Source organism: Aporhodopirellula sallentina SM41, from assembly GCF_000346505.1.
Lineage (GTDB): Bacteria > Planctomycetota > Planctomycetia > Pirellulales > Pirellulaceae > Rhodopirellula > Rhodopirellula sallentina.
This window is the reverse complement of the sequence record NZ_ANOH01000095.1, coordinates 57,672-115,342: the sequence shown is the minus strand read 5'-3', so window position 1 is coordinate 115,342 and position 57,671 is coordinate 57,672. Positions and strand designations below refer to the sequence as shown.

Sequence of the window (57,671 nt, the reverse complement as noted above, 5' to 3'; positions counted from 1 at the left end):
TCCGTGGTTTGCTCGACGGTCACATTGTGTTGAACCGAAAACTCGCACACCGGGGACACTTCCCGCCGATCGACATACCCGAGAGCGTCAGCCGTCTGCAGAACCATCTCGTTACACCGGAGATCGGCGCCGCGGTGCTGAAGATCCGCGAGCATATGGTCCAGTATGACAACAGTGAGGATTTGATCTCGATCGGAGCCTATCGCCAGGGCAGTGATCCGAGGATCGACGCGGCGATCGCGATGCGAGATCCGATCAATATTCTGCTGCGTCAACACAGCGACGATCAAACGCCGATGGAGATGTCTCATCAGATGGTGATGAAACTGGCCGCGGCGCAAACCGGACAGGCGGTTCCGGGCGGCCAGCCCGCGAACGTCGCCAACAATCCCGCCGCGCAGCAGGCCGCGGCCCAACAAGCAGCCCAACAAGCCGCCGCACAGCAGGCTGCCGCGAAGCAAGCCGCCGGAGGATAATCGTCGATGGCACCTTTCCGATTTCGTTTTGATTCTTTGCTTGCCCTGCGTCAACGTCGGCGTGACGAGGTCGGTGCGGAGGTTGGTAAGGCGACCGAGGCGATTGAGCGTGTGGATGAACAAATTGAATCGTTGCAGACGCAGCGTGATGGGGTACGCAACGATGCTGCGGCGCGTCTGGCAAACTCAGGTGCCAACGGTGCGACTCACGTGGCCGTCGATCGCGTGATTCAAGAAGGGAGATACGACATGCAGCTCTCGGCCGAGCAGGCTGCCCTTCGTGACACACGTGCGAAGCTCGAGGTGGAATTAAATCGCCGTCGCGGTCTGCTCGTCGAAGCGGAAGCGGAGGTGAAACAGCTCGAACGTTTGCGTGAAACTCAAATGGCCGAGCATCGACAATTGCAGTTGCAAGTCGAACAGGCCGAAGCCGATGATCTGACCACCGCGCGGATGGTGATCGCCCAACGTCGAGCACTTAAAAAGAACCAACGCTAGCAAAACGACGCCACGAAACGCGTTTAAAAAGAAGGAGGACGGTGAGAGATGAGATTCTTGATGCGAACGATCGCAATGGTATGCGTCGCGACCTGTCTGACCCAATTGATCCTGCTTGGCTATTTTGTTGTGCAGGGGACGCTCGACGCTACCTCGGCGACCAAGGTGCTCGCGTTGGTCAACGGAATCGATATTTCGGGGAACCGGCTGCGCCAAATCATGCGCGAAGGCGAAGACCGCGAGCAGCCCGACTTTGACGAAATTCTCGAAGCACGGCAGCGTCAAAGCCTCGATATCGACATGCGGCTGCGAAGCCAACGCGAATTCAAAGACGAATTGTCGGTGATGTTGGCGAGTCTGCGATCCGAACGCGAACGATTCGACGAACGACGTGAATCGTTCGACCGCCGACTTGAGGAAATCCGCCAAGGTGCCCAGGAAGAAGGGCTCCGCGAGGTGCAACGAACGCTTCAGGCGCTCGAAGCGGAACAGTCAAAAGAGCTACTGCTGAGAATGTTTGACGATAAAAGAATTGATGATGTCGTTAATATCATTCAAGCTATGCCAATCGATAAACGAAAAGATATCTTAGCGGAGTTCGTATCAGTTGAAGAACAGGACAAACTTCACGAGATCCTACGCCGCATCGGTGACGGAATGCCCACGACGACGGTGATCGACGAAGCCCAGGGGAGATAACCCGCAGCGGCGAGACTCGAATTCGCCCTCGCCCGCCGGCATCCCAACCAGGACATCCGATAGGGAGCCCGACGAGGGGCAGCTGATTTAATCGGTTTGACGAAATTTAGAGTGAGCGGCAAGGCGCAAGTCGCCCGTTGGTGGCGTCGATACCGGCGGCCAGCGCCTTGCCACTCATTCGATCAAGGGCCCGATGAGGGACTCTGATCACGGCTGGGGGGCCGCTGATGACATCGAATCAAACATCGAGCGTGAGCCAATCGGCCTCGCGCACGTCGGGCACACTAGCGCCGACAAGAAACGACTCGGCAATCAATAGCCTGCGCCGCCGCTTTTCCGCGGCGAACTTGGGCGAGGATAAATCCGCGGCGGGATTGGGTGACCCGTTCGCCGAGATCTTTGCATCCATCGCGGCCGCCGAAACGCCGGTTCCCGAGCCGACTCAAACGGTCGATTCGCAGGAAACGGACGAGTCAACCGTCGAGACGCAAAACGAGTCGGAAGATCACTCCGACGACGATGCACAGCGAACTGATGAGGCGCAAAGCATCGTCGCGGCGAACGATGCGTTGCTGGTCGACGGCGCGGAAAACCCCGAGGCCGAAGAATCCGAAGCGGTCGCTCTCGTGGAATCGGAAACCATCGACGAAGCCCTCGGAGATGCCGAAGGCGAGACCGAAGCGAGCCAGCAAGTCGATCTCTCGCAGGACGGGGAAGAGAGCGAATCGGAAGCTCCCGTGGTCGTAGCGGAAACGCAAAGCGACGAAGCCGAAGCCGTTGTCGACTCGGAGTGGGCCGCCGCATCGACCGACGATCAGTCTCGACGAAGGTCGGACGCCAACACCGCTGAAGATATCGAGATCGAGAGTGAAGCGGTCGCCTCCGATGAGTTGGAGCAAGTCGCCGCGAAGTCGACGCGGGAGACTGAATCCGCAGACGCGGAACCCGATGGTGATACCGAGTCGGCGGTTGATCACGGCGAACCGGGCGAATCGAAAGTCGAGCGGCGTCGGTATACGAAACGGTCCGAACAACCGACCAACCAAGACTCGCAGCAGGAAACCGGGGCCGAGGAACCGTCAATGGTGGCAGGTGACCCCGCAAAGCGTGATGCATCGTCGCAGACATCTCGGACGGGAGCGGGATCGCGGAGCGGCGGCATTGATATTTCCGGCATGACGCCCACCGCATCCGGTGGCGCCGCACCTGCGGGGGCTGCCGCGGCAGCGGCCGTGAGTGCTGTCACGTCTGGAGCCGGGGCGGCTAGCGCCGGACGTGCGGCGGGCGGGGCTTCGTCGATCCAATCGGTCACAGGGGCGAGCTCCGGTGCAGGAGATGGTTCTGCGTCCGCCGATGGATCGGCACCGACCTCCGGGGCGAATGATGCGTCGCAGCGAAGCGGTCGCGAAGGTTCGTCCGCTGCTGCGGCGAAGGGCAACACAGGGCACGATACCAGTTCAGCGGTGCAGCGTGCGAAGTTGGTGCAGCGGGTCAGTCGCGGGTTCCAACATCTCGGAAGCAGCGGCGGTCAGATCCGGATGAAGCTCGCTCCGGAGCATCTCGGTTCGGTGCAGTTGCAGATGAAGGTTCAAAACGGCGAACTCAGCGGCACGATGGTGACGCAGTCCGACGCGGCCGCGCAGATGCTGCGTGAACAGTTGCCCGATTTGCGTGCGGCGTTGGAGAACCAGGGGATCAAGTTGCAGCGAATCGATATCGAAACCGATTCGTCTGCCGACGCGATGAAACGTGAAGCCGATGGACAGACGGGCGATCAACCGAGCGGTCAGGGCAGCCAACAATTCACTGACGGCCAGGCCTTCGCCGGAGGCCGCCATCGGAGCGGTTGGTCCGACGTGACAGCCACGCCAAGAAACACGCCGTCGGAAAAGAACACACCCAAACCACCCGCCCTCGCAAGAGTCGCAACCACCACCCCAGGCCGAGTCGATTTGCAGGTGTAGGCTGTTGGAGGAGTTTCGGTATTGCCCCACGTTTGTCCGCCAATGAGGGGCGATTTCGCGATGCAATAAATGGGCATCGATTCGTCGATCGAACCGACGCCTGGTCTCGGTTTTGGAAAAACCGAGCTGCGTGTTTCCCTCAACCGTTCAACGAACGACGGCTCAAAGGGCTAACCGATTGCCTAGCCCAGGCCAACGTCACGGATCACCAGTGGGTTTCGGGCCATGTGGGTGAGCCGAATGGCCGTAAGGCCTCGGGTGGGAACGTCGAGCGATGTTGAGGCCGAACCCGCCCAAAACCCGAGTGCTCACGCACTTCGGCTCACGGGGCGAGACTGATTCACCAATCGAACCGACGCCTGGTCTCGGTTTTGGAAAAACCGAGCTACGTGGGGCTTCATTCGGGTGATGTAAAAATGTGCGTTATCTTGGGGGCGGGTTGTGCCGATAAGAGTGAAAGAATTGATCTTTCGCCGTTGGGCATTTTTTCTATGATCAGTTCGCCGGATCGGGCCAAGTTGGGGCTCGTTTCGTTTTTTTCTATGATCGCGTACTCAAGGATGGGCCATGCGGACTCTGCTTTTACTCGGACTAGCCGTCGGCGGTGCTTTCATGGCCGGTTGGTTTACGATCGAACGAGACGGTGACAAAACCCGGATCGAGATCAACAAGAACGAAATCCGCCAAGACACTCGCCAAGCGATCGACAAAGGTCGTGATATGCTCGAAAAACGTGAGCAAGAACGTTTGGCTCGCGAGCAACAGCAACAGCAGCAAATGGGTTACCCCAACAACCAGGGAGCCTGGCCGCCGCAAGCCGCACCGATCCAAGATGCTGGGTACGCCGGCTATCCGCCTCAGAATCAGTACGGCAACCAGAACGGCTACAACGCTCAGCAGCCTTACCCGAACCAATCGGCCCCAGCCGGATACAATCCGGCGTACCCGGTGCCCGATGGCTCGCAGCAACCTGCACCGAATCAGCAACCACGCTGGACGGAAATGCCACCTCCATGGCAGCAGCAAACTCGCTAAGACGAAGAGGCTGCCAACGGAAGTCGAACGACGGTCTGTCTCGGCGTAGCTGGACTCGCCAAGAGTTCAGTGGGCGCACGCGAGGGTGACCTGATTGGCTTGTTTGACGCTGTCGGAAGTCTGGCGACTCCGGCTACGGTTGTGTTTGGCGTTTATACAAAAAAACGGGACCGAGCCCTGTGGACTCGATCCCGTTTTGCATTTCTCTCGCACGTCGCGAGAGATTCGGTTTCAGAACGCTTGATCGATGACTTCTTTCGATGCCCGTGTGCCCAACGCACCCCATAGGCCGAACGGGGATGCTCGGCCGGCGGCGAGGCCACCCGCTGCGTTGGAAACTTGAGCGCTGTTGCTGTTGCCGGCTTCGATCGAGTCGGTCACGAACTTGACCGCACCGTCGCCCATCAAGACATGACATCCGCCTTGGTGCCGGCTGCTCGGTGGGCAGACGCCGGCGGAGCTGTGGTCGCCCGACAAGCAGACTTCGCGGTTGGGTGGCAGGATCGTGTTCATGCCGGAGTAGGCGAGACGGCCGAACGCCCATTTGTATCCACGGCGTCGATCGGATTCAGATTCGTTGACCGTTGTTTGAGTGCCCCAGAACTGAGGCCGCGTGGGATCAGTTCCGTTGCACAACAGTGCGCCGCCGGCGATCACCATATCGCTGCCGTCGTCGTTGGTGCCTCCCGACGCTCCCCAGAGCGTCCGTTTGTCTCGGTCGCCGAGGTCGGTGACAATTTCGCCCGCGGCGATTGTGTTCGAAAGGCCGTCGAGGACGTCCCGGAACGCCATGTGGGTACGTGGGACAAAGAATCCACGTTGGGAATGCCGGACCGCGATCGCCCGCGTGCTGTTGTTGCGTTCGTTGTTGTCGAGTGATCCCCAGTCACCCATGTGCACCGAATCACCGGCGCAGTACGCGTAGTTGGTGCGTCCGTCCGACGGGAGGCCGACACCGGGGTCGCTCGGGCAACGAAGCGTTTGAAGTTCGGTCAACCAAGGTAGATAAGGCGTGCTGCCGTAGTTGCTCTGCGACCGTTTCGGGTTCGGACCCATTGCCTGAAACGTGCCACCGCCGACTGCCATCGGGTTGCTGATCTGTTCCCAGACAGCCTGTTGTTCCATGAACGGTGTCAGGCCGACGAGCCAGTTCAAGTCGAGACGGTTGAACCCGGTGTTGATCGCTTGTGATTCCGCGTCGGAACGGTTCGGGTGGCTCGTGCCTCCTTGGGAAGTCGGGCAGCGGTTGTAGGCGGAGTGGTAGTTGTGAAGTGCCAATCCGATCTGTTTGAAGTTGTTGCTGCAGCTCATCCGGCGTGCTGCTTCCCGAGCGGCCTGGACGGCGGGCAGCAGCAGTCCGACGAGGACGCCGATGATTGCGATCACCACGAGGAGTTCGACCAGCGTGAAGCCGCGTCTGCGGCTGGGCAGCCGGGAATTTGTCGGTCGTAAAGGAGTGGCCATAGAAGATCTCATTCGAAAAGGAATCGTGAATAATGGCGGGCGAGCAGCCCTAGAATGGCTTTGAGGGGATTGTTAATTGTAGTCGTCCTGTGAAAACACGTGTGTCAACTGTATAGATGACGCGCGGAATTCGCGTTCGCGAAGGTTTTGCGAAGGTAGATTCGGCCACCGTCCTTGCGGCTGGCCCGCCGCCGGGACGTTGGGGCGATGTGCCAATGAGGGAGGTGGGGGCTCGGCTACGAGTTGATTGCGCCGTTAGAATGCCGCCCCGCTCCTCGTTCGCGAGTCTGTCGGGGGCCCAGCGTGCGTGTTGGTAATCTGGCGAGCTTGTCGGTAACCGGCGAGCTTGTTGGTGAACCGGCGAGCCTGTTGATGAACTGGTCAGCCTGTCGGTGAACCAGCGTGGTTGCCGGAGACTCAGAGAGGCTGTCGAAGCCCCGTGGACGACCGACGTTTGCCGGGCCGTGATCTCTCGATGCTCTTATAAAATGACGTTTCCATCATTCAGGCGACGTTCCTACTTCCCAATCGACCTTATCCCAAGTCTCGAACCGCCATGTCTCGAACAGCCACCGTTGACCGTCAAACCGGCGAAACGACCATCAAACTATCCGTCAACCTCGATGGAACCGGGGAAGGCAAACGCAGCAGCGGTGTTGGCTTCCTCGATCACATGTTGGATTTGTTCGCCAAGCACTCGTTGATCAATCTCGACGTGACCGCGACGGGCGATTTGCATGTTGATGATCACCACACGACCGAAGACATCGGGATCGCGTTGGGCACCGCCGTGGATCAGGCACTCGGCGATCGTGCGGGTGTTTGTCGTTACGGGCACTTCACTTTGCCGATGGATGAATGTTTGGTCACGTCCGCGGTCGACATGGGGGGACGCTATGCGTTCGAATACCATGCCCCGATCGCCGCTCATAAGATTGGCACGTTCGACAGTGAATTGGTCGAACACTTTTGGCAATCGTTTGCTGCCAACGCGAACTGCAATTTGCACGTGGTGCTCCATCACGGCCGTAACGCTCACCACATTTCCGAATGCGTTTTTAAATCAACCGCGCGTGCGATTCGGATGGCAATCCAAAGCGATCCACGCAGCGATGCGATTCCGAGCACGAAAGGCGTTCTGTAAACCCGTCTGATCCGCTATCTGTAAAAACTGTTTATGAACTCGACGCTGCGTCTTTACGATTCAGACCCCGCGAACCCGCAACGCAATGCAGCACTGTGGTGTGTGGCCCTGTTTTTTGCTTTGACGACTTCTGCCCTGACCTTTGACGTGATGGCGGCTGATTGGCCGCAGTGGCGTGGTCCGCTGCGCGATGGTCATGCGGCGGACCAATCCTTGGCACCATCGTGGGAGAAACGCTCGCCTGGGTTGAAGTGGGAAGCCGCCAACGCCGGCGTTGGTTACAGCAGCATGTCGGTCGTCGACGGCAGACTGTATACGATGGGGGCCGATGAACAGCATTGCTACGCGATCTGTTTTGACTCGCGAAACGGCAAGCTGATTTGGAAAACGCGGGTCGCGCGTGCGGGGACCGGTTCGGACTACAGTCGCGGATGGGGCCTCGGCCCGAGGAGCACCCCGACGATCGATGGCAATCAGGCGTTCGTTCTATCGGACGTTGGTGTCGTCGCGGCGCTCAATCGCGAGAACGGTGAACTGCAGTGGAAAGTCGATCTGGTTGCCGACCACGGCGGTAGTATTCCGAAGTGGGGATACAGCGAATCGGTGTTGATCGATGGCCAACGCGTGGTCGTGACCGCCGGCGGCGAAAAGTTCATGTTGGCGTTGGATCGCGAGACCGGAGAGCTCGTTTGGAACTCCGAAGGCGTGGACGCGAACGCGCACTACGCATCGACGATGAAAGGTTCGTTCGACGGAACCGACTACTACGTCACCGCGGCGGGGGTCGGCGTGGTGGGGTTTGATTGCGAAACCGGCGAGGAGTTGTTTGAAAACACGGTGACCGGAAACGGAACCGCGACGATTCCCACTCCGCTGTTGATCGGAGACGACCGGATCTATCACACGAGCGCGTATGGAGCGGGGAACGCTCTGCTGCAGTTGTCGCGTTCGGACGGGAAGATTCTCGCGGACGCCGTTTATCACGAGAGTCGTAAATCGATGGAAAACCATCACGGCGGCGTCGTGCTGGTGGACGGAACGATTTATGGTTTCACGCGTGCCAACGGTGGCATGTGGATGGCCCAAGATTTGATGTCGGGCGAAACGTTGTGGCAAGAAAAAATTCGCGGCAACAAGAGCGGTTCGATCGCCTACGCCGACGGCCGGCTGTATTGCTACAACGACGGCGACGGCAGCGTGATTTTGGTCGAACCGAGCCGGCAGGAATGGAAACCGCTCGGCCAGATCCGTCTGCCGCGAGAAACCGAGATCCCGCGAGATCGTGGGGCGATTTGGGCTCATCCGGTAATCGCCGACCAGACGCTGTTTCTCCGCGACCAGGATTTGATTTTTGCGTTCGATATCGCAGGTTAGACATCGCAGGTGAACCGGCGGCCGGGCGAGCCGCCGGCTCGGTGGGCGTTCCTTTTTTTGCCAACTCGCGTAGAGTAACAGGGAGGGCAGAACCCCGTCAGCGTTTGTTTTCTCGCAGCCGCGTGCTCCTCCCGAACCGAATTTCGATTCTGACGTCTCAATCAATGGATCGATCGCGGCTTTCCCGCCCGCATTCGTCTCGTCGTTCGGTTTCCTTCCCGTCCATCATCCTTCAATCGATAACTTCAGAATCCGATGCCCATCCCGCAGGACGATCCGAACGATCAGGACATTTATCAAGAGCACGTCCTGGATCACTACGAAGACCCGTACAACCGGGGCCCGTTGGCTGGGGCGACCCACGCCCACGACGGAAAAAATCCGCTCTGTGGGGACAAGATTCACGTTGATCTGAGGTTGGACGAAAACGGACGCGTTGCTGAAGCGTGGTTCGAGGGCGACGGTTGCGTGATCAGTCAGGCGTCCGCGTCGATGCTGCTCGAGGAGATCGAAGGGAAAACGATCGAAGAGGTTGAGAAGTTCTCGGCCGAGGAAATGTTGAAACTGTTCGGCCCGCAGTTAACCCCCAACCGGCAAAAGTGCTGCCTGTTGAGTTGGAAAGTTTTGAAGGGGGCACTGCATCGTCCGGTCGGAACGGAAGCGGACCCCAGCAACACCGAAGAGGATGAGACGGAATCGCAGACATCGTTCGGCGGTCCGTCGCTCGGAGAGGAACAGTAATGGGATTGCTCGATACTGATTTGCTTCGCCGTGACTTCCCCGTGCTCGAGCGGGACGTCGCCGGCGGCAAGCCGTTGATCTACCTCGACAACGCGGCGTCGACGCAGCGTCCCAGGGCGGTCATCGACGCGATGGACGAATGCTATCTGCAGTATTATTCCAACGTCCATCGTGGCATTCACACGCTCAGTGAGGAATCGACAAAGGCGTTCGAATCGGCTCGCGAAACGACACGTGACTTTTTGTCGGCCTCGTCCATCGGCGAAGTCATCTTCACCGCGGGGACGACGGCCGCGATCAACACGGTGGCACGTTCGTGGGGCGACGCGAACGTCTCGTCTGGTGATGTGATTTTGCTGTTGATCAGCGAGCATCACGCGAACATCGTGCCCTGGCATCAACTCGCCGAGCGAACCGGTTGCCGGGTCGAGTTCATCCCTGTCGATGACCAGTTCGAAATCAGTGACGAGACTGTGGCCGAGTACCTCGATCGCCTGCGGCCGAAGATGTTCGCCTTCGCCGCCGCGAGCAATACGCTGGGCAGTGAATATCCCGTCAAAAAATGGACGGCGATGGCTCACGAGCATGACGCGACGGTTCTGATCGACGCGGCTCAGGCGGCACCTCACCAAGAGATCGATGTTCGCGATTGGGACGCGGAGTTTGTCGTCTTCAGCGGACACAAAGTTTGCGGCCCGACCGGGATCGGTGTCCTGTACGGAAAAGAAACGATCTTGAACGCGATGCCTCCGTTCCTCGGCGGTGGCGGGATGATCATGAACGTCACGACCGACGGATTCACGACGCAGGATTTGCCCGAGAAGTTTGAAGCCGGGACGCCTCCGATTGTCGAAGCGATCGGTTTGGCGGCGGCGTTGAAGTATCTCAAGTCGATCGGGATGGAAAACATCCATGCCCACGAACGCATCCTCGGTGCGCGTGCCGACGCCGGGTTGCGAGCGATCGACGGCGTTCGCGTGATCGGGCCCGGACCCGAGAAAAAAGGGGGCATCAATAGTTTTGTGATCGAAGGCGTGCATGCTCATGACGTGTCGGCGTTCCTTGACGGACGCGGCGTTGCCGTGCGAGCCGGCCATCACTGCACCATGCCACTACATCAAGCTCTCGGTGTGACGGCGACGTCCCGGGCGAGTTGCTACCTCTACAACACGGTCGAAGAGGTCGATGAGCTGATCGCCGCGGTAGCCGACGTGCGAGCAAAATTCGCGCGGACGGGCCGGCGTCGTCGCTCGCGTCGATCGGTTGAATCGAACGCATGACCGCCGACCCGCAGCAACTGCCGTTTGACTTTGGCGGCGACGATGGCGAACCGGCAGAGAGCGGTCCCGATCGCGCTCCTGTGAAAAAAGCCGCTCGCAAGAAGCGTGTGACCGCTGCGAAGTCCTCCGGTACCGCGGTCAACAAACCGTTGGTTGCAAAAAAGAAGGAAGCCGCCACGGCCGAAGAAGCGCTCAGCATCAGCGACGTCACGCAGCGGATCAAACGGGTCGTCGAATCGTCGTTGTCGAGCCTGTGGGTCGCCGGCGAGATCACCGACATCGCGAGACCTCGCAGCGGCCATTTGTACTTCACGCTCAAAGACGACCGTTCGCAACTCCGCGGTGTGATGTGGCGGAGCGTCGCTGAGCGGTTGCCGTTCGATCTCGACGACGGGCAGAGCCTGCTGTGTTACGGCGACATCGAAGTCTACGCGGCGCGTGGTTCGGTGCAGATGGTGGTGAAAAAATGCCAACCGCAAGGCATGGGCGCCTTGCAGCTCGCCTTTGCTCAGTTGCAGGCGAAGCTCGAGTCGGAAGGTTTGTTCGCTGTCGAACGGAAACGGCCGTTGCCGCGTGTGCCGCGAAAGATCGCGATCGTTTCGAGCCCGACCGGCGCGGCGATCCGCGATTTCCTACAAGCCGCCGCGTCGCGACATGCGGGCGTGGAAATTGTCTTGATTCCCGCCAGCGTGCAGGGCCCCGGCAGCGTTGACATGTTGGTCGAAGGGATCGCCGCGGCGCATCGTCTCGACCCGCTGCCGGACGTTTTGATCGTGTCACGTGGTGGCGGTTCACTCGAAGATCTTTGGTCGTTCAACGAGGAAAAATTCGTGCGGGCGCTTTCGCGTTCGCGAATTCCGACCGTGTCGGCGGTGGGCCACGAGATCGACGTCACGTTGTCCGACCTCGTCGCCGACGTGCGTGCGTTGACACCGACCGATGCGGCGACCCGGGTGTTGCCCGATCGTGAGGTGTTGGTCGATGTTCTCGACGCGCTCGACGGGGTGATGCGGCGGTCGCTGTATCGCAGGATCGAATCCTCGCGCCAGCGTCTGAGTTGGATCGAGTCGCGGCCGCTCTTCAGAAACCCGTACGAAATCGTTCTCAACCGCAGTCGCGTGGTCGATGAACTCGATGAGCGGGCGCGTTCGGTGATGCGGCGACGTCTCGAACAGAACCGCAGTCGGCTCGGGCAACTCGCCGCATCCGTCTCGGCGTTGTCTCCGCTGAGCGTGCTGTCGCGTGGGTACAGCGTGACGCAAACCGAAGACGGCCGCGTCGTTCGCGCGGCCGACGATGTTCAAACCGGTCAAACGATTCGCAGCCGCGTCGCCGATGGCGTGATCGAGTCGACAGTCAAATGAGTGAGGCGACACAGGCCAACGCAGAACCGATCGCGAATTGGGGCGAGCGGTTCTGCGGTCACGTCATTCGTCCGGGGATCGTGTTCGGCGTCACGTGTGGATTTCTGTCGGCGGTGCTTTACACGTTGGCAAACATTTCGCTGCGGCAGGTTGTTTCGGTCGACGCGTTCTTGGTCGCGGCGGTGAAGGCGATTCCCACGGTCGTGTGTTTGACCCCTTTTTTGATCGCGTTGAAGATACGTGGCCAAGCGGTCGGCGGTGGCAAGTGGTTGATCCCGCAATTTGTCGTGACCAGTTTGCTCGGCCAGGTCGGCGGCAATGCGTCGTTCCAAGTCGCACTCGGGATGGTCGGGCTCGCTACCGCGGTGCCGATCACGTTGGGAGCCTTGTTGATCGGCAGCGCGATCGTTGGCCGGTTTTTGTTGGGCGAAACGGTCAACCGCCGGACCGCAATCGCGATGGCAGTATTGATGGTCGCCGTCGTGATGCTGTCGCAGTCCGGGCATCCCGATCCGGAAGCGGCGAATTGGGGTGGCGATCAGTCCGAGGCCGGTGTGGCGATGCAGCGATGGATTGGTGCGGGGTTCGCTGTTTTTTCAGGTTTGTGTTTCGCAGTGTTCACGTCGATCATGCGTTTCAATATGCAGCGGGGCATGCAGGCGGTCACCGCGATGTGGATCAGCGGCGTGGTGGGCGCGACCGCGTTGTTCGCCCTCGTGGCGGCTCGCGGCGGGGTGACGGAAATGACGCAGATTCCCGCGTCGCTTTGGTGGTCAATGTTTGCTGCCGGGTTGTTCAATTTCTTGGCGTTCATCGCGATTACCACGGCGATGAAGGCGTTGCCGATCGTTGCGGTTCACTTGCTCAACGCGTCCCAGGTGGCGATGGCGGCGATCGCGGGCGTTGTTTTGTTTACCGAGCCGATCACGGCGACGTTGGTGATCGGAATCTCGCTGACGATGACGGGTTTGATGGTGCTCGCCCGGCGACGACCGCGATCGGGAGGCCAGATGGAACCCGTTGACGCGTGAACACGGCAGATGTGAGCCGAACCGATTACTCGATCGAGTCGTGCCGCATTCTTCGGCGGACTTTGGCAAAAGTATTCTGGCGTTGTGACTTTCGGCAACGGATGTAGCAATCAGGCAGGCGGACGCCAACAAAAATCGGATTCATTGGGGAACCACAAACGCCCGCTACTGGTACGCGTTCCGTCATTGCTTCACAATAAGCGGCTATGCGTCGAACCCGTCCGAATGACCCGGCCTATCCGAACACCAAACCAGCCCGACACGCTGACCTATCCGATATCGCAGTGGATCGATTCACCGCTTCTCGTTGTGTCGGCTTTCATCCGCGATCGGTTTCCCGCCCACTTTGCCCCCGCCTGATAGACGCGAGCAACAATGAGCGGATAACGATGAGCGGATAACGATGAGTGGATGCTGAGTTCTTCGACAGGGTGAGTTCTTCGAAAGGCTGTTCACCGGATCGTCCGTCGCACCTACTGTTCAATCCTTCCATTTCCCTCCCTTCGATCTCCCGCTCATCCATATCCCGCCCAGCCATCTCCTGCCCAGCCATCTCCTGCCCAGCCATCTCCTGCCTGCCTTCCGCCCCAAAGATAAAAGAGGATCGAGAATGTTCATGACTTCTGCCCAAAAGATGATCGCTCGTTTGAATCCGTCCCGTTCGATTTCGGCAAAAATCGCGACGGGGAGTTTGGTGCTTTGCTCGGCGTTTGCGACCGCGGTCTGTGACGCTAGCGACGCAACCACCGTGGCGGCCTCCGGTGCACCGCAGAACGCAACCGGGCAGGACGAATCGACCGTTTGGCCACAGTGGCGTGGGCCTTCGCAGCAAGGTGTCTCGCCCGAAGGAACGTTGCCGAAGAAATGGAACGAAGAGTCGTCCTCGCGAGTTGAAATTCCTGGATCCGGCGGCAGCACACCTGTGGTCGTCGGCGACACGGCGTTCCTGACCAGCGGTGTCGAAGGCAAGAACGTGCTCTTTGCGATTGACGTCAATGAACCCCGCATCGTTTGGCAGGTTCCGATGGGAACGGACCGTGGAAACAAACACCGTAAAGGCAGCGGCAGCAACCCGTCGCCGGTTACCGACGGAGAGCACGTGGTTGCATATTTCCGCAGCGGAGATTTGTCGTGCGTGAACCTGTCCGGTGAAGTCCTTTGGACCCACAACCTGCAGGATGAGTTCGGCGAAGATTCGCTGTGGTGGGACCTTGGCTCCTCGCCTTTGTTGGTGGAGTCGATGGTGGTGATTCCAGTCATGCAAACCGGGCCGAGCTATCTGGTTGCGTTCGATATCAGTACCGGCGAGATGAAATGGAAAACCGACCGCATGACCGATGCACCTGAAGAAGCCGCCCAGAGCTACACGACCCCGGTCGCGATCGAAGTCAACGGACGTCCGGCTGTCGCGGTCATGGGGGCCGACCACTTGACCATCAACGACGCCACCGACGGAAAAGAAATCGGACGGCTCGGTGGGTTCAACCCCGAAGGTCAAAAGTTCTTTCGCTCGATCGCGTCGCCGGTCGCCGAGGGGAATCTGGTTTTTTGCCCTTACTCTCGCGGGGCAACCCTGACCGCGGTCGATATTGAGAAACTGGTCGCCGGCGAAGGCAAAGACGCGATCGTTTGGTTCCGCGACGACATCGGCAGCGACGTACCGACCCCTGCGGTCCGTGACGGCGTATTGTATGTGGTCTCCGACGCCAAGCACGACAAAGGAACCGTCTATGCTCTCGCAGCAAAATCGGGCGAGACCCTGTGGAGCCTTCGATTGCCCCGCAGCCGCCGCAGTTACAGCAGTTCGCCACTGATTTCGGGCGATCACCTGTACGTCACTGGCGAAAACGGGCATACCTCCGTGATCGGGCCTCTCGGGGGGGCCGACGATTCGGCCGCACCGCCCGTTTTGGCAACCAATGAAGTCGCGGATGACGAAGACTATACCGTCGCCAGCCCCGTCGATTTGGGCGACCGTTTAGGGCTGCGGACGAAAAACTTTCTGTACATCATCGGGAACTAAAAAGACTCGGTTGGCCGTATTTTCGAATTCCCGGTACACTCCTTGCTACACTCACGCAGCGAATGCCAAAACGGCTCGTTCATAGAAGAGCCTAAGACACGATAGGAACACAATATGGCCAAGGACTCCGAGTCCCCCTCGAAACAACCGACTGATCAGGATGGTGGTCGACGCGGTGGCAATCCGATCATGATTGCCCTCGTGATTGCCGCACTCGCCGCGATTCTCTTTGCCAATCGGCCCGACGATCGTTCAACGATTTCCGCGAGTTTTTTCCAGGAGCAACTGGAAAAGAAGAACGTTGAGTCGGTCGAGATCGGCGATTTGGAAGTTTCAGGGAAATTCCGCATTCGGCCCGAAAAACCGTTCCCGAAAGAGAAAAACGTCGACGAGGACACGAAGAAAGAACTTTATTCGAAAGAGTTCGTCTTCACCCGCCCGGCCGGCAACGAGTACGCGAGTGCTCTGGAAAAACGCCTCAAGGAAATGGGCGTCGAGGACTACGAGTTCAAAAAGCCTGACTCGACCGCGGCAATTCTGCAGATCCTGTTGATGCTGGTTCTGCCGCTGGGGATTCTGTTTTTGATCTTCACGTTGATTCGCCGCAGCCGCAACGAAATGATGGGGGGCGGGGGATTCCTTTCGGGATTCAGCAAGAGTCCTGCGAAAAGATTCGAAGCGACTGACAAGATCATCACATTCGACGACGTCGCGGGCCTGCAGGGCGTGAAGGCTGACCTCGAAGAGATCGTTGATTACCTCAAAACGCCAGACAAATTCTCGCGTTTGGGCGGGCAAGTTCCCAAGGGCGTTTTGCTCAACGGACCTCCGGGTACCGGGAAAACGTTGCTCGCGAGAGCCGTCGCCGGTGAGGCGGACGTGCCGTTCTACAGCGTCAACGGTAGTGAATTCATTCAAATGTTCGTCGGCGTCGGTGCGAGCCGCGTGCGTGACTTGTTCAAAACCGCGAAAGAGCATTCCCCGTCGATCATCTTCATCGACGAAATCGATGCGGTCGGTCGCCAACGCGGTGCCGGTCTCGGCGGTGGGCACGACGAACGCGAACAAACCCTGAACCAAATTCTCGGCGAAATGGACGGTTTCTCCGGTTCGCACGCGGTGATTGTGATCGCGGCGACGAACCGACCTGACGTTCTCGACCCGGCGCTTCTTCGTCCGGGGCGTTTCGACCGTCACATCACCGTGGGCCGTCCGACGATGAAGGGTCGCGAGGAGATCTTCAAAGTCCACGTCCGTGATGTGCCATTGGCCGACGATGTCGACCTGAAACGTTTGGCGGCCGGGACGGTCGGTTTGACCGGTGCGGACATCCGAAACATGGTCAACGAGGCCGCTCTTTGGGCGGCCCGTCAAGACAAGAAAGTGGTCGAGATGGTCGACTTCGACTTCGCCCGCGACAAGATCCTGATGGGGGCCAAACGCGAGGAAGTTCTGCAGGAAGACGAAAAGGAAAAGACTGCTTATCACGAAGCCGGGCACACGCTCACGGCGTGGCATCTCGAGGGGTCACACATTGTTCACAAGGTTACGATTATTCCTCGTGGACGTGCCCTCGGTGTGACGCAGTACGTGCCCAACGAAGACCGGTTGAGTATGAGCAAAAAGGAGCTCGATCATCAATTGATCGTGCTTCTGGGCGGCCGTGCCGCAGAGAAAATCATCTACAACGAAACCTGCGTCGGTGCCGAAAATGACCTCGAACGGGCAACGAGCATCGCCCGCCGGATGGTCACGCATTGGGGCATGAGCCCGAAGATCGGTCCGGTCAGTTACAAGACCAGCGATGAGGATCCGTTCCTCGGTCGCGAGATTCACCAACAACGTCAATTCAGTGAACACACTCAAGAACTGATTGACGAAGAGGTGGCTCGCATCTTGCTCGAAGCCGATCAGAAGGCGGAGCAGTTGCTGAGAGAGCATCGCGATGAACTCGAGAAGATCACACGCGGTCTGCTCGAACGTGAGGAGCTCAGTGAAAGCGAGTTGACCGAATTGATCGGGCCGTCGATCCACAAACGCAAAGGCGACCGCGACGGCAAGATCGAACAGATCATGGCTCCGGAAGGTGTGGCCGAGCGGAGTTCAAACGCCCCGGTGCCTAGTGAAGACTAGTTTCCTTGGCTAAGAAAAAAGGCAAGCTGCGGGCGGAGTTTCGAAAGAAGCATCAAGGCCGGGTCCGCAAACGCGACCTGACTCGGGAGTTCCGTGATGATGTGTCGTCACGGATCGACGATGTCGAACAGGGCGAACGCCTTTCCGGCAAAGGCGAATTGACCCGACGGCGAACGATCGCCGGTGCGGACAACGCCTCCGCCGGTTCAGACGCGTTGCAGGTCAATGTGCGTGTCGACGAATCGCAACTCACCCATGGTCGTGTCCTCAGCGTTCATGGGCTGCAGAGTAAAGTCCTTGCCGACGACGGACGGTTGTACGCCTGCGCCGTTCGTCAGGTGCTCAAGTCGTTGGCGACCGATCAACGCGGCGTGGTCGTCGCAGGCGATCGCGTTTGGTTTCGAACCGAAGCCCGCGACGGGGACGGCGGTCAAACAGCCCGCCGTGCCGATGAGGTCGTGACGGCCGACGGGATGATCGAACGGATCGAACCTCGTCACGGGATCATTTGCCGGACCAGTCGCGGGAAGCAACATGTTATTGTTGCAAATGTGGACGCGATGCTGATCATCGCGAGTGCCGCCGAACCGGGGATCAAGCCTGTATTGATCGACCGAATGTTGTTGACCGCCGCGCAGTGTGAGATCGAACCGGTTGTCGTGATCAACAAAATCGATTTGGTCGACCCGGTGCATCTGCAATCGCTCGTTGGTGTCTACGCGTCGTTGGGATACCGCGTGTTGCCGACGTCGGCGACGACCGGGCAAAACATCGAATATCTCAAAGCCTTCCTGAGCAACCGACAAACCGCGTTGGCAGGACAGAGCGGTGTGGGAAAGAGCAGCCTGCTCAACGCGATCGAGCCTGGTTTGGCCCTCGCGGTCTCCTCGGTCAGTACGGAGAACAGCAAGGGGCGGCACACGACCACGGCGGCGAAATTAATCCCGCTCGAAGAGGGTGGCGCGGTTTTCGACACGCCCGGCATTCGGCAATTTCAACTGTGGGACATCCAAGCCACCGAGGTTGCCGGATTGATGCCGGACCTGCGTCCCTACGTGAGCGGTTGTCGGTATCCGAACTGTTTGCACCTGCACGAAGACGATTGTGCGGTCAAAGACGCCGTCGCTGACGGACGAATCGACGCCCGTCGCTATGACGCATACTGCCACCTCCTCGAAGACGACCTGTTGTAGACGTCTTCGAGAGTCTCTGGAGGCACAGGGTTTCTTGAATACAGAGTGTTCTTGAATACAGAGTGCTGACACGCTGTGGAGGTGATTCCATCCGGTTTGGCGTGCGTGGCATCTCTGCGTGAACCGCCGGGGATGCCCCCGGCGGGAACCAAACGGGTTTGCTAAACGCTCGGCCCAGGCATCTCGTTTTGGATGCTGAGTTCCTGTTCCTTGTCGTCGCCGCCGTACTTCAGCACGCTGTGGACGTCGTAAGGTTCCATGCGAGCTTCGCCGCCGAGCGCTTCCAGGTGGATTAAAAAGGAGCAGCCAACAATTTTGGCTTCGCATTTTTCTAGCAGTCGCAAACAGGCTTCCACCGTGCCGCCGGTGGCGAGCAGATCGTCGACAATCAGGACGCGTTGGCCCGGTTTGATTCCGTCGACATGGATTTGCAGTTCGTCGGTACCGTATTCGAGTTGGTAGGCGAACGAATGCAGGTCAAAGGGAAGTTTGCCTGGTTTGCGGATCGGAACGAATCCGGCGTTGAGTCGCATGGCCAACGGTGTGCCGAAGATGAATCCGCGAGCCTCAGCGGCGGCAACGACATCGATGTCCGAATCCAAAAAGGGTTCCGCCATCGCGTCTACGGCCGCGGTGAGGGCCTGGGGATCGGCGAGCAGCGGAGTGATATCGCGGAAAAGAATTCCCGGTTTGGGGTAATCCGGAATGTCGCGAACGTATGACCGTAGGTCCGTCATGGCAATTGTCTTTCTCGGAGTGAGGCAATGGAGAAGAATTCCGACCCCAAAACGATAACGATACAACCGCTCCGAATCGAGCGGGTTGCCACGATTGTAGATGGCGGAGGGAGCAACCTTCTCCGCGATTTCACGAACGTGGGAGTTTGTCGGGGGCGTGTTTTGACAAACGGCCGGGCCTTCAGCCCTCGCGTTCATTCGGTCCGCCGATCGACCCAGCCCTTCAGGCTGGGCTAGACAAACTGTTGGGCCGTTGGCCCGGGGAGCTCTCAGGGGCAACTCCCCGTCCGTTTGCTTAGCCCAGGGCAACGCCCTGGTTGGTTGGCGTCGCCGCGTAACCGGAGGGCCAACGGTTCGTCTCGCGTTCATTCGGTCCGCCGACCGACCCAGCCCTTCAGGCTGGGCTAGACAAAGTGCTGGGCCGTTGGCCCGGAGAGACCGACCCAGCCTTCTGGCTGGGCTGGCTAAATTGTTGAGGTCGTTGGCCTGGGCCGATTATCCGTCAATCGCCTTCAAACGGCGTGTGAAAACACGATCAGACCGTGTCGGCTTCGCTCATGTCGAAGATGCGATTCCATGGTACGGCGGCGGACGAGCTGTCGGTGCCACGTTCGGCTGCTCGGCGGCAATCGATGCAGTCACTCGCGTAGGGGATTGCGCGAAGGCGGTTCAGGGGAATCGGTTTGCCGCAGTCTTCACAGTTGCCGTAGGTTCCTGCGTCGAACTTCTCGATCGCCTCTTCGATCGCCGTCAATTCGCGGCTTTCGACTTCCACCAATTGGCTGTTCAGTTCGTCTTGGACGGTGTCGGCAGCCGCGTCGAGTGGGTCGCCAGTCTTCTGTTGGTGCAACTCACGCAGCAAACTGAGGTCTCCCGCCAATGCCTTCCGCAGTGCATCACGACGGCGGACCAACGTGACACGCATTTTTTGGAGAGATTCTTTTCTAGTCATAGGAAAACCTTTCAAACAGACGGGTGACGTCCGGGGTGAACCGCAAATTCTGCCCCGCGGTAACTGATCAGACGCTCGAGAACGTATCAGAGTTCGCTCCGCGGGAACCGATATTGGTGCAGCCGAATCCGAAAATCATGGGTTCTTCACCGGCAGCTCATTTGCCTCAATGGCAGGCAATGGAGGTCTCGCCGAAGCAAGATTAGACGTCGAGGAGGAGTTTCAAGCCTAAAAAGCTGGCAAATCTGCACCGCGATCCCGTCAACGCAACGGTTGTGCCGAAAATGCTAACTTCTCGCCGAAGAAATTTTGCCGATGTTTCGACGGCGGACAGGACATTTCCAAAAGCTAACTCTCGCTAACGAGGGGTTCCTGGCCCTGGTTCCGCCGCAATGTGAACATGTGGCCCCTTGGCAGGCTTTCAGGGGAAACGGACCCGCGCAGGTCTCGGCCGAGAAATCTGCTTTCTCCGCGAAAACCCGTAGGAAGGACGCCCTCAGTTGCCAGTGTGTCTACTCGAGTGGACGCAGCGTCATGAGGCCAAAATGGAGTCCTCCGGGCTCGTCATAGCCGAATCCACCGCTGACGTTGAAATATTTCCGCAGCTCATCGAACGGCGGCAGCTTCTGTCGGTTGAGCAGATCGGCGAATTTCGCGATGACGGGATTGTTCTCGCCCCGACGGCTCAGCGTGCCGGCGAACTCGTCGGACCCGGCCATGTTGTAGAGCACCCGATAGCTGTCAGCGTCCCGTGCGAAGTTAAGTACGAACGGCTTCTCCCCACCGAGCTTCGCCCCGAGTTCGGAGAGCAACAGTTCGTAGTCGGTGTCGTCGATCAGTCGCGGTGTCTTCCCCGAGCGAGCACGGAGGACCTGTTCGACCAGCTCGCGGCTGTCGGCCAACACAAGATAGTCGTCGATCAGGAAGACGCTGCGTTCGGGCGTCCTCAGGGTGTTGGGCAGTTTCCGGCGATTCGCCAGGAAGTAGACCTCGGCGCCGCCGACGTTTTCCGCACGCATGTCGGATGCCGGCAGTTTGGTTTTGGCGCGTTGGAGCAATTCGCGAGCCTTCTCCACATCGCGAACCTGCAACGCATCGAGCCTCGCGACCGCGTTCCAAGCGGCGGGCAACTGATAGCGTTGCACACCGACGTACCGGCCGGTGAGGTTGGGGATCACCTCTTCTTTGAGACTGATGTCGAGCCTCGCTTGGATGCGGTCTTCGGCGAACCGGTCAAAACTGCCTTCGCCGGCGAAGCGGTCGACGATTTGAGTCAGGTTGTCCGTCGCGGTCGCAATGTCCCATTGCGCGGTCATGTAGCTGGTTGCGTCGGCGGGAACCCATTCCGGCGGCGTCGGGTCGACTTCCTCGGGCCGGATCACCCCAAAGAAACCGTCTCGCGGCGGATTGATGACAATGTGCGCGTGGATGATTCCTTCGATAACCTCGCCGCCTCGGAAAATGCTGCCGCCGATCCCACGGATCTTGTCCGCACCGAGCGTCTCGACGATTGGCATGATGAAGAACGCAGAGCCCGAACGGCTGATGATCTTTTCCGCGATCGCGTAGGGGTGAACGAAAAATGTGATCTGAGGCGTTTCTGCTTCCGCCCCGATCGAACGCGTCATGACGGAACCGAAGTCGGGATTGCTCGACAAGTTGCCACTGATCTCGACAAGTTTGCTGTCGGTGTCTTTCGCTTCCTCGGCGGCTTCCTTGCGATTGCGTGGTGCGTCGGAATCGTTCCACCGTTCGAGAACATCGGCTGCGGCACGTCGGCCGAGTCCGATCACGAACATACCGTCGCGTTGGAACCACTCGGTTTGTTGGCCACCGCGGGCACGCCGCCAAGTCGTCAGCGAATGGTCGCCGATTTTTTCGGTGTCGCTCACAAATTGATTGCGTTGCGAGAGTTCGCCGATTTGTTCGAGAAGTTCATTCATCCGCGCCGATGACGTGTTGTCTTTGCCTGTTTCGACCATCAACACGACCGCGAACCGGTTTTGTTGGCGACGTTGGCGTTGCAACCGGCGAGCGATTTCTTCGTCAGTTTCCGGTTCCTCTTCTGGTCCGCGTGACGGTTTTGCGGGTTCGGCCTCCGGCGGTGCTCCGGGGACCAACGCGATTGCGACTTGGCCTTGCGGGATCGACAGCAGTTCATCCAGAGACAAACCGATCTGCGATGCGAATTCCTCGAGCGTGGCGCTGAGGGTTTGGTACGTGTCCGAAACGAACGGCTGCATCGCGGGATCGTCGAGCATCTGGCCGAGCGACGAGCGTGCGAAACCTACTTTCAAATCCGCTACATTGCGGATGCGAACGTACGCGTACGTGTCCGACGGCAGCAACCGCGACGCGGGCGGCACGGCGGATTCAAATTCGAGTTCCTGTCCCCCTCGCTGGTCCCGGGCATCGCGACTGGCGAGACCAGTTTGTGCCCAGGTTGGGGAAGAAGTGATCGAAACGGTTAGGGCGATCATGCCGGCGAACGATACGGATAACCATCGCGACCGGCAGGGAATAGAACGCATGTGCATGTGATTTTCAATCCAAACAGAGGTCAAACTGTCGGTGGGGAGATTAGAATGATGAGCCAACCGATAGGCACAGAAACTTGGCCGAGAGGGCGGTGTTTTAATAACGATGTTGGAAACAGTGCTATCGCCAACGTCCGCCTCCACTTCCGCCGAAACTCGAGCCGCCGATCGAAATGCATTCGAAGCGGCCGTTTGGATCTTGGCAAAAAGCGAACCTAACCGAGCAAAAGAACAGATGATATATCCAATTTCAACCACCGGTCGTCCATCGCTCGCAATCCTCGCGGCCGCAGTGCTCGCGGCCGCAGTGCTCGCCGTCGCTGCCAGCACGACGCCCGCTTTCGCCCAGCAACAGACCACCGACCAAGGTAACCAGCAGGAAGCCGGCGGAACGCTGACGCCTGAGGAAGCGTTTTCTGGCGGGATCGAGCGGACCGGCGTCGTTGGTCAGTCCACCGCCGCCCCGGTCGGAGCCAGTGCCGCGTCCACCGCCAATTCGGCGGGCGCCGGCGGGACGGGAGGACGAAGCACGTTCGGTGGCGGTTTCGGCGGTGGCATGGGGGCCGCGTTCGGAAACCTGTTCAATAACAACGCCAACAGTAGCAGTAGTTCGACGCCGCCGATTCGAACCCGGTTGCGAAGCGGAGTGCAGATTCCGGCCGGCACGATGGCCAATCGTGTGTCGCGTCAGGTGTCTGCACAGAGCCGATTCCAAAGTGCCGGAACGCTGCAGCCCCGGGGACAAGGCTTGGCCGGAGTGGCCGGTGGCTACGCGGGGAATCCTTACTCCGGTGTGAATGTCCAGTTGGAAAGCGGCACCGCGGTCCTGCAGGGCAGCGTTGCCAGCGAAAAAGATCGCCGCATGAGCGAATTGTTGATGCGACTCGAACCCGGCGTTTCCAGCGTCCAAAACCGAATCAGCGTCGCTCCGTGAGTAGCCTGGCAGGCGATGCGTCTCGATCAGGAATGGGGATTCCGGGCCGTAGCGAAAGTCGCCGAGACTTTCGGTGAATCACGATCACAGCCGAAACTCTTGGCGGGCTGTTGATTTATTCGTTTAACGGCAATACCGTTCAATGAAGCACCGGGTTGTGGCGTTTTCGTTTAACCGGTAGCCGTAGGCGACGCTTGACGGAACACAACCTACCCTTCGGGCACGGGTTAAACGAAAATTGAACGGTATTGCGTTTAACGGTCAGCCAAAGGCGACCTACTTGCCACAGCGCGTCGCCTACGGCTACCGGTTAAACGAAAACAGGTTGACTCTCGATCAAATCGACAAACCGTCGGCGAGTTTCGCTACCCGAAAATGAAGCTTTGACGCGCCACTTGCGAGTTGTTGAGAATGCGGTAGCCGATTTCGCCAGACTTGAGGCGACTGATATTCGGGCCAGTCCAGCTACCACGATCGCGCATGTCGAGCTGGATCCCTCGGACTTCCCTCACGGAGTTCGGGCTCTCCGAGACCGAGACCATCCTGTAAATCTCTTTACCCAATAACTCTCCTCCGCCCCCGCTCTCCTCCGCCGCCAATCTCTCCGCCCGCCCAATCTCTCCGCCCGCCCAATCTCCTCCTCCCGCCCAATCTCCTCCGCCCGCCCAATCTCCTCCGCCCGCTTCGAGCAAGCGTCGCGATCGGGTAGAACATCCTCTTCAGTCCTCTGTCGTTTTTTGGATGTTATCGGATTATGGATCGCTGCCGCTTTCTCGCCACGCTAATCGTATGCCTGATCATTGCGACAGGTTGCCGTCCCTCGGCAAAGCCCTCTGCATCGGATGACGGCGAAGACAACGGTGCCTTGAACGTCGTTTGCACGACCGCGATGGTTGGCGACGTCGTGCGTGGTGTGGGCGGAGAGCACGTGAATGTCACCGTGATGCTGGGGCCCGGCGTTGACCCGCACCTGCACAAAACGTCCCGTGACGACACCGCGTTATTGATGAACGCGGACGTGGTTTTCTATTCAGGGCTGTTGCTCGAAGGAAAGATGACCGACACGCTCGCGCAGATCGGCAAGAGCATTCCGGTCCACGCGTTGACTGAACGTTTCACCGAAGAACAACTGCTTTCACCGGAGGGCCAAGGGGCTCACCCCGACCCACACGTTTGGTTCGACGTTTCGATGTGGAGTTCCACCGCGTCGGTCGTTGCCGACGTTCTCGGTGAGCGGTTGCCCGAGCACGCCGCCGAGTTTCAAGCGGCTGCGAAGGCGTATCAAGAAGGGCTCAAACCGATTACCGAATACGCTAAAGAACGGCTCGCGTCGATCCCGGAAGACCAACGGATCCTGATCACATCACACGACGCGTTCGGTTACCTCGGCCGTGCTTACGGGCTCCGCGTGATGGGAGTGCAAGGCATCTCGACTGATTCCGAAGCAGGCCTGCGCCGTGTGAACGAGTTGGTTGATTTGTTGGTCGAGAAAAAGTTGCCCGCCGTTTTTATTGAGAGCAGCGTTTCTCAAAAGAGCATCGAAGCGTTGATCGAAGGCGCCGCATCACGCGGGGTGACCGTGAAGGTCGGTGGCATGCTGTATTCCGACGCGGCCGGTCCGGGCGGGACCTATGAAGGAACCTACGAAGGAATGGTCGATCACAACATCACCCTCATCGCCCGTTCTCTCGGTGGCGAAGCACCCGAACGTGGGCTCCACGGGAAGTTATCGCTCGAGGAAGAGTAGCCACGGACGAGAGCGTTTTGAAATTCAACGCTCTCAATCCCTGTAGCTGGATTCGCCAAGAAGTCAGATCTGTCACGATCCGAGAATCGTAGCCGGCGTTGGCACGAACGAAGTCTTGGCGACTTCGGCTACGTCGTTTGCTCTATCGACGTTCGTTCGGGGCGTTGCCCGGCGTTGCCATTTGCGGCGGTCCTGGTTGGCGGTAGGTGTTGTGGAACACCTTCCAATCGGCAGGTGGTTTTTCGTCAATGAAGTTTTTCATGAACCGATCGAAGAGGCCGGCCGAGATCGAGTTGCGTTCGACGTTGACGAATTCATAGTGGTCCCATTTCGGAGCCGTCTTGATGTTGAAGTTCGGGGCGTACATCAACAACGCTTCGGGTAGGAACGTTTTTTCGTTGAGTGCGATTTGCACGAGTTTGTATTGAGCCCGGTCGTCTTGGCGTTTCGGGTAAGCTTCGATCAGGATCATGCCCGGTTTAGGAGCTTGGACCTGACGAACCCAGTAACGTTGGACGATTTGGGTGGCGTCGAGGTTAAAGACGAACGGCAGTGGGCTTTCGAAAATTTGTTTGCCACGCATCTCCGGTGGGAGTTGTTGGACGCGGCACTCCTTTTTGCTGTGATCAAACTCGAGCAGTTCTTCGCCGTTGCACACCCAATGTTCACCGAACTGGTTTTGCTTTTCGCTGTACTGCGGGTTGCCTTCTTTCATGCCGTCGAAGGAAACCATCTTGTCGACTTTGAAGAGACCACGGTCCGGCGAGGCGTATTTGATCACGCCGGTGCTCTTGGTCGCGTGAACTCCCGCCGGTGCGGCGAACAGGTCGTAGTGCCAACGTTGGAATTGGCACTCGAGTGTTTTGGTGCCTTTGCTTTGTTTCTCCCACGCTTTCAACATCGCGTTGAGTTGAGCTTGCGATTTGGCGTCGAGTGGTGGAAACGGGGCTTGGTTCGGATCGACCGCCGGGCCGCCATCGGCCGCACGTTGGCCGGCCGGGTTGGCTTGATAGGATTGGCCGGCGGGGGCCTGAGCGAAGGACTCTGTCAACGTTGCCAAGCTCGCGACGATCGTGCATGCAGCGACGATGCCGGTCGCAACGACTCTCCCCCATTGTTCTTTCGCGGATCGAGAGGTGATCGGGTGCGGGTTTTGACTTCCGGCCGACCTGGCGGAGTCGGTGTGGGGGCAGCAGAGGTTCATTCGCATCATCCTTGACGCATCGAGTCGGGGTGGACAGGACGTGACGTCCATTTCTGCAGAACCTAGCGAATCAGACGACTTGAACGAAAGACCGAAAAACGGACGCAATTTCCTCTTGGCACCGGAGGGGGCGATTTGATAGACGCTAACGTGAGCTGATCGGCGATCTGGACGGATGGACGATCGGGCCTCGAAATACAAATCCATTCGAACAACAAACTAAATCGTCCACCTCGACGCCACGGATTGGCACAACGGGTCACCGCGACGGCAGATCACCGATGAAGGGTTCACTTCAAACGGATCACCGCGACACGGGACTCGAGGACACGCGAAAGGAACGCGAACGATGATGGAATTCGGAAAACGACTCTCATGGCGTCTCTCCGGTGGTGTCGCAGCCATCGCGTTGGGAGCACTCGCCGCGGCCCAGGCTCAACGTCAGGACATTAACACTGCCGAGGAGGTGCCATCGCTCGAGGCGCCCGCGTGGGCTGAATCGTTGCCGATGCCGATCGGAGCCGGCCCGGAGGAATCCACCGGTGTGATGCCTGCCGCCTTTGCCGCAAACATGCCATCGACCGATCCGAGTGACGGAGACGGTTGGGGATCGGCGTCGGCAGAGTCCGATGCGATGTCTCCTGTCCTCGTCTCGCAAGTCAGCCACGAAGAACCCGTCGACAACGGTGCGGCGCCCGGCAACGACGGCCCGATGGCCATGCCGGCTCCCGGCGGTTTCAACCCCGCCGGCATGATGGGCATGCCTGCCGAGCCAGACTACAGCGAACCGGCTGACGCACCCGCGATGGCGATGCCGATGATGGGACTGCCCGAACAAGCCGGCGGTCCTGGTGAAGAACCAATGAGTGAACCGGAGTTGCCGCGTTCGGAGCTGCCCAGCCCCGCAGGAATGGGAATGCCCGCGATGGCAATGCCTCAGCCCGGATCGGAGGCTCCCACCGAACAACCATCCGCGGCGATGAGCCAACCGGGGATGCAGGAAATCCAATTCGAAGAAGGTCCCGGAATGGGACCCAGCATGGGACCGGGAATGGGCCCCGCGATGGGTGGCGGTCCTGATGGAAACGCAGGGCAACAGATGAATGCCGGACCTGATATGAACGCTGGCCCAGGCTTTGCCGCCGGACCGATGAACGACCTGCGGATGCAGCAACCTGCCGAAGCACACGGGGACGGTTCGCATGCCGGACCGGCCATGGATTCCGAGCCCGCCATGAATTCCGGACCTGCCATGAATTCTGGGCCTGCCATGGATGCTGGACCGTCGATGTATGGTGCCGGTCCGATGGGCGGCGACATGCCCGTCCAAGGCGACGCGCCGATGGACATGGGCGGACCGGTTCATCCCGCCCCCGCCGCTCAAGGTTTGGTCGGTGATTTCGGCCAGCCGCCAGCACAAACGTTCGGAAACAACTCACTGCGCCAGCCCGCAGGTGGCGAGAACCAACTTCGCTCCGGTGCACCCCGTGGCGATTTGCGCCAGCCCGCGTTGCCGTCGTTGCCCGAACCGAGCATGGTTCGCGATTCGGCAGGCCAGGCACCATCGGTGTACGGCCAGCAAGAGCCTTATGGTCAAACTCAACCGAACAACCAAACACCTGCTCAGTTTGCCGGTCACCAACGCGACGGACGTTCGGCGATGGGACTTCCGAACAACATGAACCCGAACCAGGGAAACGCAGGGGGCTATGCTCCTGAACCGTATCTCGCCGGCGGTGGTGACCCGATCGCGATCAGCCAACCGGGCGACCGTCGTCTCGAGGGCGTGCAAACGCCGAGCGTTGTGATTCACAAACGGGCTCCCGCCGAGGTCAAAGTCGGGCGACCGGCAACTTTCGTGATTCAAGTTCGCAACGTCGGAACCGCCGAGGCTCTCGGCGTGCTCGTGCACGACCGCGTTCCTGCCGGTATGAAGCTCGTTGACGCCACGCCACAACCGGTCATGCAAGGTGACCTGCTCGTTTGGCAACTCGGTGCGATGCCTGCCGGTGACGAACGGTCGATCACGATGCAATTGATTCCACAGGAAGAAGGCGAACTCGGCAGCGTGGCTCGCGTGACCTTCGAAGCCGCCGCTTCCGTCCGAACACGCAGCACGCGTCCGGAATTGAAGGTGACCCAACGTGCCCCCGCAAAAGTCTTGATCGGACAACAACTCGAAATCGAACTCGAAGTCGCCAACGTCGGCACGGGAGAGGCAACGGGCGTGATCCTGCAGGCTGACGTGCCACCGGGCCTCGACCATCCGCGCGGTCGCCAACTCGACAACGCTCTCGGATCGCTCCGTCCTGGCGAAGTCCGCCGTGAAGTTTTGCGGATGCGTGCGGCCGAACCGGGCATGGTCGAAAACGTCGTACACCTAGTCGCCGAAGACGCCGAAGCGGTTTCGCATTCGGTATCGGTGGAAGTCGTCGCGCCGAATATCAACGTGGCTCTGACGGGACCTTCGCGTCGCTTCCTCGAACGTCAAGCGACCTACATGGTTAACATCGAAAACCGCGGCACCGCTCCGGCGACCAACGTTGAGATCGTCGCGCGACTCGATCGCGGGTTCACCTTCGTCGGAACGGAGAACAACGGACATTACGATCCGAATCGCCACGCCGTGCTGTGGTCGATTGTCGACTTGCCTGCCGGTGACGTCGCCACGGTTCCGGTCACGTTGTTGCCAGTCGAAGCTGGCGACCAAGTCATCCGATTGGAAGCGAGTGCGGACTTGAACGCACGCAGCGAAGTGGAAAACACCGTTTCGGTGGAATCGCAAGCTGAGTTGACGTTCTCGATCGCCGACACGGCTGACCCGATCGAATTGGGCAGCGAAACGACTTACGAGATCAAGGTTCGTAACTCGGGATCACGCAACGACACGAACGTTCAAGTTCAAATGTTGCTGCCACCGGGAATCGAAATGCTCGGCAGCGATGCCGATGCGGGAACCGACGGACGCGGCGGTGTGATGTTCGCACCACACGGCAACTTGCCCGCTGGCGAGGAGCTGGTTTACCGCGTCAAAGTCCGCGGCGTCCAACCGGACACCCACGTGATCAAAGCGGTCGTCACGAGCGACCAATCCCGAGTGCCTGTCACAAAGGAAGAAAGCACGATGGTCTACGCGGATCGCTAGTAGCGAGTCACCATCGAGAATGAGGGTTCCCGGCCGTAGCGAAAGTCGCCAAGACTTTCGGTGGTTCTTGGCCGCAGCCGAAACTCTTGGGAGTTTCGTTACTCAAGGGTTGAGCTTTGACGGACCATCAGGTCGAAATGGAGAAGCAGCGATCTGCCCACGTAGCTCGGTCTTTCCAAGACCGAGTATCAGAGCTTGGTGGGATGCTGAGCGGTGGGTGCGCGAGTTTTTGAAAAACTCGGCTACGTGGGCGGCGTTCCGCCTCCTCATCACAAACGCTCTCTGCGTTGTAAGATACTCCCACAGAACTTTTGAAAAATCTGTGGCGGTTTTTTGGTTTGGCCGCAACCAGTTTCTTACGCTCCCGTTTCTTCGGCACCGCTCGCTTTGGAAAATTTATCTCAATCTCAGCATTCGCAGCCTCCGTCGCGTATGGAGCGTCTGATTGATGCTGCGCGGTCCGGTGACGCTGACGCGTTGGGAGAACTGCTCAACAACTATCGAAAGTACCTCGTGTTTCTCGCTCGAACCGGACTGCACCACCACATGCAGGGCAAAGCGGATCCGTCCGATATTGCTCAGGAAGTCTGCATGGCGGCGCACGGGAACATCGCGGAGTTCCGTGGCGAGTCGGCGGAAGAGTTCGCCGGTTGGCTGCGAGGGATTCTGACCAACACGATGGCGATGCACGTTCGCAAGTACCTCGGCACGGCCAAACGCGATCCTCGGTTGGAACAACGACTCAACCAGAGCGTCGCCAGTGCGACCGGGTTCCTGCAATCGCAACTCGCCGGCAACGAAACGTCGCCGAGTCAAAACTTTGCTCGCAACGAAGCGTTCTTGCAACTCGCCGGTGCCCTCGAAGGTTTGCCGGAAGACTATCGACGCGTGATCGTTTTGCGGCACGTCGAAGGGTTGCCGTTCGCCGAGGTGGCTCGCGAGATGGGACGGAGCGTTGACAGTGTCGAGAAATTGTGGGTGCGTGGGTTAGCGAAGCTGAAATCAACCATGAGTGACGAATGAGCGAACTCGACGAAACCGATGACGGTCGCGTTGTCGCGGCGGTGAAAGATTACATGCGGATGCTCGATGCGGGAAACGCACCGACGACCGATGAGTTTCTGCAACAGCACGCGGACATCGCCGGTGAACTGCGCCCGTCGCTCGAAGGCCTTGCCATGGTGCATCGTGTCGCTGAACCGGCGCCCGCCACGGTCGTGGCCCCGGATGCGGAGTTCACTGCCAAACCGATCGGTGATTTCCAGATCGTCGGTGAACTCGGCCGAGGCGGCATGGGCGTGGTGTACGAAGCGATTCAGTTATCCCTCGGTCGTCACGTGGCGTTGAAGGTCCTGCCGTTTGCCAGCGGTTTGGATGAGGTGCGTTTGCAACGTTTCCGAAACGAAGCCCACGCCGCTGCGGCGATCCATCACACCAACATCGTTCCCGTCTACGCCGTTGGCAGCGACCGAGGCATTCACTACTACGCGATGCAGATGATCGACGGCAGCACGTTGGCTGAGTTGATCGAAAGCATGCGCGAGAGCAATGCGTCTGCGACTATCGACGACACGACCCCGGTCGATTCCACGGTCCAACCTCGGTACAAAAAAAGTCCGTCGATCACGAGCATGCGGCGGCCGAGCGATCCATCCGCGAGTCCCGTGTCTACGAGTCCGATGTCCGCAAGCCCGATGTCGGCGATGGCCAAGGACACAATCTCGCGACACACGACTGTCTTCAACAGCAACGCGTCGGCTCGTTCGAAATACTATCGAACCGTGGTGAGGATGGCGCACCAAGCGGCTTCGGCAATCCATCACGCGCACCAGTACGGTGTGGTGCACCGCGACATCAAACCGGCAAACTTGTTGATCGATTCGGCGGGCAAGATTTGGGTGACGGACTTCGGGCTCGCTCAAGTCCAAACGGAGGCTTCTCATTTGACACGGACGGGCGACCCGATGGGGACGCTCCGCTACATGAGCCCCGAGCAAGCGGCCGGGCAGCGGGATGAACTCGATCACCGAACGGACATCTATTCGCTCGGCGTCACGCTGTATGAACTGTTAACGTTGCGACCGGCGATCCAAGGCGATGGGTATCGCGAGATGCTCAATAACGTCGCGTTGCATGAACCGCCCGCACCTCGTTCGATCGATCCTGCGTTGCCAATCGAGCTGGACACGATCGTGCGAAAGGCGATGGCGAAGCTCCCCTCGGAACGCTATGCCAGCGCGGGTGATTTCGCCGACGACCTGCAGGCTTGGTTGGACGATAAGCCGATCACGGCAAAGCCTCCGACGGTGATCGAGCGGTTGGCAAAGTGGCGTCGTCGCAACAGCGGACTCGTTGCTGTCGCCGGAGGTCTGTTGTTGTTCGCGTCGCTCGGTTTGTTGATCACGACGTTGATGATTTGGCGCGAGCAACGGCACACGGCCAACGCGTTGCAGCGAGAAATGCATCAACGCGAGCAGGCTCAACGCAGTTTCCAACAGGCACGAAACGCGGTCGATACGTTTAGCAATCTCAGCGAAAGCGAGCTGGCGTATCGCCCGGATCTGCAGGACCTGAGGCGGAGTTTTCTGGAAACGTCGCTGGCGTTTTACCAAGACTTTTTGGACGATCGGGCCGACGATCCGACGCTCGCACCGGAACTCGAGGCAACCTCGGCGCGGGTCTCTAAGATGCTCGAAGAATTGCAGACTCTCGAACGAATCGGGCCGCTGCGGGCGTTGGGGGATTACCGTGTCCGCCGCGAAATCGGGATAGAGCCCACGGTCGCGGATGAGATCGAATTGGCGGTCGAGCAGTTCCATCTGCAACGTCAAGCGATGGGCGGCGACACGATCAACGAGTCGGGCGACGCGAACGATGAGACGTCGAAATTGGCTCGCGATTTCAATGACTACGTGAACGAACGGATAACGCCGCAGCAGATGAAACGACTGCGTCAAATCATGGCTCAGCAAATGTTGCCGATCACGTTCAAGTCGGCGTACGTGGAGCGGGAACTCGAACTCAGCAGCGAACAGCGAGACGCGATTAACCGGATCATTGAAAACACTCGCCCCCGCCGCGGCAACGGGCGGGAAGGGCCAGGCCGAGGAGGGCCACCACGGTTCGGAGGCCCCGGTATGAACGGATTCAGCTTTGGCGGGTCGACCAGAGGAGGCGGCGGGCGTGGCGAATCGCGAAGAGATCAGGAAGTGGGCGAACGTTCGCGAGGCGGCGGCCCTGGGAATTGGAACGAACCGGGTGAGCCCAATGGAGATCCCGAACGGTATCGCACCGTGTTGGAGTTCGAACGGACGAAGTCCATCGCCGCGCAGAACACGGTCAATGAGATCCTGAAGATTCTGACGCCCGAACAAAGGTTGAAGTGGGACGATGTGATCGGCGAGCCGTTCGAAGGCTGAGTCGCGATGCGTTGGTGTCCACGTAGCTCAGCCTCTCCGAGGCTGAGAGGCCTGGACCGCGGGTGTCGATTCCGCGTCTCGGAGAGACGCGGCTACGTGTTGCCAATGGCGCTACCGCGACGCGTCCAAGGTCTGCGCGATCAGAACGTTGAACGCCTCTTCGCTGACTTCCTCAGGGACGTCTGATTGGCGGAACGGTTCGCTTTCGATGATGCCGGCCAGTTGCGATAGAACGCTGATCGGGTCATCGATCGTTTGCAATCGAGCGGCACTGATCTTGCCCTGATAGATCTGCGAACCGAGTGATTTCAATGCCTGTTTGTGCTCGTCGATCAACAACGACGATTCGTTGATCATCTTCGCGAGCACGGCGAGTTCGTTTCGGTTGCCCTCCTTTCCGGCCGACGCCATCGAGCCGACCATTGATTGAAACAATGCAAAGCTCGCCAGTTCACGATGGTTGTTGCTCATCGGCATCTTCACGCTCGCGAGCATGCTTGCTAACTCCGAGGAAGCACTCTCGTCATTGCCCGACGGTTGCGACGGGGGTTCGCGTCGTTGGGCGAGAGCGTACAGATTGCTGTTGCGATCAAACGACTCCTGCAGTTCCTCTTCGATTTCCCGAAGATACGTCCGCAACATGGTTTGTTGGTTCATCGTCAAACCATCCAGTTCCGTTCGCAGTGTTCGATGCAAACGACGCAGGTACAGCGAACATTTGGCGTAGCACATCGAGAGGGCACCCGAGTTTTCCTCCGAGTACTGGGCGATCTGTTGACGCAGTCCGGCAGCATCGCGACGAAGATCCCGGTGTTGGAATACCGTCGGCCAGACCGCTGAAATATCTTCGGACCGGCGTCGGCGTAGGGCTTCGGTGCGTTCTCGGTTTCGTGCCTTCGACTCTTCATTCTCCTTCGATGTCTGTTCCTCTTTGAGTGCTTTCAACGCCCAGTACAACGCGGCCCGTTTCTTCTTCAGGTCCATCTCGTTGGAGAGCGTTTGTTGAATTTGCTCGATCGCTTTACCGCGTTCGATTTCACCGGCCCAGTAGTTTTGATGGATGGTCGAGATGGCCGTAATCACATCGGCTTGGTTTTCGGCCATCGCGACGAGGTGATCGAATTGGTTCGTCCCGATCCCGCCTCGGGTGCGCGTCATGAATTTGCGACGACGCAGACCGGATTGCAGATACGTGACGTATTTCTCGTACGCCCGGTCCGACTCCGCCACGTCACCGATTTCTGCCGCACGCGATAGATCGATGGCGGTTTTCAATGGCGACGACGGGATGCGAGTTGTTAGTTTTTCCGCATCGGTCGCGAACTGAATCAATTCCGCTCGGAGCGTTGGGCTCAGTTCGGCGTTTTCGATCCGTTCCTTTTGCAAATGAACTCGTTCTGTGTTGCCAATCGCCGTCGCCGAGATCACGCGATCGCGAAAGACGTTGACCATCATTGGCACGGAACTGGAAAAGTCCTCCGCCGAAAGTGTCAACTGGCGCGGTGCCAGAACGCGAAAGGCATCTGTGTCCCCGAGTTGTTTGCGAACCGACGACGGCAGTTCGCCGATAATGCGGTCGATCCGTTGTGGATCACCGGACGCGTACGCGTGAACCATCGCCGACACCGCGAGGCCTGTGGCAACGTCAGGCAGCTCCGCCGAGCCGTCAAAGCGTTCGGCGAACGACAGCATTTCCTCGGGATCGGCCGATCGAAGCGTGTCGCCGATCATTCGCAATTCGGACTTCTCGTCCGCAAAAGCGAACCGGCATACCGGCAGCAGTCCGAGCAGGATCAATGGCAACAGGAAGCGAACAGGCATCGGTTGGGCTCGATCGACAGTGGTATTGAACGGGCGGAAGGAGGTAAGAAGGAACTCCGGCCCCGTCGCAATTCTAGTCGAGAACCCCCCGGATGTCAGTTCGCAGACTCCTTCGTTCGCCTCCGGTGCCTTCATTCCCAAACGGGCAGTTCGTCCACCGGCCAATTCTGGTAGCAGACCGGGCGGACGAAGCGGCGGAGGCTCGCGAAGCCCACCGAGGTGCTGTTGCCGTCGAGACTGGCGGGGTACGGACCGCCATGCTGCGTCGCGGGGCCGATCTCCATTCCTGTCGGCCATCCGTTGTAGACGATCCGTCCCGCGAAACGCTCCGCGATCCTCAGCCAACGTTGGACGAGCGATTCGTCATCCGGTCCCCGATGAATCGTGGTGGTCAATGAGCCTTCGAATTGATTGGCGATCGCGAGCATCTCGTCTTCATCGCGGTAGCGAACGACCAGCGACACGGGCCCGAACGTTTCACCGTGCAGTAAGCCGCTGTTTGGTGAGGATGAGTCATCGCCGGGCAACATTGCGGTCGCCCCGTCGACAGTGAACAGATGAGGCCCGCGGTGCCATGGCCCGTGGGAAGAGGGCCCTTCGCCTTCGTATTCTCCTTCGTGGATGCTGTCGATTTTCTCATTGGAGCGAAATTGCGCAACACCACGATCGAAGGCGTCGGCCACCGACCCGCTGAGCAGCGGCAACGGCGGTTGTTGTTTCATGACTTTGACGACGGCGTCTGAAAAAGGGGCAAGCATCTTTTCCGGGACGACGACGATGCCCGGTTTTGTGCACATGTGGCCGTTCCCGAATCGCAGCGACTCGGCGAAGCCTATCGCGATTTCGTCGAGACGGTCGTTCAACGCCGACTCGGTGAGGAAGACGGGGTTGGTCGAGCCGAGTTCGGCAAAGATCGGAATCGGTCGTTCGCGAGCCAAGATTGCTTGCGCGAGGGCCCGTCCACCTTGTGGGCTGCCGGTGAATCCGACCGCCGCGACCGCCGGATGCTGGACCAGTGCGACGGAGGTTTCCGGACGATTGCCATGCAGCAGCGAAAAGGTTCCTTCGGGAAACTGCATCGCCTCGACTGCATCGCGTGCGACGTTGCCGAGGAGGTCACACGTGCCGGCGTGCGACGGGTGCGACTTCACGATCACCGGGCAACCGACCGCGATGGCGGAGACAAAGTCATTGCCGACCACCGAAATGGCCAACGGGAAGTTGCACGCACCGAAGACGGCAACCGGGCCCACCGGTACCAACCGTCGCCGCATCTCCGGCCGCGGCATGATCACACCAGGAGCGATTTCGCGATGGGGATCACCCTCGGCAACCTGACGCTCGTCCCAGTAACGCTCGCGGGTGAGACCGGCGAACGTGCGGAGTTGTCCGGTCGCTCTCCGGAATTCGCCCATGACCCGTTCGGGGAGGTAGCCGGTTTCTAAAATACATCGCCGCACGATGTCGTCGCGACGGGCATCCATCCCGTCCGCGACTGCCTCGAGCAGTTGGGCACGTTGGTCCGGCGATGATTCGGACATCCAATCGGCGGCTCGGGCGGCCTGGTTCGCAGCAGCGTTGATTTGCGCCGGTGTCGATTCCAAAAAATCCGGTTGGATTGGTTCGCCAGTTGCAGGGTTGTGCACGCAAAATGTTTTCGACGGAGAATGGCAAATGTCATCGTGATGTTGTGGACGTTCGATCATGTTTACCTTTCGATTGTGAAGATCGTTGCCGCGAACGTGCCCGTTCGAAGACATTTCATGGTGACAATTGCTAAACTTTTGTTGTACCACGGCGGACACACGTGCCGGCAATGTCGCCGACGCCATCATTGCACTTCGACGAAGGAAACCAACCAGTGACTGCGAATTTATTCGGTGCACGAGAGTCATTCGAAACCGGTTCAGGCAAGGCGGACTTGTATCGCCTCGAGACGTTGCAGAAGCAAGGTCTCGGACAGATCGACCGGTTGCCTTTTTCGATACGCGTTTTGCTGGAAGCGGTGTTGAGGAATTGTGACGATTTTCAGATTTCTCAAGACGACGTGAAAAACCTCGCCGGGTGGCAGGCCAAGGAAGTCGCGCCGCACGAAGTTCCGTTCAAACCCTACCGCGTCGTGCTGCAGGATTTTACCGGAGTGCCGGCGGTCGTCGATTTGGCCGCGATGCGCTCGGCGATGCAGCGAATCGGGGGCGACCCGAAAAAGATCAACCCGTTGATTCCCGTCGATTTGGTGATCGATCACTCGGTCCAAGTCGACTTCTTCGGCAGCGACGGGGCGTTGGTACGAAATGTCGAGATGGAGTTTCAACGCAACAAGGAACGATACGAATTTCTCAGATGGGGACAGCAAGCATTTGACAACTTCAGCGTTGTTCCGCCCAACGTTGGTATCGTCCACCAAGTCAACTTGGAATATCTCGCTCGCGTGGTCGCGTTGAAGCAAGACGAAAGCGGAACGGTGGCGGTTCCCGATACTCTCGTCGGAACCGACTCCCACACGACAATGATCAACGGTTTGGGCGTCTTGGGTTGGGGCGTTGGCGGGATCGAGGCGGAAGCCAACATGCTCGGCCAGCCGCTGTACATGCTGATGCCCGAGGTGATCGGTTTCGAATTGACGGGCGAGATCCCACCCGGTGCGACCGCGACCGACATGGTGTTGCGGGTGGTCGAAATCCTTCGCCAAGAAGGCGTGGTCGGCAAATTCGTCGAGTTCTTCGGTACCGGAATGAATGCGATGAGCGTCGCGGATCGTGCGACGATCGCCAACATGGCTCCCGAGTACGGGGCGACGATGGGATTCTTCCCCGTCGACGATGTGACGCTGCAGTACCTCCGGCAAACCGGACGGACGAAGGAGAACGTGGAACTGGTCGAGCGGTACTGCAAAGAGCAAGGGATCTTCCGACGCGACGATGGCCCGACGCTCGAGTACACCAAAACGCTTTCGCTCGATCTGTCGACGGTCGAACCGAGTCTCGCAGGACCGAAACGCCCGCAAGACCGGATCGCGCTGGTAGATATGAAGGGCGAGTTCAACAAGTCGTTGACCGCGCCGGTCGGCAAGTCCGGTTTCGGTTTGCCGCCGGAGGCTCTGACGCGTATCGGGACTGTGTCGGACGACGGAGACGGTGTCGAGATCACGCACGGGGCCGTCGTGATCGCCGCCATCACATCGTGCACGAACACGTCGAACCCGTCGGTCATGGTCGGTGCCGGATTGCTCGCGAAACGAGCCGCCGAGCGTGGGTTGACGGTTCCCTCGTACGTGAAGACTTCGCTCGCTCCGGGGTCACGCGTCGTAACGGACTACCTCAATCGCGCCGGACTCACCGAAGCTCTCGATCAACTCGGCTTCAATACCGTCGGTTATGGTTGCACGACGTGCATCGGTAACTCCGGGCCGCTTCCCGAGCCGGTTGCCGCCGCGATCAAGGAAGGCGATCTGGTCGCGTCGGCGGTGCTCAGCGGAAACCGGAACTTCGAAGGCCGCGTCAATCCGTTGACGAAGGCCAACTATCTCGCCAGTCCTCCGTTAGTGGTCGCGTACGCGTTGGCGGGCACGACCGACATTGATTTGGTCAACGAGCCGATCGGTAAGGATGACGGGGGCAACGACGTTTACCTGAAAGAAATCTGGCCATCGGCCGACGAGATTCGCGAAACGATCGCCGCGTGTATCCAGCCGGAGATGTTCACCGAAGAATACGAGGCGGCGGTCAAGGGCAACGAACTGTGGAACGCGATCGATGTTTCCGGCGGTGCGTTGTACCCGTGGGACGAATCGAGCACGTACATTCACCATCCGCCGTTCCTCGATGAAGTCACCGGTGAGGCGGTTCCCGATATCCAGCCGATTCACGGCGCCCGTGTGCTCGCGCTTTTGAATGACTCGGTGACGACCGACCATATTTCGCCCGCCGGTGCGATCGCAACGGATGGACCTGCTGGTCGCTACCTGCAGGAAAACGGAGTTCCGGTGCGTGAGTTCAACTCGTTCGGTTCGCGTCGAGGTAACGACCGAGTGATGGTGCGGGGAACGTTTGCCAACATCCGCATTCGCAACCAACTCGCTCCAGGAACCGAAGGCGGGGTGACCCGATACTTGCCAACCGATGAGGTCATGAGCATCTACGACGCGTCGATGAAATACCAAGCCGACGGGGTGCCGTTGATCGTTCTCGCGGGAACCGAATACGGCACGGGCAGCAGTCGGGACTGGGCGGCGAAGGGAACGTTGATGTTGGGCGTCAAGGCGGTGATTGCAGCGAGTTTCGAACGGATCCACCGCAGTAATTTGGTCGGCATGGGCGTCTTGCCGCTCGAGTTCGCCGACGGAGCAACGTGGGAGTCGCTCGGTCTCAGTGGCGAGGAATCGTTCGACATCAGCGGCCTGTCGAACGAGCTCGAACCACGTTCGGTGATCAACGTCATCGCGACCGATCCCAATGGAAAGGTTACGGAATTCCCCTGCCGAGTCCGTATCGACACCCCAGTTGAACTGCAGTATTACCGCAACGGCGGAATCCTGCACACGGTCCTGAGAAACCTACGCGGGTAGGACGTTTGAACGATTGATGTGGACGCGGTTGTCGGCTGACCACGTAGCTCAGTTTCTCCGAGGCTGAGGGGCCTGTACTGCGGGTTTGGAATCCGCGTCTCAGAGATACGCGGCTACGTGGTTGCCCCGCACGCAGATTCTTGCGCCCCGTTATCATATCGATCCCGCCCTGATCCTTGGGCTGTTTTGCGTCACGTTGGAATCATGGGAGATGGGTTTGTCTTTTCTAGGAACACGTTCCTTCTCACCGCTGAGGATTCTTTTGGTGATCGTCGCGGTGGTAGGATGTGGGTTTTCGATCGTCTCCAATCAACAACTCTCTGCCGCTCGCGAAGAACACGTGGAGCTTCGCAAACAGGTCGGCTATTTGAAGATCGATGATCCGGGGAAAGTCGTCGTCGCGCAGATTCCCGCGTCGGATGAGGTGGTTCCGCCGTTCGTGCATCAGGCACATGTGTGGCGTTACCGGATCCACCTCCCGGCAAACTACGGACCGTGTTTCAAAATGCAGCGAGGGCTCGTTTCGGCGGACTCGCCGAGGGGGCAAGGCGGGTCAGGCAGTAGTTGGTCGATGGGGAATTCGGAACCCGAAGAAGTGTTGTCGACGATGGCGTTGTTTCAACATGGCGACAAATGGATGTTCTGCCGATCTTCCGACGGAAGTTCGAGCACCTCCAGTCTTCGGAAAGATTTCGTGATCGGCAGTCTCGATGACTTTGTGATCGAGACGCCTGTTTCGATCGGCGATGAAGCGCGTATGATCGACAAAGCCGAAGCGATCTGTTTGCTCCGGTTTCGTGAAAAGGAACTCGCGAAAAAACGCAACGGCGAGCCAAAGAAAAATCTCTATCGCGGCTTTGCCGTCTATCTCTTCAGTGCCAAGCATCGTGATGCGTTCGAGGCATGGGCGAATGGCAAAGTCGACTCGATGAAGGAGTTTCAACCGTGATCGAGCAGCCAGCAAGTCGTCGAAATGACCAGGATCCGACCGACACAGAAAAAGGGGGCAGGGATCATGGTGTGGAAGTGGTTTCAAAGCCGATCGGCGGCAAGAAACGAAGACGAGTCCGGTTCGGCTTGCTCGAACTGTTGTTGCTCGCAGCCGTCGTTGCGTCCTGGCTGCCGGTGATCTTGGCGCGTCGGCAACTGCCGATTCTCGAGTCGGAAATCGAAAGCATGCGGTACGCAACGACTCAGCTCGTGATTTCCGATGAACGCAAACTCAATATTCGCACTTTGCCGACGTTTTGGAACAGCGTCGACAGTTGGAAGTACTTCGTTCCTGCGGGCGTTGACCTCGAATTGAGATTGGCGACGGAGGAAATCAACTCCGTTGCTTTTCCGGCGCAGTATCAGGCGGTGCCTCTCCCAGCCGGAGAACACGCGATTCACCTGAAAGGGACGAGTGACGCGGATGGCTTTCACACGGAAGTTTACATCGACGATGAGATCGTTTTGCAGAAGCATCATCCGAAATCGTGGATGGATTCGCAGGGGAGTTCGAGTACCAGCGGTGCGTCGCAGCGCTCCAGTTCCTACGCGCTCGAGGAGCCTTTGGTGTTGAAGCGGCTGACTTATTCTGAAAGCCATCCACTCAAGGTATATCAGTCGATTGACATTCCCAATGAATACGACCGCAAAGGGAATTATTTGTGGATTTCACCGGCCGATTTAAGGCCTCCGCCCGCCGGTGTCTTTCATTTCGCAAACGACAACTGGCGGGAAGGTGTCGGAAATCGTCAAGGAACACGCCTGCTGCATCTCAAACAGACTCCTGACTCGGGAATGATCGATGTCTTGCCGGCGTTCAGTTCGATTCTGGGTGATAATCGCGACTTCTACCCGTATCGGCCGTTTCGTATTTCGGTGCAACCGGTGGTATCCGCGGCGCAGGAAGGATTCGACGTGCCCGCCGAAGGTGAGCTGCCGGGCCCCGCGTCGTACGTCCTGCGTGATTCATTGGACGTGAACACGGACATAGGATCGCGGCCGCTCGAAGATTCTGTGACGGAAGCATCCGTCGGCAACGCCGGAAAGACCATGAGCGTCTTTGCACATTACGATCGGTTCGACTCGGGGGCGCGTCCGATCGTGGAAGTTCTCTTTGATGCCGATCACCCCAACCGAATCGGCTTTCGGCCGCATGCCGGGCCGAGAAGTGTGGCGATGGAGGCGTGCCAATTCGTGACGCTCTCAGATGCTCGGTACTTGTGGCGGGAAGTGGAGGTGGCAGGCGATGCACCGGAGAGCGAAGGGCAGAAGATTAAACGTGTTGGATTGGCGAAGTTTTACCCGGAGGTGGATTTCGCTGACTCGGGCGAAGAGGATCGCTACGAAGACCGATTCGGGTGGAGAATGATCAACGATTCCTCGCTGCCATTGGCATCGGTGTTCGGCGGAGAGGCAACGATGAGGCGTCTCTGCTTGGTGACAGACGTGCCGAACGCCAACGAGCTGACTTATCCACCTGGATTGGGCGCGCAGTGGAAATACGAGGGCATTCCGAATCGCCAGGTCTGGCTGCTTCCTGAGGTGGAAGCGGATGGTGAGCGAGCAATCACCGCGGAGTTTCGAGCCACCGAGGGGTTCCCCGAAACCTTCGCCAAAATTCCAGGCGGCCCCGCAATTCAAAGCGTCCGAATCACCATCCCGATGCCAGCCAAACAGCCAATCTGGCTCGAGATTCTTGGCGAGAGAATGGATTGAGGCTTTTGGGCGTTTCTTCCGCCGGGGCAAGCCCGGACGGAGAGAGAGGGGATGGTGGTGGGGTTGAGGTAGCTGTCAGTTGTTTGCTCCGCCGGGGCAGGCCCGGACGGAAGCTTGGGGTTGGGCGTTTCTTCCGCCGGGCTTGTCCCGGTCGGGGGCACAAGTGAGTGGCTACCAATGAGGCTCCCTCTCCCTCCGGCCTCCGTCGAGCTTGTCTCGGCGGAGCCAGCGTATCAGAGCCGAGGTCGCCGAGTCACGCCGCGGTCATAGCCTCCGAACGTCCCCGCGTAGAAGCTGAATTTTAGTATCGGTTTCATCTCATAAACGAATGCGATGTTATTCATCAACGATAGTGCAATCGAACTCGGTGAATCGGTCACCGAACCTCCGAGAAGAATATGAACGTGATTGCTCAGTAATCCGATTCTCGACAATCGCCAGGGCTTCTTCATGGCGGATTTGACAATGACGCCCCGGACTCGGCGCAGCATTGATTCTCGCACCTCACGCCAGCCATCGATATTCTCTAGCACGATTTGAAGCGAATTCAGGTATCTGCCGTAGGTTCCCGTGTTGGGGTGAGCCAAATCGATTGTTGGGTCGTGGAATTGCAGCGTGTCTAGACGGCGTTGCACGACGGGATCTGCCATCGGGTGTTTGTCGGTTTGCCGAGAAACGTAGCGATCGAGGGTCGCGGCTTTGGCATCACCGAGGCTTTGAACGTGGTAGTTGCGTCGGAATGCTTTCGGGATCTCGTCTCGAATCAAATACTGCAACCGCCCTTTGATGCTGCGGACGATCGCCGAAGGAGAACAGTGGGGCTTGGTGCTGACGAGAAACTGGTAGGTGTTGTCGTTGAGGTGATCGGCCGATAGCAAGCGAACGCCGTCCGGATCGATCGCGGTTTTGAGACGATCGTACCAATGTTCCGAGGAGGGGAGTGGCTCTTTCCCGAAAAGGGACACTGACCAATTGAGCTGGAAGGCCGCCCGGGTGTTGGCTTCTGTGTAGATCGACTCCATGCGATCAGGCTCCGGGGCGTTTCTTCCGCCGGGGCAGGCCCGGACGGAGAGAGGGGGATGGTGGTGGGGTTGAGGTAGCTGTCAGTTGTTTGCTCCGCCGGGGCAGGCCCGGACGGAAGCTTTGGGTGGGGCGTTTTTGCCGCCGGGGCAAGCCCGGGCGGAGAGAGGGGGGATGGTGGTGGGGTTGAGGTAGCTGTCAGTTGTTTGCTCCGCCGGGGCAAGCCCGGGCGGAAGCTTTGGGTGGGGCGTTTCTTCCGCCGGGGCAGGCCCGGACGGAAGCTTGGGGTGGGGCGATTTATCCGCCCGGGGTTAGGCTGGGCGGATGCTTTTGATCTTGCTGGGGGTTACTCTGCCGTTGCGGGTTCGGGGGCGTAGGTTGGGGGAGGGTCGGCGGTGGTGGCGGAGTGGCCGAGGCGGAAGTCTTCTGGGTGGAGGCCTCGTTCTTGGAAGTAGTCGCTGTTGAGGAAGCCGAAGAATGATGGTTGATACGGATCAACGAAGCTCACGTCAGCTTTCCCGGGGACTTCTTCGCCGCTCAGGTGCAAGCATGCGTTGACGATCAGGCGACGGAGGTCTTCACAGCGGAAATCGACCGCGCCGCCGGCGGTGGTCGTGAACGCTTGACCGGTTTCTCCTGATGGTACCGAGTAAGGTTTCACCCAAGCGTAGGGCATCATCGGATCGTTGCGTCCGTCGGTGACAGGGGGGGCAGCAGGGTCGAGAAGTTTCAATACTTGGCCTCGCAGCAGCACGGTGGCTTCGTCTTCGTCGAGGTGCACGACCCCGTACACGTCGCTCGGGGTGTAGATGTCTTTGACGCCACGCAAGATCGGGTGGTCCGCGTTCTCGCGAACGATCAGGCCGCGTGCCCCTTCGACTTTGTGTTTGCCGTGATGGCTGTGCCAATTCTCGCCGAGGACTTTGATACCGAAGTTCTTCCATTCAAACCCGCCGTAATTGCCACCTTTGAAAGCGTGCGTCGCGGTTCGGTAGGCGACCAAAGGCTTGCCGGCTTTCAGATAGTCGAGAAACGGTTTCATCTGATCGTCGGGCAGTTTACGAAAACGCGTCGTGAGCACGCACAGGTCGGCATCGGCGAGCGTGTCCATGCCGGGAATGTTGCCTTGGTCGTATGGGTTGATGACGCCCGTTTTGCTGTCGATCGCGAACAGTACGGTGCATTTGAATCCGTGATGTTGGCTGAGGATCTTTGCGAACATCGGGCACGATTCTTCGGACCGGTATTCTTCATCGCCCGAGATCAGGACGATGTGCTTCCCGTTGGCGGTGCCTTCGGCAGGTTCGATGACCAAACGATCATCGGCGGACGCGATATTCGTCGTTGCCACGCAAAGGAGTGCGGCGATGGCTGCGAATCGAAATACCTGGACCGAAAGAAACTTGGTGGACATCAAGAATTTTGATTTCATGAGAGTGAATGCTTGTCGAGCAGGGAGGGGAGGGTGAGGAAGGTCGCCGGTAGGTTGAAGCTTCATCCACCGGACACGCACGTCCAATGTAATCAAATCACCTGGCGTGGTGTGTGCTTGGGAGTATGCCAGCGTCGCCGCGTTCCGATGAACGCAGGGTGATTCTCTCGGTGGATGCGCAAGAGAACTACAGAGACATTTTGTATGACGGACTCAGGAATGAGACGCGCGTTGCCTGAGCCGATGCGCATAACCAGAGTCGGAGTGCGGGATGAGGCGATACGCGGGCAACGAGCGGCGCCCCGCGAGTCGCGTTTCGCCCGAATACCGTCAGAGAGTGATGCGGGGCATCGCCTACGGCAGTTCGACGAGTTGCCGGCGGGCATCGATTTGGTCGTCATCCAAACCAGCTTCGCGGAGACGTTTCATGAGTGCCGCGTCGGCGGCAGCGACCGCGTTGGGAGTGCGGGCAACTCGCACGAGGATGCCGCTCGGTTCGCCCTCCACCGTTCCGGCGAAAGCGATGATGTCTTCGATCGATATCGCTTTGCGGTCGGGCTGTTCGGCTTCGGTCTGCACTAGGTACTGATTCCCGTCGATCAAAACATCGACCACCGAAGGCAGCACTGGGATGACGGGAGTGAGTTCGAGTTCCGACGCGGCCTCTCGCATCGCTTCGTCAGAATCATCGGATGTATCGCCCGCGGTGGGGGCGTCCGATGGCGTGAGGCTTTCGATCGACATGATCGGTGATGAGGAACCGGGATCCATCGAGACTTGACCTTGAGGATCGTTGTTACCGTCGCCGTCGGTAAACCCTAAACCGAAGTCGAAGTATTGGCTCGCGATCAGCAACGCGATACCGCCGCCGATGACAACCGGGACTCGTTTACGCATGATTCGTGTTGGGGGTGAAAGGAACGTCGGGGCGGTCAGTTGGGCTCGGGCGTGGGGCCGAGGACCGTGTATTCGAAACGTGTTTCGGGCGTGTCGGCGCGGAGTCGTTCGAGTGCGCGAGGCAACGCGTCGACGAGCGGTTGATACACGCCGGCGACGCTTTGCGGGGAATATGATACTAACAGAACGACCAACCCTTTGGGCTGGGGCAATTGTTTGTAGGCGGCGAAGAGTCGGTCGGCGACTTCATCGGTCCGGTCGGATTGCGATCGCCGTTCCAAACGAAATGTCTCGCGTTGGTCGTCTGCCATGAACACGATGCCACCGTTGTCGGACGCGTGGACGGTCCAGATCTCGGCTCGTTTGAGCAGTTCGGCGTGCCCGATCAGGAACCGCAGCACCGCGTCAGGATCGGCCTTGCCCAAACGGCTGGCCTGCCGGATCGCGGTCGCAACGGGATCGTCTGATTCGGAATCTTCCGAAAGAGGGCCAGGGATGGTTTCGTCGGTTGGTTCGTTTGCAGCGGAACCCGAGTCGGGATCGACATCCGTTTCGGCATCGAGCGAGAGCCAGCGGCTGAGTTTGCTCATCGCGACGTTCATTTCCGCCAACCGGGCCTCGGACTGATACACCGCTTCGTCGCGTGCGGCGCGGGCTTGGTCGCGTTGTCGTTCGAGTTCGCGGTGTTGGCTTTGCAACGCTTCGCGAATGCCCGCCAACTCGCTGCGTTCGCGTTGGATTTGGTAGACCAGTTTCTCGCGTTCGGATTCCAGTGACGCGGTTTCCCGCTGAGTCGCTTCGCGGACATCGAGGAACTGCGCGAACACGATGATCAGCAGCAGGTCCATCAACGGAGTCAACTGGAAACGGGTTCGTCGCGACCACCATGTTTTCGCCAACCGAACGTCGCCGGCCGAACGATCCGGTGTGACGTGTGGTGGCGAGAGCGGTGCCGGAGATTCGTTACTCAACTCGCTCACGCCGTACCGTCCTCCGGTGTCGCTGCCTTGTCGCTTGCCTCGGTTGGGGCTTCGGCACCGGATTGTTCGAGTACAGAGAGTTCCCGTTTGACCTTGGCCGCCATCTCGCGGACGCCCAGCCGATTTTCAGATAAACGGGCAAAGCCGGGTTCGACAACGCTGCCGACCAACATCAACAGGATCGCCGCTGACAGACCGGCAAACGTGCTCCAGATCGCGTCGCCGAACCGAGTCACGATCACATTCACCGAGGCTTGGTCGTCGGCCGCGAGCGCCGACCCGATTGCCAAAATCGTGCCCAACACTCCGGCGAGCGGGTAGGCCTCGATCATCGTGCGGGCGACGTTCCATGCGGTTTCAAATCGCAGCGAGTGAAGGTACTCGCGTCGCTCGTCGAGAATGCGAATGCGATCGGCGAGTCGAGCCCGGTCGGCGCTGCGGAGCGGTTGTGCCATCACGTCGCTGATGTCGGCCAAGAACGCTTCGATTTGATCGGACAGGTGAACGTGAAAGTCCATGCGGCTGCGGTGCGGCAACCCGGCGGTGAACCGTTCGAGTGTTTGGGCGATCCGTTTGCGATCCGATCGTGCCCACCCCGCCAGGACCGCGAACGCGAAAAGATGAACCGCGGCGGCAACGAGAATCGCGAACGTCGAATAAGAAGATATGAGTTCCAGCATCAATCTCGGATTGGCCCGGGGAATGGTATATGGTGCGGTACGCCACTTCCGAACGAGTGCCCGGCGTGGCATCATCTGCGTCGTCGATTCGGTGGCAGCAGTCCAGCGGTGGCCGATAAACTCGTCGGCTTACTTTACTCGCCGCGGTCGAATCATGGTCGCATCGGATTTTGCCCGCACGATGCGTTCCGAAACGAATCAAAAATCCGGCGTCAACCGTTTGTGCGTTGCGTGGATTCTCGACCAACAACCTTTTGACCGCAAGAGAGATCACGAATGAGCCTGCTGCGTTTCGACCCGGCGGGAGCGTTGGTGCCTGTGCCAAATGGTGACGCGACGGGCAACGGTGCATCGGGGGAGATTTCGCCGTCGTGTTTGAGGGCTCAAATCGAGCAACTCGATCCAGTCCGCCACCGATTGACGAATCACTGCGGCGAACGGGTGAGGGCCGGGTTTGATCGCCCCGAACGTCTACTGATCGAATATGAAGCGTTGCGGGAAAGGTCGGAACTCGGACGGGTTTTTCGAGTCGCGAACCGATTGCATGATCATCTCGATGCGGTGGGAGTGATCGGAACCCCGGAGTGCATGCTCGCCCCCGACGCGTTGATGCGAGCGTGTTGCGAACCGTATCACAATGAACTGTCCCGGTCGGCGCGAGGCAGCAAGCCGAGGATGTATTTTGCATCGAGCGGGATCGACAACGACGCGGTCGAAGGTTTGTTGCGAAGGTTGAATCAGGAGTTCGCAGCAAACGAATCGGATCACCACGGTCCCGAAGATCGATACGCGATCATCCCGATCGATCTGTATGAGGGAGACCGCAGCGGATCCGCGGCGACGGATGTGTTTCTGCGCCATGGTGTCGACCAGGTCGCCAGATCGCTCGGTGAAGCAGACGCGAGATGGCTGACAAAGTTGATTGTCCCCGTTTTGCATGAACGCAGCGGTCTGTCGAAAATCGCCGGCGAGATCGACTGTTCGGAACGATTCGTGACTCCTTGCGAGTCGACTGCCGGGGCGTCGCGATCGGACCAGCTAAACACCTCGGCAATGATGGGTGGCCCCTTCGGTGTGTACTCCGCCGCGACGTTACTGCCGGCTGCGTTTTTAGGGCTCGACTGTATCCAGTTTTTGCTGGGGGCGTCGGCGATGAACGATCATTTCATCCAGTCGCCGTTGGAAGAAAACATGGTGCTGCAATACGTCGGTTTGCAGCGGTTGCTCGCGACGCGGCGAGGCCTGCGCGATCGGATGCTGGTCTACTGGAACCCATCGCTCGGCGGAGTCAGCCGTTGGCATCAGGAATGGATGTCCCAGGTTCTCGATCCGACTGTTCGCTCATCGACGCGGCTGCAACATGGGGCCGCCTGGGCGGAGAGCTTGGCCGCGGAAACCGTCGGCAACCAAGTCGCTTGCAACCAATCTGCCAACAATCAATCAACCGTCAACCAATTGGTGATCACGCAGTTGATCGTCGAATCCGTTCGCACGGACCCGATCGAAATGACGCGAGCGGAGATAAGCTCTTCGAGCGAACTCGCGATCACACCGCCAGGCGACCACGCATCGGCAGGCAACCATGCCCCGCCGATGTCGGCGACCGAATCGACGCAATCAGGCTCATCGAAGAAGAAAAAGAAAGCCCCGGGGCCTGGCGTGCCTGTGATTCCGGATTTGATGCAATCGGCAATCAGTCGATCGCGGGTGGCGCTGCGGAGTGGAGGGGTTCCGGCGATCGAGTTGATTTTGCCGGAGGTGAACACGCATTTGCTCGGGCAGTTGTTTCAGTTTTGGTGGTTGTGCTCCGCCGTCGAGCGGGAAGGCGACACTGGCGTTCGCGCGGCCAGTGTGCATAATACAGCGGTCTAGTTTCCCACCTCCGTGGTTTGCCGCGGCGCCCCCGCCCACCTTCTTCCCCCTTCCGCGAGTTTGTTCTGATGAGTCGTATAAACCGACGCGCTTTTTCTGCTTCCGCTGCCGCAATCACTTCGGGGCTGGCCCTCGGGGTACACAGCAGTGTTTCCGCTGCGACGGCGGGTGACCCTTCCGATCCGCTCGGCGTGGCGGTTTGTGGCGTTGCCGGTCGTGGGATGTCGCACGTCGGTGGGTTCCATCACGATCCTCGCACTGTGATCCGCGTGTTGGTCGATGTGGACTCGAAGGTCGGCGAACAGCAGGCCGACAAAGTTGAGAAGATGCAGGGCACTCGTCCACGCGTGGTCGGCGACGTTCGCGAAATTCTCGATAGCGACGACGTACAAATTGTCACCTGTGCCACGCCGAATCACTGGCACGCGATGATCGCCGTTTGGGCGATGCAGGCGGGCAAAGACGTCTACATCGAAAAACCGATCAGCCACAACGTTCATGAAGGTCGGGCTCTCGTCGCCGCCGCACAGAAATATGGCCGAATGTTTCAAACCGGTACGCAGTGCCGCAGTAGTTTGGCGTGCATCGAGGCGATGAAGTTCATCGCCGACGGGAACATTGGCGAAGTCAACCTGGCTCGCGGGTTGTGTTACAAACGGCGTAAGTCGATCGGCCCGCTCGGCAACTATCCGATTCCCGACAACGTCGACTTCGACATGTGGAGCGGTCCGGCGACCTTCACCGATCCAAAACTGACGCGTCAGCGGTTCCACTACGATTGGCACTGGCAACGACACTACGGCAACGGCGACTCGGGGAACCAAGGCCCGCACCAAACCGACATCGCTCGATGGGGACTCGGGTTGGATCGGCATCCCGAGTCGATCTTGACCTATGCCGGACGTCTGGGGTACCAGGCCGAACGCAAAGACCCGACGTACCAAGACGCCGGCGATACCGCTAACACGCAGGTTTCGATCTACGACTATGGCGACAAGACGATCGTCTTTGAAACCCGTGGATTGAGCGTCAATGACTCCGCCGACAAAGAGATCAACGAGTTGTTCGGATCGAACCGTGGCAACAAAATCGGCGTCGTATTCTACGGCAGCGAAGGGTACGTCATCCAAGGTCCGAGTTACGAAACGTGCCGCGCGTTTGATCTGAACAAGAGGGAGATCCGATCCTTCACACATAATTCACGTGAGAACGGTTCGCTCAACAACGTTCACATGAGCAACTTTATCGACGCCGTTGTTGCTCGCGACGCATCGATTCTGGTCGCGGATGCGAAGTGCGGGCACCTTTCGGCGGCGATTGCCCACCATGGGAACACGTCTTATTATCTCGGCGAAGAGAACCGTGTGTCGCCGGATACGATCGCTGCGGCGGTCGAGAAGTTTGCGTCTCGTGACGACGATGCTGCGACTCTCGAGCGAACACTTCAACATTTGCGTGACAACGGAGTCGATCCGGAATCCGACATGTTGTCGCTCGGCCCGCAGTTGACCTTCGATGTCGAATCCGAACGTTACACCGGGAACGACGCGGCCAACGCGATGTTGACGCGTGAGTACCGTGAAGGGTTCGAAGTTCCATCGCCTGAAGATGTCTAGTGAGTGACGAGCAATGAGTACTGACGCCGAAACGATTCGCTACCGGGCCGCGGCGGGTGAGAGCCCTGCTGCGGTTGACCTTCTCGACCAAACGCGAATCCCGGCGGAGTTGGTACGGCTCGAGTGCACGGACTTGGCGCAGTTGCACGACGCGATCGTGCGGCTCGTCGTGCGTGGGGCTCCGGCGATCGGTATCGCGGCCGCCTACGGCGTTACCCTCGCTCCGATCGACCCGGCGAGCAATCCCGATTCGATCCGGCAATGCTATTACGACGCGATCGAATATCTTGCCACGAGTCGGCCGACGGCGGTGAACTTGTTCTGGGCGTTGAACCGGATGCGAGGGATTGTCGAATCGACCGAAGACGCGGCGATCGGTGAATTGCCGCCGCGTCTGATCGAGGAGGCTCGCGCGATACACGAAGAGGATCGCGAAATGTGCCGGGCGATGGGAAGGAACGCCGCCCCGTTGCTCCGCGATGCCAAGACCGTGTTGACGCACTGCAACGCGGGCGGATTGGCAACCGCGCAGTATGGCACTGCCCTCGCCCCGATTTATTACCTGCACGAGAACGGTCACACGTTGAACGTGTACGCGGACGAAACCCGTCCGTTAATGCAGGGGGCTCGTCTGACTGCATGGGAATTGTCGCAGGCCGGCATCCCCGTGACGGTGTGCACCGATTCGATGGCAGGCAGTCTGATGCAGCGTGGTTTGGTCGACGCAGTGATCGTCGGTTCCGATCGGATCGCGGAAAACGGCGACGTCGCCAACAAGATCGGTACTTACCCGCTCGCGGTGATCGCGCACTATCACAACGTGCCGTTCTACGTTGTGGCGCCAACGAACACGTTTGATCTCGAACTGCAGTCGGGCGATCTGATTCCGATCGAGCAACGCAGCGAAGACGAAGTGCGTTACACGCTCGGTGCGAATTCGGCTGTCCACGCGGAAGGCCGAATGGCGGTCCCGCGAGAAGCGTCGGTGATCAACCCCGCGTTTGATGTGACCCCGGCGGAGTTGGTCGCAGCGATCGTGACCGAACAAGGAGTGATCGAGCGCCCGACCCGAGAAAAGGTACAGCAACATTTCGCGGCCATCACGAATCCAACTTAGTGATTCGTGAACACTTCGGTTAGGAGTAGCGAAACTCGCCAAAAGTATCGGGATGGCTGGTGAATCACCAAAAGTCTTGGCGGGCTGTTGATTTCTTCGTTTAACGGCAATACCGTTCAATTGTCGTTTAACCCGTGCCCGAAGGGTAGGTTGTGTTCCGTCAAGCGTCGCCTACGGCTACCGGTTAAACGAAAACGCCACAACCCGGTGCTTCATTGAAGGGTATTGCGTTTAACGGGCAGCCAAAGGCGACCTGCTTGCCACTGCACGTCGCCTACGGCTACCGGTTAAACGAAAGTAGGTTGGTTCTTGATGAAATCGACAAACCGTTGGCGGTTTTCGCTACGGCCCTGAATCCTCATTCTTGATCGTGACGCACCACACGAGCTCGACCTCGACAGTGTCGGCTGATCGACTTTTGCGCTGGAACGAGGTTTGTGCGCATCTGGAATATTCGCTCGCTTCTGAGAACCGGTGTGTTTTGGGATCAATCGTGGGGTTTGATTTGCGGTCAAAAGAGGTCGGTCGAAAAAATTGTTTTGAATTTCGACCGTATTTTGGCTGCTTGTTGATAGCCCGTGGTGGCGATCCAGAAGACTCAATTGTGCCGTGCCGGTTCTGCCTTCAAATCGCTGCGCACGCCATCGGCGTAAACGGGAGCGTCGTTTCGAATCGGGAGGTTTTGCCGACGCTTTTTGCTGACGCTGACAAACTTGCCCGGCGGAATACGAAAGAGTAGCCTCGTTCGAATCGGCCGCTGTGATTAGATGAAATTCGGAGCGATTTTGTTGAACGTTCCGTTTCATTCAGCAGCCGGCCGGTTCAATCCAGGGGACTCTGAGGGCGCCGCCTTTCGATGCCCCTTGCTCCGATTCCCAGTCCGAAACACCGCAGAGGAAACCGTTCATGCGTTGTCGTTACCGAGTCACGCACGCCGTCTTGGCTTGTGCGCTTTTTTGTTTAACCCACATCACCGGTGTGGTCGCCGCCGATACCCAGCCCCTGAGCGTGGCCGGCATCTTTGGCGATCACATGGTTTTGCAGCAGCAGACTGCTAACACGATATGGGGGAAGAGTGCTGCCAACGAAACCGTGACCATTGATGTGTCCTGGTCGCAGGATGACGTGACGACCGTTGCGGATGCCGCCGGAAATTGGCGGGCGTCCGTGCAAACGCCATCCGCAGGTGGACCGTTCCAATTGACGATCGCCTCGGCAGGGGATCGGATCGAGTGGAATGACATTTACGTTGGCGAAGTATGGATTTGTTCTGGTCAATCGAACATGCAGTGGCGGATGCGTGGGTTCGGCGTCGATCACTTTGCCGAAGACGTCGCGAAAGCGGACCGTCCACGAATCCGGTTCTGTGAAATTCCCGCGACGATCGCGTTGGAAGGCCAAGACGACGTGAAAAATGCGTGGAGCGTTTGCACTCCCGAATCGGTTTTGAACTTCAGTGCGGTAGGCTACTTCTTCGGTTCACGATTGTACGAAGAACTCGATGTGCCGATCGGGTTGGTTTCCTGCAACTGGGGCGGATCGAGTGCCGAGGCGTGGGTGAGTCCCGAAGTGCTTCGCAAACAATTTCCTGAGTTCAACGAAGTGTTGGACGGTTTGCCTGCGATCGCTGAGAAAACCGGAGTGACCTACAATCGCGGTCAGGCCAAGCCCAAAGGCCTCAATCAACGCACTCCCAGTGTGCTGTACAACGGTATGGTCCGCCCGTTGATTCCGTTCGCGTTTCGAGGTGTGGTTTGGTACCAGGGCGAATCGAACGTCAAGAATCCAGTGCAGTATCGCACGCTGTTCCCGGCGATGATCGAGGATTGGCGTCAGCGTTGGGGACGCGGTGATTTCCCGTTCTACTTCGTTCAAATCGCACCGTTCGCGTACAAAACCAACCCCATGAGCGCGGCGTTCCTGCGTGAAGCTCAAACGATGGCGTTGTCCGTTCCGAAGACCGGGATGGTGGTCACGATGGATATCGGCAACGTTAGCAACATCCACCCCAAACCCAAGAAACCGGTCGGCGAGCGACTCGCGAAACTCGCCTTGGCCCGCGACTATGGGATGTCTGACATCGTTGACTCGGGACCGCTCTACAAGAGTCATACAATTGACGGAAGCTCAGTTCGTATCGAGTTCACTGGCATCGGCAGTGGGCTGGTGACCCGAGACGGGAAAGAGTTGACTCACTTCACGATCGCCGGCGAAGATCAAAACTTCGTGGAAGCAAACGCGGTCATCGACGGCGACACCGTCGTGGTCAGCAGCGAAAATGTGTCTGCCCCCGTTTCCGTCCGGTACGGTTGGGGCAGCGGCGACATGCCCAACTTGTCCAACAAGGAAGGCCTGCCTGCTTCGTCGTTCCGAACCGACGATTGGCCGGTGAAGTAAAACCGCGAAGACGCGTTAGGAAAAGTAACGCGGTTTGTATATCGCAGCGTGTCACACACGCTGCTGTACAAACTGCGGTCCATTCGCCGAAACGTTGCAGCCCAATGCTGCTAGAAAATTTTAAAGAATGACGTGGAGTTGGTTCCTACCGGCCGATTCGAATTCTCCGGGAGGGAATGTCTCGTTCGAGGACATAGCAACACATTCCCGTTGCTGAGGTAACTCTCTCATCACGGCAACCCACCACCCGATTCCGCCACGCTCCAACGGAGCGTTCCTATTCCCAACAAGCCTCAACGGGGCGACCCCAATCTAGCCGGATCACTCGCAACATCCCGATTAGGGCTGCCACTTCGAGGCTTGGGGCTCGGGCGTTTAGTTGCCATTCCCGAGTACTTCAGTCAACTTAATTTTCGGGTAGTGGACGAGGCGACGAGTCCTTGATGCGCTAGTCACGTAAGGGGATTCCTTGCGTCATCCACTACGATTGCACCCGAAAGCCACGCTGCAGTGGAATACTGGGCGTTGCCTTGAGCTGACATAGCGTCGCCGCTTTGGGGCTGTTTGCGATAGCCTGCGGCATCCGCTACGTCATTTTGAAGCACGATCTAACGCCAGAGTTGCTCGACCGCTTATTCACGTTTCGCAGACACACCGAACGAATACGACGGTTGTTCGGTGTCGTCGATGCGAATTTCAGGGCTGGGTTTGGGCTGATCGTTTGGCCAGAACAGGACGCTCTCTCCTTTGGCGAGTTTGAGTCGATAGACACCGGGTTCCACCGGTTCTACGCTCGCGTCTTGGGCTGCCTCCCAATTCGCGTCGATCAATTGCGGTTGCACATCGACCGTGCCGCCGGTTTCTGCAATGATTTCGACCCAGTGTGTTTCGCCGTCTTTTTGTTGGGCGCTGACGAGGAAGGCTCCGTCGCAACGGAATCGGTCGAACTGAGCGTTGGCCCATCGACTTGGCACGGCAGGAAAGACGCGAATGCGTCCGCCCCATTGATGCAGCAACATTTCCTGCATCGTGGTGGCCCCGTGCAGCGGTGTCTCAATCACCGGCAGGGTCCCTGCTTCGGTGTAGAACGTGTTGGGGTGCAAGAACGGTTTGAGTTTGTTGAGGAATTCGTAGGCCCGCTCGCCATCGCCGAGAATCGCGGAAATGCACGCGCCGCCGGTGACGGAGTAACCTGCCATTCGTTTTCCGTGGCTGTGCCAATTGTCCAGACTCAATTCGATCAGTTCGCGATTGTCCGCCGAGTCCGGCACGAGCGTGCGGAGGGGATAGATCGCCAACAAGTGTGACCAGTGGCGATGCGGACCGGTCAGTGACACGCCCCGGCCGATCATGCGACCGGTTTCGTCGACGTGAACCGGGACGAGTTTCTCTTGCAACTGCGTCCAGTAAGAAATGAGTGGTTGTTCCTCTTTGTTGAGGTTCATTTCATCGGCCAACTCGAGCAACCGTCCGGAGCCCCAACGCAGCAGGTCGAGGTCGTACGTGCAGTCCTCCGCGATGCGGTATTCAGGGCTGTACGTTTTCGGAAGGTGTAGATAGCCGTCGGATTCTTCGACTAGAAAATGCCGGTAGTAATTGACCGCCCGCACGAGCAATGGATACAGAACTCGATCACGAAGGTCATCGTCCTGCCAGTAACGACATTCCATGTCGACGTTGTGGAGTGCCCAAAGAAGGTTGGCGGTTTCTCGTCCGATGCTGCCGTCTTTAGGAGGGCGGCCGTCACCGGGCTGGCCCGCATGGCCTGCCAAGTCCCAACCCGACGAGGTTCGGCCGATCGCGTAGGAATCGTGTCGGTATTCTTGGGCGACGTTTTCCGCGAGTTGATCGCGACATTGATCGAGGCGTCGCCCCAGTGCGGCTCCCATGCCACGCCGGTTCGCAGTTGCAAAACCGCTGTGCGATAGCTGTGCGTTGAGATTCCACCAAATCGCGTTCCACGCCGTCGGGTGCAACCATGGGCCTTGGTTGTCGATGATCCATTTGTCGGCCCGTGTCGCTGACGCGAGTTTGTATTGCTGGATCCAGTAAAACGCGTCCCAGTACGGATCGCCGGTCGCGAGGAAGCTCTGTTGGTAGTAGTCATGCCACCACTGACGATGCTGCTGAGTCCACGCGTCCTGGTCCTTCGAAGCGGCATTTCGAACGGCCGCGACGGCTCGGTTAACGGCATCCAGTTCGGGAAAGGAGTGTAGGACGCTCAACCACAACGTCGTGCGGTTGTCTGTAACGGATTGCTTCCACGCGACGGCTGTTTGTCCGCCGGCATAGAGATTGTGAACGGCCGTTTGAGTTCCGTCGGTGAGTTGGTCGAGCACCGCCGGTGGGTTTGCAGGCTTGCGCGGGTTTTTGCTGCGTAGGGCACGAGGGTTCTGTGCTTCGACGGGAACGTAAACAAATTTTGCACCGGAGAGATCGCCCGTCGTTTCAATCTCGAATCGCATGACCGGGGCATTGGCGTGGACGATAGTCTTCCACGATGCCGAACCGTTTTCGGATTGAACCTGCCCGATTGATTCCGCGTTCCAAAGTGAAAGACGCGAGGAACTGGCGCGGAGCGTTGCGGGAAATTCGACTCGCAGGTGTCCGATGAACAATCGGCCGCGGTTGAGAACTTCGACATTTTTTTCGTTGAAGTCATCTTTGTTGGCAGGGCGATGGTCGAACGCGGATGAGTTACCGACCGTCCATCGCAACGTCTTTTCGTTCTCCTGGTACATCATCGTTCCCTGTTCCCCGTTGCCGAGAAACGGAGACTCCATCCAACGATTTGGCAATCGGTCCCATGTTAAGTCGTGTTTTGATATTTCATCCTGCCATGCAACCTTGTTTTCACTCGCGGAGGCTTGAGAGAAGGACAGTAATAGCAGTGCGCCGAAAACTACTAACACATTGGCTCGCGCATAAAGCATTGCGATGTAATCTGACATGTTGGATGTATAAGACTTGATGCGCACAATGCCGGTTTTCATCGCGTGGTATCCACTCTGGTATTGATGGTTTTATCGAACCTCTACTTAGAACCGATCCGAATGCGACACAGCCGATCAGCGTTAGCCACGGTTTACACAATGCGTCGGGGCTAACGCCCGTTGGCGGATCAATTTGCCGAGTCTTTCAGATCGGTTCTTGATACTGGTTCTAGTCGGCTGCGTTAGGTTTATCTAGGAGGTTATACGTTTTTAGGAGCGTTGAACGCAGACGGTTGCAATCCAAATTGGATGAGACGTCGCACGTTTTCATTGTGCGCAAAGTGGCGGCGAATCTTTCGCGAGGAAGGAAAAACTTTGCGTGAGTCGCGATCGTGCGCGTTAGGATACGAAGAGGTGTTTCTGTGACCAATTCGACATCAAACGCGAAAGCAAGGGGATAGTTATGTTGGCAAACCGGGGGATCCCAGAACGACGTGCGTTTCTTCGGTCAGCGGGTCTGGCGGGAGCAACATTGGCGT

At 58.7% G+C, this 57,671-nt stretch carries 42 protein-coding genes (2 of these 42 cut by a window edge); 29 read left to right on the top strand and 13 right to left on the bottom strand.

What is annotated here, in order from left to right:
• The 5 genes from RSSM_RS05610 to RSSM_RS05590 all read left to right on the top strand — a co-directional run.
• On the top strand, positions 1–476 hold the final stretch of the coding sequence (locus tag RSSM_RS05610; RefSeq protein WP_008675474.1) for a FliI/YscN family ATPase. The gene continues 1,000 nt to the left of window position 1, outside the view; the window shows 476 of its 1,476 coding nt (coding positions 1,001–1,476); the start codon falls outside the window, past its left edge; the stop codon is at positions 474–476.
• Positions 477–482: 6 nt separating this feature from the next.
• Complete coding sequence (gene fliJ, locus RSSM_RS05605; protein ID WP_008675473.1) at positions 483–974, top strand: flagellar export protein FliJ; 492 nt, start codon at positions 483–485, stop codon at positions 972–974.
• Positions 975–1,022: 48 nt separating this feature from the next.
• Positions 1,023–1,673, top strand: coding sequence for a hypothetical protein (locus RSSM_RS05600; protein ID WP_008675472.1), 651 nt, complete (start codon positions 1,023–1,025; stop codon positions 1,671–1,673).
• A gap of 227 nt (positions 1,674–1,900) precedes the next feature.
• Positions 1,901–3,637, top strand: coding sequence for a flagellar hook-length control protein FliK (locus tag RSSM_RS05595; protein WP_008675471.1), 1,737 nt, complete (start codon positions 1,901–1,903; stop codon positions 3,635–3,637).
• Between the two features lie 567 nt (positions 3,638–4,204).
• Positions 4,205–4,672: a hypothetical protein gene (locus RSSM_RS05590; protein ID WP_144059589.1), complete on the top strand. Its 468-nt coding sequence runs from the start codon at positions 4,205–4,207 to the stop codon at positions 4,670–4,672.
• A 231-nt stretch (positions 4,673–4,903) separates the two neighbouring features.
• Here the strand turns inward: RSSM_RS05590 and RSSM_RS05585 are convergent, their stop codons facing one another.
• Complete coding sequence (locus RSSM_RS05585; protein WP_044301227.1) at positions 4,904–6,136, bottom strand: DUF1559 domain-containing protein; 1,233 nt, start codon at positions 6,134–6,136, stop codon at positions 4,904–4,906.
• A 556-nt stretch (positions 6,137–6,692) separates the two neighbouring features.
• Between RSSM_RS05585 and hisB the strand changes: the two genes are divergently transcribed.
• From hisB to rsgA, 10 genes are all read left to right on the top strand, one after another.
• Positions 6,693–7,280, top strand: a complete 588-nt coding sequence (gene hisB, locus RSSM_RS05580) for an imidazoleglycerol-phosphate dehydratase HisB (protein WP_008675468.1) — start codon at positions 6,693–6,695, stop codon at positions 7,278–7,280.
• A gap of 33 nt (positions 7,281–7,313) precedes the next feature.
• Complete coding sequence (locus RSSM_RS05575) at positions 7,314–8,654, top strand: PQQ-binding-like beta-propeller repeat protein (protein ID WP_008675467.1); 1,341 nt, start codon at positions 7,314–7,316, stop codon at positions 8,652–8,654.
• A gap of 255 nt (positions 8,655–8,909) precedes the next feature.
• Positions 8,910–9,395 (top strand): Fe-S cluster assembly sulfur transfer protein SufU, encoded by a 486-nt coding sequence (gene sufU, locus RSSM_RS05570; protein ID WP_008675466.1) that lies wholly within the window; start codon positions 8,910–8,912, stop codon positions 9,393–9,395.
• Positions 9,395–10,675, top strand: coding sequence for an aminotransferase class V-fold PLP-dependent enzyme (locus RSSM_RS05565; RefSeq protein WP_008675465.1), 1,281 nt, complete (start codon positions 9,395–9,397; stop codon positions 10,673–10,675). The genes sufU and RSSM_RS05565 overlap by 1 nt, the downstream gene beginning before the upstream one ends.
• On the top strand, positions 10,672–12,039 hold the full coding sequence (gene xseA / locus RSSM_RS05560) for an exodeoxyribonuclease VII large subunit (RefSeq protein WP_008675464.1): 1,368 nt from the start codon (positions 10,672–10,674) through the stop codon (positions 12,037–12,039). The genes RSSM_RS05565 and xseA overlap by 4 nt, the downstream gene beginning before the upstream one ends.
• Entirely contained in the window at positions 12,036–13,070 is a 1,035-nt protein-coding gene (locus tag RSSM_RS05555; RefSeq protein ID WP_008675463.1) for a DMT family transporter, read from the top strand. Before xseA ends, RSSM_RS05555 begins: the two co-directional genes overlap by 4 nt.
• Positions 13,071–13,295: 225 nt before the next feature.
• Positions 13,296–13,430, top strand: coding sequence for a hypothetical protein (locus tag RSSM_RS35170; protein ID WP_261340247.1), 135 nt, complete (start codon positions 13,296–13,298; stop codon positions 13,428–13,430).
• Between the two features lie 256 nt (positions 13,431–13,686).
• Positions 13,687–15,093 (top strand): outer membrane protein assembly factor BamB family protein, encoded by a 1,407-nt coding sequence (locus RSSM_RS05545; RefSeq protein ID WP_236620963.1) that lies wholly within the window; start codon positions 13,687–13,689, stop codon positions 15,091–15,093.
• A 114-nt stretch (positions 15,094–15,207) separates the two neighbouring features.
• Positions 15,208–17,226 carry an ATP-dependent zinc metalloprotease FtsH gene (gene ftsH / locus RSSM_RS05540; RefSeq protein ID WP_008675459.1) on the top strand — a complete coding sequence of 673 codons (2,019 nt, stop codon included), beginning with the start codon at positions 15,208–15,210 and terminating at the stop codon, positions 17,224–17,226.
• A 5-nt stretch (positions 17,227–17,231) separates the two neighbouring features.
• Positions 17,232–18,419, top strand: coding sequence for a ribosome small subunit-dependent GTPase A (rsgA, locus tag RSSM_RS05535; protein ID WP_008675458.1), 1,188 nt, complete (start codon positions 17,232–17,234; stop codon positions 18,417–18,419).
• A gap of 161 nt (positions 18,420–18,580) precedes the next feature.
• Here rsgA and RSSM_RS05530 read toward each other — a convergent pair whose 3' ends face one another.
• The 3 genes from RSSM_RS05530 to RSSM_RS05520 form a co-directional block, all read right to left on the bottom strand.
• Positions 18,581–19,156 carry an adenine phosphoribosyltransferase gene (locus RSSM_RS05530; protein ID WP_044301257.1) on the bottom strand — a complete coding sequence of 192 codons (576 nt, stop codon included), beginning with the start codon at positions 19,154–19,156 and terminating at the stop codon, positions 18,581–18,583.
• A gap of 535 nt (positions 19,157–19,691) precedes the next feature.
• A complete protein-coding gene (locus tag RSSM_RS05525) occupies positions 19,692–20,108 on the bottom strand; it encodes a TraR/DksA family transcriptional regulator (protein WP_044301226.1) in 417 nt (138 codons plus the stop codon).
• 512 nt (positions 20,109–20,620) lie between these two features.
• Positions 20,621–22,588, bottom strand: coding sequence for a DUF3352 domain-containing protein (locus tag RSSM_RS05520; protein WP_008675450.1), 1,968 nt, complete (start codon positions 22,586–22,588; stop codon positions 20,621–20,623).
• A gap of 292 nt (positions 22,589–22,880) precedes the next feature.
• Between RSSM_RS05520 and RSSM_RS05515 the strand changes: the two genes are divergently transcribed.
• Together RSSM_RS05515 and RSSM_RS05505 are read left to right on the top strand one after the other, a co-directional pair.
• Positions 22,881–23,579: a BON domain-containing protein gene (locus RSSM_RS05515; protein WP_044301254.1), complete on the top strand. Its 699-nt coding sequence runs from the start codon at positions 22,881–22,883 to the stop codon at positions 23,577–23,579.
• A 754-nt stretch (positions 23,580–24,333) separates the two neighbouring features.
• The gene (locus RSSM_RS05505) at positions 24,334–25,326 is read left to right on the top strand and encodes a metal ABC transporter solute-binding protein, Zn/Mn family (RefSeq protein WP_008675444.1); all 993 of its coding nucleotides are present in this window, start codon (positions 24,334–24,336) and stop codon (positions 25,324–25,326) included.
• 142 nt (positions 25,327–25,468) lie between these two features.
• Here RSSM_RS05505 and RSSM_RS05500 read toward each other — a convergent pair whose 3' ends face one another.
• A complete protein-coding gene (locus RSSM_RS05500; RefSeq protein WP_044301253.1) occupies positions 25,469–26,539 on the bottom strand; it encodes a TIGR03009 domain-containing protein in 1,071 nt (356 codons plus the stop codon).
• Positions 26,540–26,879: 340 nt separating this feature from the next.
• On the opposite strand from RSSM_RS05500, the gene RSSM_RS05495 reads away from it, so the two are divergent.
• From RSSM_RS05495 to RSSM_RS05485, 3 genes are all read left to right on the top strand, one after another.
• A complete protein-coding gene (locus RSSM_RS05495; RefSeq protein WP_008675440.1) occupies positions 26,880–29,675 on the top strand; it encodes a DUF11 domain-containing protein in 2,796 nt (931 codons plus the stop codon).
• 387 nt (positions 29,676–30,062) lie between these two features.
• Positions 30,063–30,698: a sigma-70 family RNA polymerase sigma factor gene (locus RSSM_RS05490; RefSeq protein WP_236620962.1), complete on the top strand. Its 636-nt coding sequence runs from the start codon at positions 30,063–30,065 to the stop codon at positions 30,696–30,698.
• Complete coding sequence (locus RSSM_RS05485) at positions 30,695–33,094, top strand: serine/threonine protein kinase (protein ID WP_008675437.1); 2,400 nt, start codon at positions 30,695–30,697, stop codon at positions 33,092–33,094. Before RSSM_RS05490 ends, RSSM_RS05485 begins: the two co-directional genes overlap by 4 nt.
• A 111-nt stretch (positions 33,095–33,205) precedes the next feature.
• Here the strand turns inward: RSSM_RS05485 and RSSM_RS05480 are convergent, their stop codons facing one another.
• Positions 33,206–34,915: a hypothetical protein gene (locus RSSM_RS05480; RefSeq protein ID WP_008675435.1), complete on the bottom strand. Its 1,710-nt coding sequence runs from the start codon at positions 34,913–34,915 to the stop codon at positions 33,206–33,208.
• 131 nt (positions 34,916–35,046) lie between these two features.
• On the bottom strand, positions 35,047–36,621 hold the full coding sequence (locus RSSM_RS05475; protein ID WP_144059588.1) for an aldehyde dehydrogenase (NADP(+)): 1,575 nt from the start codon (positions 36,619–36,621) through the stop codon (positions 35,047–35,049).
• Between the two features lie 155 nt (positions 36,622–36,776).
• Here RSSM_RS05475 and acnA point away from each other — a divergent pair, with 155 nt between their 5' ends.
• The 3 genes from acnA (at position 36,777) to RSSM_RS05460 (ending at position 42,188) form a co-directional block, all read left to right on the top strand.
• On the top strand, positions 36,777–39,482 hold the full coding sequence (gene acnA, locus RSSM_RS05470; protein WP_044301250.1) for an aconitate hydratase AcnA: 2,706 nt from the start codon (positions 36,777–36,779) through the stop codon (positions 39,480–39,482).
• 211 nt (positions 39,483–39,693) lie between these two features.
• On the top strand, positions 39,694–40,431 hold the full coding sequence (locus RSSM_RS05465; protein ID WP_008675427.1) for a hypothetical protein: 738 nt from the start codon (positions 39,694–39,696) through the stop codon (positions 40,429–40,431).
• Positions 40,386–42,188: a hypothetical protein gene (locus tag RSSM_RS05460; protein ID WP_236620961.1), complete on the top strand. Its 1,803-nt coding sequence runs from the start codon at positions 40,386–40,388 to the stop codon at positions 42,186–42,188. The genes RSSM_RS05465 and RSSM_RS05460 overlap by 46 nt, the downstream gene beginning before the upstream one ends.
• A 233-nt stretch (positions 42,189–42,421) precedes the next feature.
• Here the strand turns inward: RSSM_RS05460 and RSSM_RS05455 are convergent, their stop codons facing one another.
• The 5 genes from RSSM_RS05455 to RSSM_RS05435 all read right to left on the bottom strand — a co-directional run bounded on the left by RSSM_RS05455 (position 42,422) and on the right by RSSM_RS05435 (position 47,197).
• Positions 42,422–43,210, bottom strand: a complete 789-nt coding sequence (locus tag RSSM_RS05455) for a transposase (protein ID WP_008675421.1) — start codon at positions 43,208–43,210, stop codon at positions 42,422–42,424.
• A 344-nt stretch (positions 43,211–43,554) separates the two neighbouring features.
• Positions 43,555–44,622 carry a ThuA domain-containing protein gene (locus RSSM_RS05450; RefSeq protein ID WP_044301249.1) on the bottom strand — a complete coding sequence of 356 codons (1,068 nt, stop codon included), beginning with the start codon at positions 44,620–44,622 and terminating at the stop codon, positions 43,555–43,557.
• 372 nt (positions 44,623–44,994) lie between these two features.
• Positions 44,995–45,537, bottom strand: coding sequence for a hypothetical protein (locus RSSM_RS05445; RefSeq protein WP_008675417.1), 543 nt, complete (start codon positions 45,535–45,537; stop codon positions 44,995–44,997).
• 35 nt (positions 45,538–45,572) lie between these two features.
• Entirely contained in the window at positions 45,573–46,517 is a 945-nt protein-coding gene (locus RSSM_RS05440; protein ID WP_008675416.1) for a hypothetical protein, read from the bottom strand.
• The gene (locus RSSM_RS05435) at positions 46,514–47,197 is read right to left on the bottom strand and encodes a MotA/TolQ/ExbB proton channel family protein (RefSeq protein WP_008675414.1); all 684 of its coding nucleotides are present in this window, start codon (positions 47,195–47,197) and stop codon (positions 46,514–46,516) included. Before RSSM_RS05435 ends, RSSM_RS05440 begins: the two co-directional genes overlap by 4 nt.
• Between RSSM_RS05435 and RSSM_RS05430 the strand changes: the two genes are divergently transcribed.
• The 5 genes from RSSM_RS05430 (at position 47,184) to RSSM_RS05405 (ending at position 54,199) form a co-directional block, all read left to right on the top strand.
• The gene (locus RSSM_RS05430) at positions 47,184–47,477 is read left to right on the top strand and encodes a hypothetical protein (protein ID WP_144059587.1); all 294 of its coding nucleotides are present in this window, start codon (positions 47,184–47,186) and stop codon (positions 47,475–47,477) included. The genes RSSM_RS05435 and RSSM_RS05430 overlap by 14 nt on opposite strands.
• Positions 47,474–49,069 (top strand): glucose-6-phosphate isomerase, encoded by a 1,596-nt coding sequence (locus tag RSSM_RS05425; RefSeq protein ID WP_008675409.1) that lies wholly within the window; start codon positions 47,474–47,476, stop codon positions 49,067–49,069. Before RSSM_RS05430 ends, RSSM_RS05425 begins: the two co-directional genes overlap by 4 nt.
• A 68-nt stretch (positions 49,070–49,137) precedes the next feature.
• On the top strand, positions 49,138–50,685 hold the full coding sequence (locus RSSM_RS05420) for a Gfo/Idh/MocA family protein (protein ID WP_044301222.1): 1,548 nt from the start codon (positions 49,138–49,140) through the stop codon (positions 50,683–50,685).
• Between the two features lie 13 nt (positions 50,686–50,698).
• Positions 50,699–51,802, top strand: a complete 1,104-nt coding sequence (gene mtnA / locus RSSM_RS05415) for an S-methyl-5-thioribose-1-phosphate isomerase (RefSeq protein ID WP_008675404.1) — start codon at positions 50,699–50,701, stop codon at positions 51,800–51,802.
• A 906-nt stretch (positions 51,803–52,708) separates the two neighbouring features.
• Positions 52,709–54,199, top strand: a complete 1,491-nt coding sequence (locus RSSM_RS05405) for a sialate O-acetylesterase (RefSeq protein ID WP_008675402.1) — start codon at positions 52,709–52,711, stop codon at positions 54,197–54,199.
• 632 nt (positions 54,200–54,831) lie between these two features.
• Here the strand turns inward: RSSM_RS05405 and RSSM_RS05400 are convergent.
• Positions 54,832–57,192: a glycosyl hydrolase family 95 catalytic domain-containing protein gene (locus RSSM_RS05400; RefSeq protein ID WP_236620960.1), complete on the bottom strand. Its 2,361-nt coding sequence runs from the start codon at positions 57,190–57,192 to the stop codon at positions 54,832–54,834.
• A gap of 403 nt (positions 57,193–57,595) precedes the next feature.
• On the opposite strand from RSSM_RS05400, the gene RSSM_RS05395 reads away from it, so the two are divergent.
• A protein-coding gene (locus RSSM_RS05395) for a hypothetical protein (RefSeq protein ID WP_044301220.1) crosses the window boundary here: on the top strand, positions 57,596–57,671 show its 5' end (the start). 1,472 nt of this gene lie beyond the right edge of the window; the window shows 76 of its 1,548 coding nt (coding positions 1–76); the start codon lies at positions 57,596–57,598; the stop codon falls past the right edge of the window.

Excerpts from the sequence above, each read along its gene's own strand:
- RSSM_RS05405 (WP_008675402.1), top strand. The coding sequence starts at position 52,709 with ATGCGTTGTCGTTACCGAGTCACGCACGCCGTCTTGGCTTGTGCGCTT.
- mtnA (WP_008675404.1), top strand. The coding sequence starts at position 50,699 with ATGAGTACTGACGCCGAAACGATTCGCTACCGGGCCGCGGCGGGTGAG.
- RSSM_RS05475 (WP_144059588.1), bottom strand. The coding sequence starts at position 36,621 with ATGATCGAACGTCCACAACATCACGATGACATTTGCCATTCTCCGTCG.
- RSSM_RS05585 (WP_044301227.1), bottom strand. The coding sequence starts at position 6,136 with ATGGCCACTCCTTTACGACCGACAAATTCCCGGCTGCCCAGCCGCAGA.
- RSSM_RS05595 (WP_008675471.1), top strand. The coding sequence starts at position 1,901 with ATGACATCGAATCAAACATCGAGCGTGAGCCAATCGGCCTCGCGCACG.
- RSSM_RS05435 (WP_008675414.1), bottom strand. The coding sequence starts at position 47,197 with ATGCTGGAACTCATATCTTCTTATTCGACGTTCGCGATTCTCGTTGCC.
- RSSM_RS05450 (WP_044301249.1), bottom strand. The coding sequence starts at position 44,622 with ATGTCCACCAAGTTTCTTTCGGTCCAGGTATTTCGATTCGCAGCCATC.
- RSSM_RS05480 (WP_008675435.1), bottom strand. The coding sequence starts at position 34,915 with ATGCCTGTTCGCTTCCTGTTGCCATTGATCCTGCTCGGACTGCTGCCG.
- RSSM_RS05555 (WP_008675463.1), top strand. The coding sequence starts at position 12,036 with ATGAGTGAGGCGACACAGGCCAACGCAGAACCGATCGCGAATTGGGGC.
- RSSM_RS05500 (WP_044301253.1), bottom strand. The coding sequence starts at position 26,539 with ATGATGCGAATGAACCTCTGCTGCCCCCACACCGACTCCGCCAGGTCG.
- fliJ (WP_008675473.1), top strand. The coding sequence starts at position 483 with ATGGCACCTTTCCGATTTCGTTTTGATTCTTTGCTTGCCCTGCGTCAA.
- RSSM_RS05445 (WP_008675417.1), bottom strand. The coding sequence starts at position 45,537 with ATGCGTAAACGAGTCCCGGTTGTCATCGGCGGCGGTATCGCGTTGCTG.
- RSSM_RS05485 (WP_008675437.1), top strand. The coding sequence starts at position 30,695 with ATGAGCGAACTCGACGAAACCGATGACGGTCGCGTTGTCGCGGCGGTG.
- sufU (WP_008675466.1), top strand. The coding sequence starts at position 8,910 with ATGCCCATCCCGCAGGACGATCCGAACGATCAGGACATTTATCAAGAG.
- RSSM_RS05575 (WP_008675467.1), top strand. The coding sequence starts at position 7,314 with ATGAACTCGACGCTGCGTCTTTACGATTCAGACCCCGCGAACCCGCAA.
- RSSM_RS05590 (WP_144059589.1), top strand. The coding sequence starts at position 4,205 with ATGCGGACTCTGCTTTTACTCGGACTAGCCGTCGGCGGTGCTTTCATG.
- RSSM_RS05430 (WP_144059587.1), top strand. The coding sequence starts at position 47,184 with ATGAGTTCCAGCATCAATCTCGGATTGGCCCGGGGAATGGTATATGGT.
- RSSM_RS05465 (WP_008675427.1), top strand. The coding sequence starts at position 39,694 with ATGGGTTTGTCTTTTCTAGGAACACGTTCCTTCTCACCGCTGAGGATT.
- RSSM_RS05495 (WP_008675440.1), top strand. The coding sequence starts at position 26,880 with ATGATGGAATTCGGAAAACGACTCTCATGGCGTCTCTCCGGTGGTGTC.
- hisB (WP_008675468.1), top strand. The coding sequence starts at position 6,693 with ATGTCTCGAACAGCCACCGTTGACCGTCAAACCGGCGAAACGACCATC.
- RSSM_RS05455 (WP_008675421.1), bottom strand. The coding sequence starts at position 43,210 with ATGGAGTCGATCTACACAGAAGCCAACACCCGGGCGGCCTTCCAGCTC.
- RSSM_RS35170 (WP_261340247.1), top strand. The coding sequence starts at position 13,296 with ATGACCCGGCCTATCCGAACACCAAACCAGCCCGACACGCTGACCTAT.
- RSSM_RS05565 (WP_008675465.1), top strand. The coding sequence starts at position 9,395 with ATGGGATTGCTCGATACTGATTTGCTTCGCCGTGACTTCCCCGTGCTC.
- RSSM_RS05525 (WP_044301226.1), bottom strand. The coding sequence starts at position 20,108 with ATGACTAGAAAAGAATCTCTCCAAAAAATGCGTGTCACGTTGGTCCGC.
- RSSM_RS05505 (WP_008675444.1), top strand. The coding sequence starts at position 24,334 with ATGGATCGCTGCCGCTTTCTCGCCACGCTAATCGTATGCCTGATCATT.
- RSSM_RS05400 (WP_236620960.1), bottom strand. The coding sequence starts at position 57,192 with ATGAAAACCGGCATTGTGCGCATCAAGTCTTATACATCCAACATGTCA.
- xseA (WP_008675464.1), top strand. The coding sequence starts at position 10,672 with ATGACCGCCGACCCGCAGCAACTGCCGTTTGACTTTGGCGGCGACGAT.
- RSSM_RS05530 (WP_044301257.1), bottom strand. The coding sequence starts at position 19,156 with ATGACGGACCTACGGTCATACGTTCGCGACATTCCGGATTACCCCAAA.
- RSSM_RS05420 (WP_044301222.1), top strand. The coding sequence starts at position 49,138 with ATGAGTCGTATAAACCGACGCGCTTTTTCTGCTTCCGCTGCCGCAATC.
- RSSM_RS05460 (WP_236620961.1), top strand. The coding sequence starts at position 40,386 with ATGGGCGAATGGCAAAGTCGACTCGATGAAGGAGTTTCAACCGTGATC.
- RSSM_RS05515 (WP_044301254.1), top strand. The coding sequence starts at position 22,881 with ATGATATATCCAATTTCAACCACCGGTCGTCCATCGCTCGCAATCCTC.
- ftsH (WP_008675459.1), top strand. The coding sequence starts at position 15,208 with ATGGCCAAGGACTCCGAGTCCCCCTCGAAACAACCGACTGATCAGGAT.
- RSSM_RS05425 (WP_008675409.1), top strand. The coding sequence starts at position 47,474 with ATGAGCCTGCTGCGTTTCGACCCGGCGGGAGCGTTGGTGCCTGTGCCA.
- RSSM_RS05600 (WP_008675472.1), top strand. The coding sequence starts at position 1,023 with ATGAGATTCTTGATGCGAACGATCGCAATGGTATGCGTCGCGACCTGT.
- RSSM_RS05545 (WP_236620963.1), top strand. The coding sequence starts at position 13,687 with ATGACTTCTGCCCAAAAGATGATCGCTCGTTTGAATCCGTCCCGTTCG.
- RSSM_RS05520 (WP_008675450.1), bottom strand. The coding sequence starts at position 22,588 with ATGATCGCCCTAACCGTTTCGATCACTTCTTCCCCAACCTGGGCACAA.